This window comes from Rhizobium sp. 01N424, from assembly GCF_056399485.1.
Genome location: NZ_JBFTRK010000009.1, coordinates 1 through 53,116 on the forward strand (window position 1 = coordinate 1; position 53,116 = coordinate 53,116).

58 protein-coding genes and 2 pseudogenes are annotated in these 53,116 nt (G+C 62.8%); 24 read left to right on the top strand and 36 right to left on the bottom strand.

Annotation, left to right across the window (positions count from 1 at the left end):
- A pseudogene (locus AC1DNK_RS20855) lies at positions 1-189 on the top strand (IS110 family transposase); the annotation flags it as partial.
- Positions 190-1,140: 951 nt separating this feature from the next.
- On the opposite strand, the pseudogene AC1DNK_RS20860 reads toward AC1DNK_RS20855, so the two are convergent.
- Positions 1,141-1,737: pseudogene (locus AC1DNK_RS20860) on the bottom strand (cell wall hydrolase); the annotation flags it as partial.
- A 120-nt stretch (positions 1,738-1,857) separates the two neighbouring features.
- The gene (locus AC1DNK_RS20865; RefSeq protein WP_310291672.1) at positions 1,858-2,823 is read right to left on the bottom strand and encodes a LysR substrate-binding domain-containing protein; all 966 of its coding nucleotides are present in this window, start codon (positions 2,821-2,823) and stop codon (positions 1,858-1,860) included.
- A gap of 114 nt (positions 2,824-2,937) precedes the next feature.
- Between AC1DNK_RS20865 and AC1DNK_RS20870 the strand changes: the two genes are divergently transcribed.
- Positions 2,938-4,341 carry an MFS transporter gene (locus AC1DNK_RS20870; RefSeq protein WP_477943146.1) on the top strand — a complete coding sequence of 468 codons (1,404 nt, stop codon included), beginning with the start codon at positions 2,938-2,940 and terminating at the stop codon, positions 4,339-4,341.
- Positions 4,342-4,375: 34 nt separating this feature from the next.
- On the opposite strand, the gene AC1DNK_RS20875 is transcribed toward AC1DNK_RS20870, so the two are convergent.
- From AC1DNK_RS20875 to AC1DNK_RS20885, 3 genes are read right to left on the bottom strand one after another with little or no spacing between them, the layout of a single operon-like run.
- On the bottom strand, positions 4,376-4,675 hold the full coding sequence (locus AC1DNK_RS20875; RefSeq protein WP_112517320.1) for a HigA family addiction module antitoxin: 300 nt from the start codon (positions 4,673-4,675) through the stop codon (positions 4,376-4,378).
- A gap of 14 nt (positions 4,676-4,689) precedes the next feature.
- Entirely contained in the window at positions 4,690-4,971 is a 282-nt protein-coding gene (locus tag AC1DNK_RS20880) for a type II toxin-antitoxin system RelE/ParE family toxin (RefSeq protein WP_477943147.1), read from the bottom strand.
- Between the two features lie 46 nt (positions 4,972-5,017).
- Complete coding sequence (locus AC1DNK_RS20885; protein ID WP_112517318.1) at positions 5,018-5,485, bottom strand: MarR family winged helix-turn-helix transcriptional regulator; 468 nt, start codon at positions 5,483-5,485, stop codon at positions 5,018-5,020.
- 124 nt (positions 5,486-5,609) lie between these two features.
- Between AC1DNK_RS20885 and AC1DNK_RS20890 the strand changes: the two genes are divergently transcribed.
- The 3 genes from AC1DNK_RS20890 to AC1DNK_RS20900 all read left to right on the top strand — a co-directional run bounded on the left by AC1DNK_RS20890 (position 5,610) and on the right by AC1DNK_RS20900 (position 7,300).
- On the top strand, positions 5,610-6,032 hold the full coding sequence (locus AC1DNK_RS20890; protein ID WP_112537233.1) for an organic hydroperoxide resistance protein: 423 nt from the start codon (positions 5,610-5,612) through the stop codon (positions 6,030-6,032).
- A 172-nt stretch (positions 6,033-6,204) separates the two neighbouring features.
- Positions 6,205-6,588 carry an antitoxin Xre-like helix-turn-helix domain-containing protein gene (locus AC1DNK_RS20895; RefSeq protein WP_477943148.1) on the top strand — a complete coding sequence of 128 codons (384 nt, stop codon included), beginning with the start codon at positions 6,205-6,207 and terminating at the stop codon, positions 6,586-6,588.
- A complete protein-coding gene (locus AC1DNK_RS20900; protein ID WP_477943149.1) occupies positions 6,548-7,300 on the top strand; it encodes an RES family NAD+ phosphorylase in 753 nt (250 codons plus the stop codon). The genes AC1DNK_RS20895 and AC1DNK_RS20900 overlap by 41 nt, the downstream gene beginning before the upstream one ends.
- Here the strand turns inward: AC1DNK_RS20900 and AC1DNK_RS20905 are convergent, their stop codons facing one another.
- Positions 7,301-7,747, bottom strand: coding sequence for a MarR family winged helix-turn-helix transcriptional regulator (locus AC1DNK_RS20905; protein ID WP_477943150.1), 447 nt, complete (start codon positions 7,745-7,747; stop codon positions 7,301-7,303).
- Positions 7,748-7,839: 92 nt separating this feature from the next.
- On the opposite strand from AC1DNK_RS20905, the gene AC1DNK_RS20910 reads away from it, so the two are divergent.
- The 4 genes from AC1DNK_RS20910 to AC1DNK_RS20925 all read left to right on the top strand — a co-directional run bounded on the left by AC1DNK_RS20910 (position 7,840) and on the right by AC1DNK_RS20925 (position 10,866).
- Positions 7,840-8,565, top strand: a complete 726-nt coding sequence (locus AC1DNK_RS20910) for a DUF899 domain-containing protein (protein WP_477943353.1) — start codon at positions 7,840-7,842, stop codon at positions 8,563-8,565.
- Between the two features lie 30 nt (positions 8,566-8,595).
- A complete protein-coding gene (locus tag AC1DNK_RS20915; protein WP_477943151.1) occupies positions 8,596-9,069 on the top strand; it encodes a DUF1579 domain-containing protein in 474 nt (157 codons plus the stop codon).
- 64 nt (positions 9,070-9,133) lie between these two features.
- Positions 9,134-9,919: a VOC family protein gene (locus tag AC1DNK_RS20920; RefSeq protein WP_477943152.1), complete on the top strand. Its 786-nt coding sequence runs from the start codon at positions 9,134-9,136 to the stop codon at positions 9,917-9,919.
- Between the two features lie 287 nt (positions 9,920-10,206).
- Positions 10,207-10,866 carry a ribbon-helix-helix domain-containing protein gene (locus AC1DNK_RS20925; protein ID WP_112386347.1) on the top strand — a complete coding sequence of 220 codons (660 nt, stop codon included), beginning with the start codon at positions 10,207-10,209 and terminating at the stop codon, positions 10,864-10,866.
- A gap of 6 nt (positions 10,867-10,872) precedes the next feature.
- Here the strand turns inward: AC1DNK_RS20925 and AC1DNK_RS20930 are convergent, their stop codons facing one another.
- Positions 10,873-11,619, bottom strand: coding sequence for a histidine phosphatase family protein (locus AC1DNK_RS20930; RefSeq protein ID WP_477943153.1), 747 nt, complete (start codon positions 11,617-11,619; stop codon positions 10,873-10,875).
- Positions 11,620-11,790: 171 nt separating this feature from the next.
- Positions 11,791-12,624 (bottom strand): transglutaminase-like cysteine peptidase, encoded by an 834-nt coding sequence (locus tag AC1DNK_RS20935; RefSeq protein ID WP_477943154.1) that lies wholly within the window; start codon positions 12,622-12,624, stop codon positions 11,791-11,793.
- 362 nt (positions 12,625-12,986) lie between these two features.
- Here AC1DNK_RS20935 and AC1DNK_RS20940 point away from each other — a divergent pair, with 362 nt between their 5' ends.
- Positions 12,987-14,213, top strand: coding sequence for a type 1 periplasmic-binding domain-containing protein (locus AC1DNK_RS20940; protein ID WP_477943155.1), 1,227 nt, complete (start codon positions 12,987-12,989; stop codon positions 14,211-14,213).
- A 26-nt stretch (positions 14,214-14,239) separates the two neighbouring features.
- Here the strand turns inward: AC1DNK_RS20940 and AC1DNK_RS20945 are convergent, their stop codons facing one another.
- The 4 genes from AC1DNK_RS20945 to AC1DNK_RS20960 form a co-directional block, all read right to left on the bottom strand.
- The gene (locus AC1DNK_RS20945; RefSeq protein ID WP_477943156.1) at positions 14,240-14,893 is read right to left on the bottom strand and encodes a hypothetical protein; all 654 of its coding nucleotides are present in this window, start codon (positions 14,891-14,893) and stop codon (positions 14,240-14,242) included.
- A 121-nt stretch (positions 14,894-15,014) separates the two neighbouring features.
- On the bottom strand, positions 15,015-16,022 hold the full coding sequence (locus tag AC1DNK_RS20950) for an aldo/keto reductase (RefSeq protein ID WP_477943157.1): 1,008 nt from the start codon (positions 16,020-16,022) through the stop codon (positions 15,015-15,017).
- Positions 16,023-16,048: 26 nt separating this feature from the next.
- A complete protein-coding gene (locus AC1DNK_RS20955; protein WP_477943158.1) occupies positions 16,049-16,345 on the bottom strand; it encodes a putative quinol monooxygenase in 297 nt (98 codons plus the stop codon).
- A 17-nt stretch (positions 16,346-16,362) separates the two neighbouring features.
- A complete protein-coding gene (locus tag AC1DNK_RS20960; protein WP_112537248.1) occupies positions 16,363-17,160 on the bottom strand; it encodes a type 1 glutamine amidotransferase domain-containing protein in 798 nt (265 codons plus the stop codon).
- A 112-nt stretch (positions 17,161-17,272) separates the two neighbouring features.
- On the opposite strand from AC1DNK_RS20960, the gene AC1DNK_RS20965 reads away from it, so the two are divergent.
- Positions 17,273-18,181: a LysR family transcriptional regulator gene (locus AC1DNK_RS20965; RefSeq protein WP_477943159.1), complete on the top strand. Its 909-nt coding sequence runs from the start codon at positions 17,273-17,275 to the stop codon at positions 18,179-18,181.
- Between the two features lie 13 nt (positions 18,182-18,194).
- On the opposite strand, the gene AC1DNK_RS20970 is transcribed toward AC1DNK_RS20965, so the two are convergent.
- Positions 18,195-18,650 (bottom strand): MarR family winged helix-turn-helix transcriptional regulator, encoded by a 456-nt coding sequence (locus AC1DNK_RS20970; protein ID WP_112537250.1) that lies wholly within the window; start codon positions 18,648-18,650, stop codon positions 18,195-18,197.
- 36 nt (positions 18,651-18,686) lie between these two features.
- Positions 18,687-19,127, bottom strand: a complete 441-nt coding sequence (locus AC1DNK_RS20975; RefSeq protein WP_477943160.1) for a MarR family winged helix-turn-helix transcriptional regulator — start codon at positions 19,125-19,127, stop codon at positions 18,687-18,689.
- 86 nt (positions 19,128-19,213) lie between these two features.
- Between AC1DNK_RS20975 and AC1DNK_RS20980 the strand changes: the two genes are divergently transcribed.
- Positions 19,214-21,019 (top strand): chloride channel protein, encoded by a 1,806-nt coding sequence (locus AC1DNK_RS20980; protein WP_477943161.1) that lies wholly within the window; start codon positions 19,214-19,216, stop codon positions 21,017-21,019.
- 47 nt (positions 21,020-21,066) lie between these two features.
- Here AC1DNK_RS20980 and AC1DNK_RS20985 read toward each other — a convergent pair whose 3' ends face one another.
- Positions 21,067-22,596 (bottom strand): ABC-F family ATP-binding cassette domain-containing protein, encoded by a 1,530-nt coding sequence (locus tag AC1DNK_RS20985; protein WP_477943162.1) that lies wholly within the window; start codon positions 22,594-22,596, stop codon positions 21,067-21,069.
- Between the two features lie 381 nt (positions 22,597-22,977).
- Between AC1DNK_RS20985 and AC1DNK_RS20990 the strand changes: the two genes are divergently transcribed.
- A complete protein-coding gene (locus AC1DNK_RS20990) occupies positions 22,978-23,277 on the top strand; it encodes an alkylphosphonate utilization protein (RefSeq protein WP_477943163.1) in 300 nt (99 codons plus the stop codon).
- Positions 23,278-23,626: 349 nt separating this feature from the next.
- Here AC1DNK_RS20990 and AC1DNK_RS20995 read toward each other — a convergent pair whose 3' ends face one another.
- Positions 23,627-25,183 carry a helicase HerA-like C-terminal domain-containing protein gene (locus AC1DNK_RS20995; protein ID WP_477943164.1) on the bottom strand — a complete coding sequence of 519 codons (1,557 nt, stop codon included), beginning with the start codon at positions 25,181-25,183 and terminating at the stop codon, positions 23,627-23,629.
- A 224-nt stretch (positions 25,184-25,407) separates the two neighbouring features.
- Between AC1DNK_RS20995 and AC1DNK_RS21000 the strand changes: the two genes are divergently transcribed.
- Positions 25,408-25,803 carry a hypothetical protein gene (locus tag AC1DNK_RS21000; RefSeq protein ID WP_112389783.1) on the top strand — a complete coding sequence of 132 codons (396 nt, stop codon included), beginning with the start codon at positions 25,408-25,410 and terminating at the stop codon, positions 25,801-25,803.
- A gap of 68 nt (positions 25,804-25,871) precedes the next feature.
- Here the strand turns inward: AC1DNK_RS21000 and dapB are convergent, their stop codons facing one another.
- The gene (gene dapB / locus AC1DNK_RS21005; RefSeq protein WP_477943165.1) at positions 25,872-26,651 is read right to left on the bottom strand and encodes a 4-hydroxy-tetrahydrodipicolinate reductase; all 780 of its coding nucleotides are present in this window, start codon (positions 26,649-26,651) and stop codon (positions 25,872-25,874) included.
- 553 nt (positions 26,652-27,204) lie between these two features.
- Between dapB and AC1DNK_RS21010 the strand changes: the two genes are divergently transcribed.
- The gene (locus AC1DNK_RS21010; protein WP_112517294.1) at positions 27,205-27,501 is read left to right on the top strand and encodes a hypothetical protein; all 297 of its coding nucleotides are present in this window, start codon (positions 27,205-27,207) and stop codon (positions 27,499-27,501) included.
- 64 nt (positions 27,502-27,565) lie between these two features.
- Here AC1DNK_RS21010 and AC1DNK_RS21015 read toward each other — a convergent pair whose 3' ends face one another.
- The gene (locus tag AC1DNK_RS21015; protein WP_477943166.1) at positions 27,566-28,981 is read right to left on the bottom strand and encodes an aldehyde dehydrogenase family protein; all 1,416 of its coding nucleotides are present in this window, start codon (positions 28,979-28,981) and stop codon (positions 27,566-27,568) included.
- Between the two features lie 99 nt (positions 28,982-29,080).
- Here AC1DNK_RS21015 and AC1DNK_RS21020 point away from each other — a divergent pair, with 99 nt between their 5' ends.
- Entirely contained in the window at positions 29,081-29,974 is an 894-nt protein-coding gene (locus tag AC1DNK_RS21020) for a LysR family transcriptional regulator (RefSeq protein WP_477943354.1), read from the top strand.
- A gap of 3 nt (positions 29,975-29,977) precedes the next feature.
- On the opposite strand, the gene AC1DNK_RS21025 is transcribed toward AC1DNK_RS21020, so the two are convergent.
- The 3 genes from AC1DNK_RS21025 to AC1DNK_RS21035 form a co-directional block, all read right to left on the bottom strand.
- The gene (locus tag AC1DNK_RS21025) at positions 29,978-31,141 is read right to left on the bottom strand and encodes an acyltransferase family protein (RefSeq protein ID WP_477943167.1); all 1,164 of its coding nucleotides are present in this window, start codon (positions 31,139-31,141) and stop codon (positions 29,978-29,980) included.
- 188 nt (positions 31,142-31,329) lie between these two features.
- Positions 31,330-32,196 (bottom strand): hypothetical protein, encoded by an 867-nt coding sequence (locus AC1DNK_RS21030; RefSeq protein WP_477943168.1) that lies wholly within the window; start codon positions 32,194-32,196, stop codon positions 31,330-31,332.
- Positions 32,157-33,521 (bottom strand): MFS transporter, encoded by a 1,365-nt coding sequence (locus tag AC1DNK_RS21035; RefSeq protein WP_477943169.1) that lies wholly within the window; start codon positions 33,519-33,521, stop codon positions 32,157-32,159. The genes AC1DNK_RS21030 and AC1DNK_RS21035 overlap by 40 nt, the downstream gene beginning before the upstream one ends.
- A gap of 199 nt (positions 33,522-33,720) precedes the next feature.
- Between AC1DNK_RS21035 and AC1DNK_RS21040 the strand changes: the two genes are divergently transcribed.
- Positions 33,721-34,128: a VOC family protein gene (locus tag AC1DNK_RS21040; protein WP_477943355.1), complete on the top strand. Its 408-nt coding sequence runs from the start codon at positions 33,721-33,723 to the stop codon at positions 34,126-34,128.
- Positions 34,129-34,132: 4 nt separating this feature from the next.
- Here AC1DNK_RS21040 and AC1DNK_RS21045 read toward each other — a convergent pair whose 3' ends face one another.
- The 3 genes from AC1DNK_RS21045 to AC1DNK_RS21055 all read right to left on the bottom strand — a co-directional run bounded on the left by AC1DNK_RS21045 (position 34,133) and on the right by AC1DNK_RS21055 (position 37,062).
- Complete coding sequence (locus AC1DNK_RS21045) at positions 34,133-34,696, bottom strand: putative glycolipid-binding domain-containing protein (RefSeq protein WP_477943170.1); 564 nt, start codon at positions 34,694-34,696, stop codon at positions 34,133-34,135.
- Positions 34,697-34,822: 126 nt separating this feature from the next.
- Entirely contained in the window at positions 34,823-36,319 is a 1,497-nt protein-coding gene (zwf, locus tag AC1DNK_RS21050; protein ID WP_477943171.1) for a glucose-6-phosphate dehydrogenase, read from the bottom strand.
- Between the two features lie 98 nt (positions 36,320-36,417).
- Positions 36,418-37,062, bottom strand: a complete 645-nt coding sequence (locus AC1DNK_RS21055) for an HD domain-containing protein (protein WP_477943172.1) — start codon at positions 37,060-37,062, stop codon at positions 36,418-36,420.
- A gap of 161 nt (positions 37,063-37,223) precedes the next feature.
- On the opposite strand from AC1DNK_RS21055, the gene AC1DNK_RS21060 reads away from it, so the two are divergent.
- Complete coding sequence (locus AC1DNK_RS21060) at positions 37,224-37,697, top strand: VOC family protein (RefSeq protein WP_477943173.1); 474 nt, start codon at positions 37,224-37,226, stop codon at positions 37,695-37,697.
- 289 nt (positions 37,698-37,986) lie between these two features.
- On the opposite strand, the gene AC1DNK_RS21065 is transcribed toward AC1DNK_RS21060, so the two are convergent.
- The 4 genes from AC1DNK_RS21065 to AC1DNK_RS21080 form a co-directional block, all read right to left on the bottom strand.
- Positions 37,987-38,268 (bottom strand): hypothetical protein, encoded by a 282-nt coding sequence (locus AC1DNK_RS21065; RefSeq protein WP_477943174.1) that lies wholly within the window; start codon positions 38,266-38,268, stop codon positions 37,987-37,989.
- 60 nt (positions 38,269-38,328) lie between these two features.
- Entirely contained in the window at positions 38,329-39,099 is a 771-nt protein-coding gene (gene tam, locus AC1DNK_RS21070; protein ID WP_477943175.1) for a trans-aconitate 2-methyltransferase, read from the bottom strand.
- Between the two features lie 159 nt (positions 39,100-39,258).
- The gene (locus AC1DNK_RS21075) at positions 39,259-39,708 is read right to left on the bottom strand and encodes a cupin domain-containing protein (RefSeq protein WP_477943176.1); all 450 of its coding nucleotides are present in this window, start codon (positions 39,706-39,708) and stop codon (positions 39,259-39,261) included.
- Between the two features lie 36 nt (positions 39,709-39,744).
- Positions 39,745-40,371 (bottom strand): isochorismatase family protein, encoded by a 627-nt coding sequence (locus tag AC1DNK_RS21080; RefSeq protein WP_477943177.1) that lies wholly within the window; start codon positions 40,369-40,371, stop codon positions 39,745-39,747.
- 77 nt (positions 40,372-40,448) lie between these two features.
- Between AC1DNK_RS21080 and AC1DNK_RS21085 the strand changes: the two genes are divergently transcribed.
- The gene (locus tag AC1DNK_RS21085) at positions 40,449-41,333 is read left to right on the top strand and encodes a LysR family transcriptional regulator (RefSeq protein ID WP_477943178.1); all 885 of its coding nucleotides are present in this window, start codon (positions 40,449-40,451) and stop codon (positions 41,331-41,333) included.
- Here AC1DNK_RS21085 and AC1DNK_RS21090 read toward each other — a convergent pair.
- Together AC1DNK_RS21090 and AC1DNK_RS21095 are read right to left on the bottom strand one after the other, a co-directional pair.
- Entirely contained in the window at positions 41,330-42,397 is a 1,068-nt protein-coding gene (locus tag AC1DNK_RS21090; protein ID WP_477943179.1) for a patatin-like phospholipase family protein, read from the bottom strand. The two genes, AC1DNK_RS21085 and AC1DNK_RS21090, sit on opposite strands and share 4 nt — an antisense overlap.
- 127 nt (positions 42,398-42,524) lie before the next feature.
- Positions 42,525-43,565 carry a zinc-dependent alcohol dehydrogenase family protein gene (locus AC1DNK_RS21095; RefSeq protein WP_112537271.1) on the bottom strand — a complete coding sequence of 347 codons (1,041 nt, stop codon included), beginning with the start codon at positions 43,563-43,565 and terminating at the stop codon, positions 42,525-42,527.
- A 230-nt stretch (positions 43,566-43,795) separates the two neighbouring features.
- Between AC1DNK_RS21095 and AC1DNK_RS21100 the strand changes: the two genes are divergently transcribed.
- Positions 43,796-44,683, top strand: a complete 888-nt coding sequence (locus AC1DNK_RS21100; RefSeq protein WP_477943180.1) for a branched-chain amino acid aminotransferase — start codon at positions 43,796-43,798, stop codon at positions 44,681-44,683.
- Between the two features lie 28 nt (positions 44,684-44,711).
- On the opposite strand, the gene AC1DNK_RS21105 is transcribed toward AC1DNK_RS21100, so the two are convergent.
- Positions 44,712-45,245 (bottom strand): GNAT family N-acetyltransferase, encoded by a 534-nt coding sequence (locus tag AC1DNK_RS21105; RefSeq protein ID WP_477943181.1) that lies wholly within the window; start codon positions 45,243-45,245, stop codon positions 44,712-44,714.
- Positions 45,246-45,315: 70 nt separating this feature from the next.
- Positions 45,316-46,542 carry an MFS transporter gene (locus tag AC1DNK_RS21110; RefSeq protein WP_477943182.1) on the bottom strand — a complete coding sequence of 409 codons (1,227 nt, stop codon included), beginning with the start codon at positions 46,540-46,542 and terminating at the stop codon, positions 45,316-45,318.
- A gap of 173 nt (positions 46,543-46,715) precedes the next feature.
- On the opposite strand from AC1DNK_RS21110, the gene AC1DNK_RS21115 reads away from it, so the two are divergent.
- The 4 genes from AC1DNK_RS21115 (at position 46,716) to AC1DNK_RS21130 (ending at position 48,680) form a co-directional block, all read left to right on the top strand.
- On the top strand, positions 46,716-47,066 hold the full coding sequence (locus AC1DNK_RS21115; protein ID WP_477943183.1) for a nuclear transport factor 2 family protein: 351 nt from the start codon (positions 46,716-46,718) through the stop codon (positions 47,064-47,066).
- 223 nt (positions 47,067-47,289) lie between these two features.
- Positions 47,290-47,436 carry a hypothetical protein gene (locus AC1DNK_RS21120; RefSeq protein ID WP_162698656.1) on the top strand — a complete coding sequence of 49 codons (147 nt, stop codon included), beginning with the start codon at positions 47,290-47,292 and terminating at the stop codon, positions 47,434-47,436.
- Between the two features lie 90 nt (positions 47,437-47,526).
- Positions 47,527-47,856: a GCG_CRPN prefix-to-repeats domain-containing protein gene (locus tag AC1DNK_RS21125; RefSeq protein WP_112389808.1), complete on the top strand. Its 330-nt coding sequence runs from the start codon at positions 47,527-47,529 to the stop codon at positions 47,854-47,856.
- Between the two features lie 173 nt (positions 47,857-48,029).
- Positions 48,030-48,680: a pyridoxamine 5'-phosphate oxidase family protein gene (locus AC1DNK_RS21130; protein ID WP_477943184.1), complete on the top strand. Its 651-nt coding sequence runs from the start codon at positions 48,030-48,032 to the stop codon at positions 48,678-48,680.
- 34 nt (positions 48,681-48,714) lie between these two features.
- Here the strand turns inward: AC1DNK_RS21130 and AC1DNK_RS21135 are convergent, their stop codons facing one another.
- The 4 genes from AC1DNK_RS21135 to AC1DNK_RS21150 form a co-directional block, all read right to left on the bottom strand.
- Entirely contained in the window at positions 48,715-49,524 is an 810-nt protein-coding gene (locus tag AC1DNK_RS21135) for a COG3904 family protein (protein WP_477943185.1), read from the bottom strand.
- Complete coding sequence (locus AC1DNK_RS21140; RefSeq protein WP_477943186.1) at positions 49,521-50,882, bottom strand: hypothetical protein; 1,362 nt, start codon at positions 50,880-50,882, stop codon at positions 49,521-49,523. Before AC1DNK_RS21140 ends, AC1DNK_RS21135 begins: the two co-directional genes overlap by 4 nt.
- Before the next feature lie 80 nt (positions 50,883-50,962).
- Positions 50,963-52,489 (bottom strand): hypothetical protein, encoded by a 1,527-nt coding sequence (locus tag AC1DNK_RS21145; RefSeq protein ID WP_477943187.1) that lies wholly within the window; start codon positions 52,487-52,489, stop codon positions 50,963-50,965.
- Between the two features lie 210 nt (positions 52,490-52,699).
- Positions 52,700-53,029 carry a hypothetical protein gene (locus AC1DNK_RS21150; RefSeq protein ID WP_477943188.1) on the bottom strand — a complete coding sequence of 110 codons (330 nt, stop codon included), beginning with the start codon at positions 53,027-53,029 and terminating at the stop codon, positions 52,700-52,702.
- Between the last annotated feature and the right edge of the window lie 87 nt (positions 53,030-53,116).

Genomic DNA, 53,116 nt, shown 5'->3' on the forward strand with positions numbered 1-53,116 from the left:
CGCAGGGCGAGGCTTTTGCGGTGGACAACGACGATGCCGGCATTGGCGAGCTGACCGGCCGACTGAAGGCGATCGGGGCCGATGCGATCGCGCTTGAGGCGACCGGCGGATTCGAGACGCAGGCTGTGGCCGGACTGTCATCGGCAGGATTGACGACGAGCACCGTCAAACCCGCCGATGAAAGCGCCGCAGCCGCCCGCATCTCGAAGCCGCCGGTCGCCTCCAGTGCAACCATACAGTTGCGCTCGGCGGCAACCTCCGTCTTCAGCCTCCTGACGAGCGCGTAGATGCCCGCATGGCGGTTTTCGACATGAAACGCCGTATCGAACGGCATGACATGCACGTCCAACGATCCTTCGGGACGTCTATGCCGACGATGATATCCATCCTGTCCCATCCTTGCCTAATCGGGCTTTGCTTGCACAAGCGGCCCTGGCGACTGTTCGGGTTCGATGGAACGGCGGACGAAGACCCGGGCTCTCCCCCGGGCTTGGTGTCCCTCAGGGCCGCCGGTCTTTCGTCCGCCACCGCGATCGGCATTACATCGTCAAATGCCGCATTTGGAAAGTTACAAAGGTAGGGTGAGGGCGCTCTGGCACGGCTGTCCGTCGCAGCTTCCTGGTCGAGGCATCGGGCTCGAGGTCTGATGACGCCGCGCCGACAAAAAAGCTCCCGAGGCGGGAGCTTTTTCAATCGTTCACCTCAACCACCCGAACGTAACGGCCCGAGATTGAGCGATGCGCTGTTATATGCCGGGCGCGGCGTCGGCAGGACGACGCGGGTTGGCGGGGTCAGTACATCGGCGGCGGGCTGCAGCGATGGTGGCTGCAGGGTCTGTGGAGCGGGCTGTGCCTGGAATTGCATCTGCATCTGCGATGCCTGCGGCAGCGACCCTGTGGAGGCGGGCTGGACGGCCAGGGCCGGTGCGGCCTCGCCCGGCATCGCGGCCGGGACAGGGCCGGTTTCCGGCAGCAGGATTTCGAACGGCGCCGGCGAATCCGGATCAGCCGAAGCAACCTGCGTATAGGCGACCTGTGTCGAGGATGGCTGCGGCGCGCCGACGCCGACGGCGGGGGCTGCAGGGGCAGGCTGCGCCGCAGCAGTGTACTGCTCGACGCCAGCGAACTGGACGGCGCCGGAGCGCTGGTCGTTCGCGACGTAGTTCATCGCCACTTCATAGGATGGCATCGGGGCGGGCGTCTGCAATTCGCCGTCTCGGCCGCGCTTCTCGTAGAAGACGTTGCCGCCGGCAGCTGTCACGTAATGCATGTTGCCGTAGGGGAATTTCAGGCCTTCGGTGTGGAAGAACATCGCTTCCTTGACGCCCGGATGGCGCGCGCCGCGCAGGATGTCGTCGGCGGCGGCATCGAGCTGCGGCTCGGCAACCGGCTCGACCGTCCGGGTCAGGACGCCGGGTGCGAACTGCTTCTTCTGTCCGACGACGCCGCAGATGGAATCGGAATAGGCCTGCGAGGTCAGCCGGTTCATGACGACGGTACCGACGGCGAGATAGCCATTGCGATCCGAATGTTCGGATTCGAAATACATTGCGCGCTTCAGGCACTCGCGGTCCTTGGCGGTGTAATTATAGGTGACCTTGCCTGGAGTGGCGGCAACGGTCTTCGCCTTTGGCGTCGCTTTGGCATCGAGCGCATCCGGCTCGTTGGCCGTGCTGCAACCCGTGACGGCCAGTCCTGCGATGAAAATCGCGGAGATGGTTTTGCCCCTCAACGGCAGTGCCTCCCAGTTTTTTCGGTCCAGCCCCAAATCACTCGGCGAGACTTTGTACCTCACGTTACCGATTATGCCAAACACATTTCGTGAACGGCCATTTAACCCAGCTTGGCAAAGAAGTGGTTAAGCCGCTGCTTTCGAGATGCTCATCGTGCATCCGGATGCCTCAAGTGCTGCCGATGCGACCTCGATGAACAGCTTGCGCAACCACACGGCACGGCCATCCGCCTGGTCGACGCGGCGGTAGAGCATGGTCACGGGATCGGCCGGAAGGTCGAAGGGGAGGCGCGAGATCGACAGCCCATGCAGCTGCGCCATGCAGCGGGCGATAGCCTCGGGAACGGTGGCAATCGCCGGCATCGCCTTCAGTGCGGTCGGCAGCGCCGAGAAGCGCGGCACGCTGGCGGCAATCGTCCGCTTCTGGCCGATCCGCGTCAGGGCGAGATCCAGATTGGTGGCCGTATCGCCGCTTTCGTAGGAGATGACGATATGCGGATTGCCGGTGAAATCGGCGAGCCCCAGCGGCGCCTTCAGGCGCAGCTGCAGCGGGTCGTAGATCGACATCGAGCATTGTTCGAAAAGCGGTTCACGGACATGCCAGGAGGCGGGCTCGTCGTGGACGGCAACGCTGAAGTCGAAAGCGCCGTCATCGAGCAGCCGGGTGGCCTCGCGCTTTTCGGATGCGACGCCGATCAGTTTTGCATTCGGCGCCAGCTGCCGCAGGCGCGCGGCCAGCGGTCCGAAGAAGGCGGTCTCAAGATTGTCGCACATGCTGATACGGAATTCGCCTTCGTAAAGCGCTGGGTCGAAGGCATCAGGCGGGCGGATGGCCTTTTCGATGCAGGTCAGCGCTTCCTCGACGGCAGGCGCGATGGCAAGTGCGCGCGGCGTCGGCTGCAATCCGCGCCCGACGCGTACGAAAAGCTCATCGCCGAGCGCCTCCCGCAACCGCTTCAGCGCCGCCGACAGACCCGGCTGCCCGAGCAGCAGGCGCTCGGCAGCGCGGCTGACATTGCGCTCCTGCATCAGCACCGAGAAGGCGACGAGCAGGTTCAGGTCTATCTTTCGAAGGGTCGTATCATTTATCATCGTCAGTAATACCTGGCATAGGTACTATCAATTTGCAATAGGATCAGGACGTGTACATTTTCTCGTTCCCTGCCGCTTTCTCCCAAACCGCGGCAGCCGAAAGGAACGATTTCGATGACACTCTCCCAATCCAGAAGCGGGGCAGGGCTGGCATTGCTGCTGCTCTGTGCCGCGAATTTCCTCGATGCCATGGACGTCTCGACCATCGGCGTCGCATTGCCCGCTATCCAGGCTGAACTCGGGATGCCCGCCACCTCGCTGCAATGGGCCGTCAGCGCCTATGTGCTTGGTTATGGCGGTTTCCTGCTTCTCGGCGGGCGCGTTGCCGATGTCTTCGGTCACCGCCGCGTCTTCCTGTGGTCGCTTGCCGTCTTCGCGGCCGCCAGCATCGCCGGCGGCTTCGTGGATAGCGGTCCGACCCTGATCGCCGCCCGCCTGATCAAGGGCATCGCCGCCGCCTTCACCGCGCCGGCGGCACTCGCACTGCTTCTCTCCGTCTTCGGCGAGGGTGCGGCCCGCGCCAAGGCACTCGGCGTCTTCGCCTCGACAGGGGCAACCGGCTTCGTGCTCGGCATGGTGCTTGGCGGTGCCGCCACCATCATCAGCTGGCGGGCAACGCTGGTCATGGGCGCGCCTGTCGCCATCCTTGCCCTGATCGCCGCGCCCTATGTTCTACCGCGTGACGTCAAACTCGGCGGCAAGCGTCCGTCCTTCGACTGGGCCGGGGCACTCACCATCACGCCCGGCCTGCTGCTCTTCGTCTTCGGCATTACCAATGCCGCCGCCGAGGGCTGGAACGCTCTGCCGACCTGGGGTTCCCTGGTGGCCGCGGTGCTTTTGATCGGCCTCTTCCTCGTGGTTGAATCCAGGCATCACGATCCGATGGTGCCGCTCGGTATCTTCCGCAAGGCGAAGCTCAGCCACGCCAACCTGCTGGCGGCCCTGTTTCAAGGCGTCTATGTCGGCTTCCAGTTCATCGCCACGCTCTATTATCAGGATGAACTCGGCTGGTCGGCTTTCGTCACGGGCTTCTGCTTCGCCTTCGGCGGCGTCTGCGTCATGTTCCTCGCACCGCGCTTCGCAACCATCGCGCAGAACCGCGGCACGACGGGCCTGATGACGCTGGGTGTCGCGCTGCAGGCATCGAGCTATATCTTCTGGGTGCTGGCCGCCGGCCATGTCAATCCGGTGCTGCTCGTCGCCCTGTCGCAGATTCCGCTCGGCGTCGGCTATGCCATGACCTATCCGTCGGTGCAGGTCGCGGCTCTCTCGGATGTCGAGGAAGACAAGTCTGGCCTTGCCTCCGGCCTGCTCTTCGCCGCCTTCCAGATCGGCGGCGGCATCGTTCTCGCGGCCGCCTCCGCCATCTTCAGCGCCGCCCCGTCGATGGGCTACGACGCCTACACCGCAGGTGTCACCTTCGTCGCCATCCTCTCGGTGCTGGTGGTCCTCTTCGCAGCGCTCGGCCCACGCGGTTCCCGCGCTCCGGTCCCGGCCGCCTATCAAGCGGCGGAATAGTGCACTCCGGCCCGCGCCATTGGCGCGGGTCTCCCTATGCTGCCGATCTGACCGGATCGATCGCCTGCAGCTCGCGTGTCAGGCTCTCGCTGGACGAGACGAGATCGAAGGTGACCTGCATGTTCATGAACCACTTCGGATCGACATTCAGATATTTGCCAAGCCGCAACGCCATAGGCGCCGTGATGTTGAGGCCGCCGTGGCAGACCCGATTGAGCTGACTGCGCGCAATGCCGGTCGCCTTGGCGGCGGCATAGACACTGATACCCATAGGCTCCAGGAATTCTTCCTTGAGCACGATCCCCGGGTGGGGAAGAGGAATTTCTCTCGCCATGTCAGGGTTCCTTTCTAGTGATAGTCCGTAAATTCGACATTCAGTGCATCGCCATCGGTCCACTCGAAGCAGATGCGCCACTGATCATTCACTCGGATCGAGTATTGGCCTTGCCGGTTTCCAGTTAGCGCCTCCAGCCGGTTCCCGGGCGGTGCCCTGAGATCGTCAAGTCTTGTCACCGTATCGATCAGGAATAGCTTTCGGACAGCGCGAGACGCCACATCCGCGGGTATGCGCCTCGGGCGCTTTCCTCTGTAAAGAGCTTCGGTGTCGCTATCCTTGAAGCTTATGATCATCAGATAGAACGTACTATCATATAGTACGCCTATCAAGGCCCGGGCGTTAATCCGCCTCGTTCAGATTCGACCGCAGACCTTGGAGCAGGGTGCGGATCTCCGCCATCTCCTCAAGCGTGCAGCCGATCGCCTGGCCGATCGAGCCCATGATCGTGTCGACCTCGCCGCGCATCGCATCGCCTTTCGGCGTCAGCGAAACCAGAACCTGGCGCTCGTCGCGGGAATCTCGGATGCGCTTGATCAGGCCGTTCTGCTCCAGGCGTTTCAGCAGCGGCGAAAGCGTGCCGGAATCGAGGTCGAGCTTTTCGCCGATCGTCTTCACCGGCAGTTCGGCCTTGTCCCACAGCACCAGCATCACGAGATATTGCGGATAGGTCAGGCCCACCTTGTCGAGGATCGGCTTGTAGGCGCGGGTAAAGGCATGCGCCGTCGAATAGACCGCGAAACAGAGCTGCCGTTCCAGCTTCTTTTCCTCTGCCGGTATTTTCATTGTCTCTGCCGTCCGCGCTGTCATGATCCTGTTCCTTCGAGGCGCGATTGTCCTCTTTTCAGATTCCGAATGCAATTTGCAAAATTCACTTGCGTACAATTGAATTGCGCATTATATAAATCGCAACCCCAACGCAAAGGAGACTGACATGCCTATTCTCTACACGACCCAAGCATCCGCCACCGGTGGCCGCGCAGGCCGCGCCGTTTCCGATAACGGCGTTCTCGACGTCACGCTCACCGTTCCGAAGGAACTCGGCGGCGATGGCGCAACTGGCACCAACCCCGAGCAACTCTTCGCAGCCGGCTACTCGGCCTGCTTCCTGGGTGCCCTGAAATTTGTCGCAGGCCAGCAGAAGGTCAAGATTCCTGAAGATACGACGGTTTCCGCCAAGGTCGGCATCGGCCCGCGCGAAGACGGCGGCGGCTTCGGCATCGAAGTGGCCCTGACGGTCAACATCCCGGGCCTCGACAAGGCTGAAGCCGAAAAGCTCGCCGCTGCTGCCCATATCGTCTGCCCCTATAGCCACGCGATGCGCACCTCGACCGAAGTTCCGGTCACGGTTGCCTGATTGACCTTCCCCGAGGGGAGAAGGGAAGCCTGAGGAACGCCTCCACGTGTTCCCTCATCCCTGTGACAGGCACAGGGATGAGGGCAGAGAGTTGGTTTGCCTCCCTGTGCGCAAACCACATCTTTTCATCTGAAATAAAATCGCTATATTCTTTCTAAGGAAAGGATATCCGATGTCCGTACCATCGCCCGCTCAAGCGCGCTCCACCCAGGAAGCCGCCGTCATCACCAAGGCCGCGGTCAACGCCGCAGATCGCCTCGGCATCAGCGCCCGCACGCTGTCCGCCGTTCTCGGTGTCTCGGAAGCCACCGTGTCGCGCATGAAACGGCAGGATCACCTGCTGGATCGCAGCAGCAAATCCTTCGAGCTCGCCATTCTTCTCGTTCGCCTGTTCCGCTCGCTCGACGCCATCGCCGGCGGCGATGAGGCGGTTGCCAGGCAGTGGCTGCGCAATGCCAACATGGCGCTCGGCTCCACCCCGCTCGAAAAGATCGTCAGCATTTCAGGTTTGACCGATGTCCTTGCCTATCTGGACGCCCGCCGCGCTGTCGTCTGAACTGCGTGCCGTCTCCGGCCGTTTCTGGCGGCTGGTGGAGGCGCAGCACCAGATATCGACGCTGAAACTCGTCGATACGCTGGAGGAGCAGGCGCTTCTCGAGAATCTGCTGGAAGAGAGCAAGCCGGCATTGCCGCCGGAATGCGTGGGGCTGGATTATCTGCTGGCCACGCCCTTCCGATACGGCGCCATCTATCCGCATGGCTCGCGTTTCCGCCGGGCAGGGCGGACGCTGGGTGTGTTCTATGCCTCGGAGAAGGTGGAGACGGCGCTCTCGGAAATGGCCTTCTACCGGCTGCTGTTCTACGCAGATTCGCCCGCCACGCCGCTCCCCGCCAATGCCGCCGAATACACCGCCTTTGCCGCGCCCGTCGCGACATCCGCAGCGCTCGACCTGACGCTCCCGCCGTTCGATCGCGACCGGGCGATATGGACCGATCCTCTGAACTACGAAGCATGCCAGGCGCTTGCCGAGGCCGCCCGCGCGGCGGATACGGAGGCCATCCTCTATGAATCCGTCCGCGATCCGCGCCATGGCCGCAATCTGGCGCTTTTGACCGCCAAGGCCTTCAGCGCCCGCGAGCCCGCCGAACGGCAGACATGGCGCATCCGGCTGTCGGCATCCGGCGTTCAGGCACTGTGTGAATTTCCGAAACAGCGCATCGGCTTTGCGCGCAGCGATTTCGGCGGCGATCCGCGTATCGGAAACTGATCAGCAAAGTGCCAGCAGCATGCTGCGCAGCCCGTCGCCATTGGCATCAGGCAGCTTGTCTTCCAGTGCGGCATGGGTGCTCTGCCAGATCGGCACGGCGGCGGCCAGTACGGATTTCCCCTCGGCCGTGAGGCTGAGCAGCCGCGAGCGCTTGTCTTTGGCGCCGGGCGTTACATTTACCCATCCACGGCGCCGCAGCGGTTTCAGCGCGGCCGTCAGCGTCGTCTGGTCCATGGCGAGCAGGTTGGCGACCGGCCCCATCGGCGGAGGCTCCGGCCGGTTGAGCGACATCATCAGCGAGAACTGCCCGTTGGTGAGCCCGACAGGACGAAGCGCGTCGTCGAACAGCCGCGCCAAGGCCCGGGCTGCACGCTGCACATGCAAGCAGAGGCAGGTGTCGCGCACGAGCAGCGTCGTGGAATAGGGAATATCGACCGAATTTGACATGGCCAAATTCTATTGATATCAATGTATTTAGTCAAGCAAAGCAGAACGAAATGCCGGTCCTTGCCGGCCGCGCCGGAGGAGGGCGTGCGATCATGCAGAATGCTGTCGTTTCCCGCGAAGAATGGCTCGAGACCCGCCGCGCGTTTCTGGCTAAGGAAAAGGCCCATACCCGGCAGCGTGATGCGCTGCGCGCCGAGCGCCAGGCGCTCCCCTGGGTGAAGGTCGATAAAAACTACGTCTTCGACACGCCGGATGGCAAAAAGTCGCTCGCCGACCTCTTCGAAGGCCGCAGCCAGCTGATGATCTATCATTTCATGATGGGGCCGGAATGGGAGGCAGGCTGCCCGGGTTGCTCTTTCCTGTCCGATCATATCGACGGCACGTTGCCGCATCTAAACAATCACGACGTTACCTGGGTGGCGGTGTCCCGCGCGCCGGTCGAAAAGATCGAGGCCTACAAGACGCGCATGGGCTGGAAATTCCCCTGGGTCTCTTCCGTCGGGAATGATTTCAACTTCGACTACCACGTCTCGTTCACGCCCGAGGATCTGAAGAAGGACAAGGTCTTCTACAATTTCACCGAGATGAAGCCTGAGGACGCCAATGACGAACTGCCGGGCATGAGCGCCTTCTACAAGAACGAGAAGGGCGAGATCTTCCACACGTACTCGAACTATGCCCGCGGCGGCGAAGAGGTGCTGGGCACGCTGATGATCCTCGACTACGCGCCGAAGGGCCGCAATGAGGACAGCACCATGAGCTTCGTCAAGCGTCACGACGAATACGAGGATGCGAAGACGCAATCCTGCTGTCACTGAGATCTGCAAACATCAGCCGAGGGAGGAAGGATGATGGAAGTTGCAAAAGCGATCGAGGAGCACCGTTTCCTCGAAAAACTCGTCGGGACCTGGAACGTCACGTCCGACGACATGAAAGAAAACGGGCAATGGACAGAGGTCGTCCGCTCGCTTCACGGCGCCTGGTTCGTGGCCGAAGGAAACGGCCAGATGCCGGATGGCAGTGGTGCAGCAACGACGGTGCTGACCCTTGGTTACTCGCCCTCGAAGGGCAAATATGTCGGTACCTGGATCGGCTCGATGATGGACCACATGTGGATCTATGAGGGCGGAGTCTCGCCCGATGGCCAGGTGCTCAGCCTCTATACGCGCGGTCCCGATTGCATGGGCGGTAGCGGCGAGCAGGATTACCGCGAACAGATCGCCTTCATCGACGCCGACCACCGCACCTTCGCCTCGTCGGCGAAACAGCCCGACGGCAGCTGGAAGCAACTCATGGAAGCGCGCTACGCACGCAAGCCGTGATCGCGGCGTCCCCATCGGGGCGTCAGACGGAAATGACATCCGACACTCTTGAAAGGGAAAGATCATGGCATCCGATACGCATGGCAAGTTCATCTGGTGCGAGCTGATGACGCCCGATACCACGGCCGCCGCAAAGTTCTACGGCTCGGTGACCGGCTGGACGACCAAGGAAATGCCCATGGGAGACATGGGTGTCTATACGATCTTCGAGGCCAACGGCCGCGGCGTCGGCGGCATGATGACCTTTCCGGCAGAGCTCGAGGGGCAGGGCATTCCGCCCAACTGGACGGGTTACGTCGCCGTCGATGACGTCGATCAGTCCGCCCGCGACTTTGCCGCCAATGGCGGCAGCGTCCGCCGCCCGCCCGAGGATATCCCGACCGTCGGCCGCTTCGCCGTCGTCGCCGATCCGAGCGGCGCCGTGCTCTGCATCATGACGCCGCTGCCGATGGAAAACGATGATGGCTGGGAGCCGGAAATGGGGACGCCAGGCCATGTCGGCTGGCATGAACTGATGTCCGGCGACTGGCAGCAGGCCTTCGATTTCTATGAAAAGATCTTCGGCTGGACCAAGGACCATGACTTCGACATGGGCGAGATGGGTACCTACCGCATCTTCGCCGAGCACGGAAAACAGACCGGCGGCATGATGACCAAGCCTGCCGACGTGCCGATGACGTACTGGGCCTATTACTTCAACGTGCCGGAGATCGACAGCGCCGTCGAGCGGGTAAACGCAGGCGGCGGCAAGATCGTCTTTGGTCCGATGGAGGTTCCGGGCGGCAGCTGGGTGGTCAACGGCATCGATCCGCAGGGCGCATTTTTCTGCCTCGCCGCGCCCCGGCGCTGAGCTCTGAAAACAGGGTGTCCGGCAGCCCCGGACAGCCCCGAATCGCGCCCTTCAAGGTTAACGGCGACCCCTGAAAAACCGGGCCGCCGTTAACCGTTTCGGGGTCGAAAACCCCTTGCTACTTCCTTAATTTTATTCAAATTTTAGCGTTCTCACCCCAAAAGGCCGTTCCAAGGTTAACCGTCCCTGAACATTTTTGGGTGGAAGCATAATCGGCTATATCTTGGTGGTTATCTCCTGAAGCCGATCAACAAGGCGCGCTCGGAAGCGCTGACGGAGCGCTGAGAATGCTGATCAGCAAGGCTGCCGCAACCGATCTGACGAGTGCCGAGCCGCTCGACGATGCGCTGCCTGTCATCGGCGCCGATGAGATCGAGCCGAAGTTCCGCGCCGTTGCCGGCCGGGGGGGGGAGCGCCGCGGTATCCGCCTAGAACGCATCTACTGGGATGGCCTCGGCCGCATGTCGTCGGCGGGCAAGATGACGACGGCCGACCTCGTGCATCATACGGCCGCCCAGATGCCGGAGACCGGCAATCTCGCCTCGCTGCTCCGCGTCCTCAGCTTCAAATGGGCGCTGAAGCGGCTTGATACGGTCGAGGATGTTTCCTCGATGGCCAATCTGAATGCGCTGATCCAGGCTTCGCCGTCGCCGACCATCCTTCTCACGCTGGAGAAGAAGATCCAGCTGTTCAACGACGCCTTCCTGTCGATGCTGCGCCACCGCCTGCCGATGGGCGATGCGGCGCAATTGACGAAGAGCCTGCGCTTTTCGATCGATACGCAGATCGAGGAGGCCATGGCGACGCTCGCCATGAACAAGGGCAAGACACTGAATACCGGCTTTACCATCGCTGCGGGTTCGCAGACGATGAAGGGCCAGATCAATCTGGCGCTGGCGCCGACGCACGAAAAGCCGATGCTGGTCGGCTATATCTCCCGCTACTGAGAAATTTCAGCCGCCGGTCTTCGGCGCGATCGTCAGCGCCGAGCCGTAGGCGCCGCGCATATCCGTTGCTTCGGCCGGGTTGCGGTCGTCGGCCTTGTGCAGCAGCGTCGCGCTGTAACCCTCCGCATGCGTGCCCTCGATCAGCGTCACGTCGGCATTCCCCGGATTGTCAGAGCGTTCGAACCACTCGACGCTGTGATGCAGGAAGTTCATCTCGAAGGCGCGGTTGGTGACGCCATGGCCGACGATAATGGCCGTATCGTTGCCACCGCCGATATCGTGCATCACGGTCAGCAGGAAAAGCCGCACCCGCTGCGCCACATCGGCTCGGCTTTCCCCGTCGGGCGGCCGCGCATAGAACTTGCCGCTATTGTTGCGCAGGCGCGCCCATTTCTCGAACTCCTCGGGAAACTTCCGCCGCTGCTCGGCGCGGTCGTAGATCTCGGTAAACAGCCCGAAATCCTGCTCGCGTAGCAGATAATCCTCATGGACCTCGCCGACAGCGCCCTCTGGAAGCGCCTCGATGATCGCATCCATCGTCTGGCGCGTGCGCAGATAGGGCGAATACCAGATGCTGGCCCGTGGGGCGGCATCCGGCAGCGCCGCCAGATAGGCCGCAATGCCGCGCCCGGCCGCCAGCGCCTGCCGGTAGCCCCATTCCGTCAGCGGAACATTGTGATCGCCGAACTGCCGGTAGGCGCCTTCGCTGATATTGCCAAGGGATTCTCCGTGTCGAACGAGAAAGATGCGCATGTCGGCCTGCATGTATTGAGTGTCGGCGCATCATGACGGGGGTGGGGGCGGGGTGCAATCAGGAAACGTCGTGCCTGCAGCCCGCTTATCCCGGCGCCGATGCCGCAGAATTGAAAACAAAAAAGCCGGCCCACCTGGCCGGCTCTTGCACTTCGCTCGAAATCGCCAGGCTCAGTAGGGGACACCTTCGCCCGGAGCGACCTTTTCGAGCGGCATTGCGGATGCGACCTGCTTGTTGCCGGCCTTGACGCCGTGGAGATAGCCCTTGCCTGCGTTGATCGAGTAGAGCGGCTGGTAGTCGGGCAGGCGGCTGTCGGTCAGAACCTGATCGCGCATGTTGTCGAGGATGAAGAAGTTGCCGTTGACCGCGACCGACAGAACGGCGTGGTAGAAATGGCGCTTCTGGTCGAAGAGAACGACGATCGACATGTCCTTCATGTCGACGCCCTCGGCCTTCAGCGCCGCCATCTTCAGGATCGCGAAATCCTCGCAGTCGCCCTGCTGGCGTGACAGCGTCTCGGAAGGCGTCGCCCAGTAATCGGCCACCTGATAGGTCTCGATGTCCTTGCGGTAGCGGATGGCGTGGTTGACGGCGGCATTGACGGTGTTCAGCTTGTCGCGGATCGACGCCTGCGCGGTCTGGCCAAGCGCCGTCTTGATGACCTGCGCCGCATTGGTGCAGCCCTTGGTGCCGCAGGTGATGGCCGCGCCGCTCTGCATTTCGGCAAGCGACGGCGCAAAGCGCTTCAGCGCCGCCAGCCGCTTGAAGGGAATGGTGACCGAGCCGAACACCGCTTCGTTGGAGGCGGTGAGCTTTGCCGGCTTGTCGGGTCTGATCGATGCCGTGATCTCCGGAGACGCAACCTGTTGCGGCCGTGCAATGGCGGCAAGATCAATGCGCTGAACGGTGCCCGCAACGCCTGCAAACGCTGTCTTCGCCAGACTATAAAGGCCGGATATACTTGCGGTCTCCGCAAGAGAAAGTGCGGTATTGGCAGAGATCACGCTCGCGTAAGACGTCAGTGAAATCTGCGCTGTGGGGATTTCGGTGGCGTTCGACGGTGCGGCGTCAAGAAAAGATGCGAAAGATGCGAAAGTAAAAGCTGCAAGTATTTTTGATTTTTTGCTGCGCTTCATCGGATTTTCTCTCTCTGTTTGAGGAGAATGTAGCGATTAGCTATAAATATGCCGTGTGTAAGCTTGGAAAACGCAAGTATAAATATTCCGGTCAAAGACGCATAAAACTTTAGCGTTCACGTCAACCAAGTTTGGGGGAATGGTTTGATTTTCGCGCCCGCACGGTGCAGAAATGAGCGCATTCTAAAAAGGCCGCAAACGGCCGCGACATCGCATCCTCGGGGGAAACAGTGACGCCGCATTTGAATTCGAAGATCGCGCGCCTGCATGGTTTACGCAACAGGGTCTTGAAGACGCCTGCTGCCATCAGCCGCGTGCTTCCCGCCCTTGTGCTGATCGCCGGCGGCCTGCTGGCCGGTTGCCAGGCGGATGGCGACAGTCTGTCGAACAGCGTCAAGAACACTGATATCAAGGCGCCCTCCAGCACTGTCGAGGAAAGCTTCGGCGAAACCGGCACGGAGATCACTCTGCTGCTGCCGAAGGGCTCCACCGGCCTTTACGAGGGCGAGGCGCGTGATGTCCGCGATGGCGCAGCGCTCGGCGTCGGCGAAGTCGGCAACGGGCAGGTCTTCGTCAAGGTTGTCGATGTCTCTGGCGGCCCGGCATCGGTTGCCGCTACCGTTTCGGCCGCCAAGGCGCGCAATTCCGCCCTCCTCGTCAGCTTCGCGCCGCAGGCGACCACCGCTGCCGTCGCAGCTATCCCTTCGGCCGAGCGCCTGCCGCTGATCAATCTCGGTGCGCCAGTCCCGGCAACATCGGGCAATGTCTACAACTTCACCTCCGACGAGGTGGACAGCGCCGTCGAAGGCGCCCGCACATCCGTCTCCGGCGGCCACAAGAAGGTCTTCGTTTTCGCCACGACGGAGCTGACGGCGATCGGCGAAGCCCGCATCGCCGATGGCGTGCGCGCTTCAGGCGGTACCTATCTTGGTTCGGCCCGCTATGCGCTTTCGGATGTCTCGGCCGCCGATGCTGTGACCAGGAGCAAGGCGCAGATGCAGGGCGCCGACACCATCGTCGTGCTGGGCAAATCCACTATCGTCACCACGGTTGCCGGTGCGATCAAGGCTGCGGGCTTCACCAATATCACGCTTGTCGGCACCAGCGGCTGGCCGCAGCAGGCCTATACCAGCCCGGCCGTATCAGGTGCGCTGATCGCGATGGTCGACCCGGAAGGTACCTCGATGATATCGGAGCGCTACCAGCGCCATTACCGGCGTCCGCTGACCGCCAATGCGGCCTATGGCTATGATGCGGTGGCAATCGCCTCCGGCATCATCCGCACCAAGGATCCGAAGGCTCTGACGGCCGAAAACCTGACCAGCAAGACGGGCTTCCGCGGCATCACCGGGCTCTTCCGCCTGAATGTCTCAGGCGGCGTCGAACGCAAGCTCAGCCTCTTCACCATCACCGGCGGCAAGCCGAACCTGTTCGTGGCGGCGCCGAAGGCCTTTTGAGGCCATCGGGTCGCTGGCTCGATAAATCAGTGCCTGGCGAGTGCCAGGCCGGACGTGTCAAAGGCCGCCGCCGCGGCCATCAGGATGCGCTGCTGGGCGGCGAGCAGGAACATGTAGCCTGCGAGCTCGACGGTTTCCTCAAACACTTCGGGCACGCCGACAAAGGCGTCGAGCGACATACCCATATGGCGCTCGGCGGCCGTCATCAGGATCAGCGACAGGCCGGCCATCACCAGTTCTAGCGCCGGAAACTGCCGCGCCTTGATCACCGGATCCAGCAATCGCCAGAGCTTGAAACGTGCCGTCACCGTCAGCGTCACCAGCACCAGCAGGATGACGAGCGGCTTTACGGCCGGGTTGAACCAAAGAAGCTTGCCGGAAAATTCCGGCCCATCCTCTGACATGCCGGATGGCGGATAGAACACCGCACCCCAGCTGATTTCACGTCCCAGGCAGATGATCCAGACCGGTACGAGCGCCAGCCAGAGCCATTTCCATGGCGTCTGGCTGCGGCTCGCCAGTACGATTGCCTGAACGGTGCCGATGGCGAGAACGAGATTGTCGAGGAGCTCGAGCGGTGCGTTTTCCCAACTCCACCAAGCCGGCAGAACGAAAGACAGCGGATATGCCAGGAGGAAAAAGGCGAAGGCCACGAGCCGGAAGGGCAGGGTGGTAGTCATTTCATCTGTACCTCTTCAAGGGAGAGGGTTTTATGAAATAAATATGACTATCGCAATCAAATATGCCCCCCATCAACAGTTAAGGATGGAGGGCAGATCGTGTGGGAGAGCCTCGTCTTCCCTAGAGCGGCAGCGGCGCCTCGGGGTTCACCAGCCCCGCCTTGCGAAGATCACGCCAGAACTCCGCCGGGATCGTCTCGTTCAATGCCGCCCCGTCCTCGGCGATGCGTTCGGGCTTGCTGGCGCCGGGGATCACGGCGGCGACGGCCGGATGTGCCAGCGAGAACTGCAGGCCTGCAGCCTTTATGCTGATGCCGTGGCGGTCAGCCAGCGCCTTGATCCGCGCCACCTTGTCGAGGATTGCGGGTGTTGCCGGCGCATATTCGAAATTCGGCCCGCCGACCAGTGCGCCCGAGCTGTAGGGGCCACCGGCGACGATGCCGAGACCGCGTTCGGCGACCAGAGGCATTACCCGCTGCAGCGCCCGGTCATGGTCGAGCAGCGTGTAGCGGCCGGCCAGCAGAAAGCCATCGGGCCGCAGTGTATCCAGACCGAGCAGCAATTCGATCGGCTCGACACGGTTGACGCCAAGGCCCCAGGCCTTGATCACGCCCTCGTCGCGCAGCCGGTCGAGTGCTCTGAAGGCGCCCTTGCGGGCGGTCTCGAAGACGTCCAGCCACTCGTCGCCATAAAAATCCTGAGCGACGTCATGGACGAAGGCGATATCGATGCGGTCTGTCTTCAGCCGCTTCAGGCTGTCCTCGATCGAGCGCAACGTTGCATCTTCCGAGTAGTCGTTGACGATCTTGTTCGGCCGTCCGTACTTGAACACATCGCCCTTCTCGCCGAGATCGCGGGCGCTGACATCCTCGATCTCGTCGAGGATCACCCGGCCAACCTTGGTGCTGATCACATATTGATCGCGTGGCCTGGCCGCCAGCGCCTTACCCATGCGGATCTCCGCAAGGCCAGCGCCGTAGAAGGGCGCGTTATCGAAATAACGGATGCCGTCGTTCCACGCGGCTTCGACAGTCGAAAGCGCCTCGGCTTCCGGAATATCGCGAAACATGTTGCCGAGCGGGGCTGCGCCGAAGCCGAGCTTGCTCGGCAGGATGTCCTTGAGTGCCATTGATCTGTCCTCTCCAGTGTTGGGTGTCAGCCGATATCGGCCGCGTCGAGCACGAGCGCGGTGCGTTCGGCGAGATCATTGATCTTCGCGAGATAGGCCTTGAAATGCGGGGTCTGGCGGTGGGCGGCCACCGCTTCATTGTCCTGATAGAGTTCATCGAGCACAAAACGCGTGGCATCGGTCTGGTCGCGCCAGATATCCCAGCGCAGATTGCCCGGCTCCGCCCGGCAGGCGGGTGCCATGCCGGACAGAAGCGCTTCGAGTTCGCCTGCCTTGCCGGGCCGGGCGGCGAGGATTGCCATGATCTTCACGGAATGCGGCATGGCTATCGTCCTTCGTTTCAGACGGCCGTTGCGCGGTTCAGCGCCTCGACCAGCTTGGCGGCAAGCGGATGGTCCGAACGCGGGTTCTGGCCGGTGATCAGTTCGCGATCGACAACGACATTCGGTTCGAAATCGATGTCACCGGTCGTCACGTTGCCCCCGGCAATCTGCAGCGCATCGACCACGTTGAAATAGAGCTTAGCGTGCAAAATGTAGTCCTCGACAACCTTTTCTTCGCTATTGGAGAACACGGTCATGTTGTACCCGGCATATTGCCAGCCCTTGGCCCATTCGGCAGCCTTTTGTGGCGCGCCGGCGATCAGCGCCGCGCGGAATTCGCGGGCATTCGGCATGGCCGAGGCGACAGCGATCGGACCATGGCAGAGCAGGGCGGTCGGCTTGGCCTTCTCGTGGAAGTGGCGCAGGATTTCGCCGAGATCGGCATCCTGCATCAGATCGACCCCAGGCGCCTGACCACCGGGCACGAAGACGCCGGCGTAGCCGTCCAGACCCTCGGCGATAACCGTCGCCAAGGTCTTCACCTCGTTCATCGACGGGTCCTCGGCATAGAAGGCCTTGGCCTTGCGGTATGCTTCTTCGTCGCCGCCGAAGTGATCCACTTTGTCGGAGACCTCATCGATATGCGGCTTGGTGCCGTTGGGGGTGGCGAGCACCACCTCGTAACCGGCAGCAATCACCGCCATCACCGGGATCACGGTCTCATTCAGATACTGGCCGGTTGCGCCGCTGCGGCCGCCTTTGATTTCGATGCGCGTTGCGTTCGAACCCACGACGAGAACTTTACCCTTGCTCATTGTCATCTCCTTGGCCTCTGGCCTCGTTTCGATGACTGGATGATGCTCTCTGGCGATGTATTTCGGAAATTTATTTGTTCTATTCCAGATATTCACATGGCATTATAACTGAATGCGATATGACCTGAATCTGATGCCGGTGTTCCTGGCGCTCATGGATGAGCGCAATGTCACCCGCGCCGCCGAACGGCTGGGCATCACCCAGCCGGCGCTCTCGAATGCGCTGAACCGCCTGCGGGACACGCTGCGCGATCCGCTGTTCATCCGCGAGCGCTACGGCATGCGCCCGACCCAGCTCGCCGAAGAGATGGCGCCGGTGGTGCGCACCGCGCTGGCGCAGTTCGACGAGCTGATCCTCGGCCAGCAGCAGTTCGACCCGGCGGAAGCCTCCAGGCTCTTCACGCTGGCGCCGAACAGCTATGCCGAATTCGTGCTGATGCCGGAGGTCGTCGCGCGGCTGCGAGAGCGCGCCGATGGCATCAAGCTCCGCCTCATCCCCTTCGGTAGTGATCTCGCCGAAACCGGCGCGGTATCAGGATCGACCGAGATGGTAATCGGCCGCATCACCGATCCGCCCGACAATATCGTCGTTCAGCACCTGATGGACGATGGCCTCGCCTGCGTCGTCCGCGCCGGTCATCCCGATATCGGCGACAGCATCTCGAAAGAACAATACGAGCGGCTGAAACACGTCAACGTTCTGCCGCCCGGCCGCCTGCGCGCCGGCCTTTTCCAGGCGCTGGAACAGCGCGGCCTGCGCCGCGAGGTGGCCGTCTCCGTCACCCATTTTCTTGCCGTGCCCGAGATGATCGCGGCTACCGACTATTGCACCACGCTGCCCAGCCAGATCTGCCGGCGGCTCGCCCGCGACCCCCGCCTGAAAATCCTGCCCGCTCCCGCCGATGTCGGCACTTTCCCCGTCGAGATCGCCTGGCATGTCCGCTACCGCCACGACCCCGCCCACCGCTGGCTGCGGTCTCTGATAGCGGAGGTGGCAAAGGAGATTGGCGAAGACGCTTGATGCGCCCGAGACCCTAGTCCGCCCAGGGATCGTCCTGCAGCGCCACGCCGTCCTGCAGACTGTGCAGGATGGCGATCAGCCGTGGGGCGAGCTCCCGGATCTCGCTCAGATGGATGGCGGTCAGCCGCTTCAGCGCCGATTCCGCCTTTGCGGTCAGCGCCAAGGTCTGGCGCCGCTTGTCGTTCGGGTCGGCGTTGCGCGACACATAGCCGGCGGCCACCAGCCGGCCGACAAGTTCGGTTGCCGAATGCGGCGCGATCAGCAGACGCTCGGCAAGCAGGCCGACCGACATCGCCTCTTCGCCGCGGTGGCCCTTGATGGCCAGCAGGGCCTGATGCTGCTGTGCCGGCAATCCTTCCTCGTGGGCAGCCGAGGCGCTGAAATCCATGAACTGGCGCAGCGTATAGCGCAGGTTCGACAGCGCCTCGTAATCGGCTTCCGTCAGATCATCTATCGGCTTCCTGGCCATCAATCCCCTGCCGTCATTCGCTTGCCGTCGGCAAGATCATTGCATCCATGCCGCCATCTCCATCCGCCGGTGATCCTGCAGCGCCCGCAGCGCCTGCATCAGCTCCGGCGCCATTTCCCGGATCTCATAAAGATGGGCAGGCGTCAGCCGACGCAATAGCTCTTCCGCCTGATCTGTCAATCGGACAACGGTGCGGCGCTTCGGCTTGGTGGCGATCGTCAGAAAGCCGCGGTCTCTCAATCCTTCGGTCAGCTCCGCGGCTGCGGCAGGCGCCAGAAACAGCGTCTCTGCCAGACTGGAAACGCTCATTTCGCCATCGATCCCCAGCCCCTTGATGGCCAGAAGCGCCTGATGTTCCGGCGGCGCAAGGCCGAGACGGGTGGCTGCATCGGCGCTGAACTGGCGGAATTTGCGGATCCGGTATCTCAGGTTGGCAAGTGCCTCATATTCGATCTCCGAAAGGCTTTCCTTGGGCATCGGCCTGCTCCTCAAAGCATGACTTGATTTATATCGTAATACGATATATTTCGCGCTTCATTGCCAGCCTGTCAACAGGAACCCCTATGTCCTCACAAAACACTCACCGGCCGCATGATTTCATGGGCGGCCTTTCCCGGCGCGAGGCCGGAGACTTCACCACCGACAAGCGCGTCATCGCCCTGATCGGCATGGCGCTGATCGTCGGCACCGGCGGCGCCCTTGCCGCCTGGGTGCTGGTCAGCCTCATTTCGCTGGTCACCAACCTCGTCTGGTTCGGCCGCTTCAGCATCCATGCCGCCTCGCTAGCAGCGGCGCCGCGCTCGGTCTGGATGGTCGTGATCCCGGTTCTCGGTGGTCTCGTCATCGGCCTGATGGCCCGTTTCGGCTCGGAGAAGATCCGCGGCCACGGTATCCCTGAGGCGATCGAGGCGATCCTGATCGGCGGCAGCCGGATGTCGCCGAAAGTGGCGATCCTGAAGCCGATTTCTTCGGCGATCTCGATCGGAACCGGCGGCCCGTTCGGCGCCGAAGGCCCGATCATCATGACCGGTGGCGCGATCGGTTCGCTGTTTGCCCAATGCTTTCACCTGAGCTCGGCCGAGCGTAAGACGCTGCTGGTGGCCGGTGCCGCGGCCGGCATGACCGCGATCTTCGGTTCGCCGATCGCCGCCATCATGCTCGCCGTCGAACTGCTGCTGTTCGAATGGAAGCCGCGCAGCTTCATTCCCGTTGCCGTCGCCGCCTGCGTGTCGGTCTGCTGGCGCCCGTTCCTGTTCGAGGCAGGGCCGTTGTTTCCGAAGCAGTTCCACATGGATCTCCCCTGGTGGGGCATCCTGCTCTGCGCCGGCATGGGCATTCTCTCCGGCCTGCAGTCCGGCATCCTGACGGCGCTGCTTTACAAGATCGAGGACCTCTTCGAAGCGCTGCCAATCCACTGGATGTGGTGCCCGGCGCTCGGCGGGCTGATCATCGGTCTTGGCGGCCTGATCGAACCGCGCGTCCTCGGCGTCGGCTACGACATCATCGATGGCCTCCTGAACAGCAGCCTGCTGCCGCAGGCGGTACTTACCGTCCTGCTGGTCAAGGCGGCCATCTGGCTCGTGGCGCTGTCATCGGGTACATCGGGCGGCGTGCTGGCGCCGCTGTTGATCTTCGGCGGCGCGCTCGGCTGGCTTGTCGGACTCGTCCTGCCCGGCGATCCCGGCTTCTGGGCGCTGCTCGGCATGGCGGCGATGATGGGCGGCACGATGCGCGCGCCGCTGACCGGCACCTTCTTCGCCGTCGAACTGACCGGCGATGTCCAAGCGCTGCTGCCACTGCTGGCGGCGACGGTAGCGGCCTATGCGGTGACCGTTCTTCTGCTGCGCCGCTCGATCCTCACCGAAAAGATCGCCCGCCGCGGCCAGCATATCACCCGTGAATATGGCATCGACCCCTTCGAATTCGCCCGCGCCCGCGACATCATGATCTCCAGGGTCGATAGCCTGAGGGCTGATATGACCGCGGGAGAGGCGATCGACCTCTTCACCACGCAGCCGAAGACGCACCGGGTCTATCCTGTCGTCGATGACCTCGGCATCCTCAAGGGTCTGATGTCGCGCGGCGACGCTCTGCGCTGGCAGCAGAAACGCGTCGAGCGCAGCCAGCCGCTCGCCGATCTGGTCTCCGACAGCTCCGTGCCGCTCGCTCACCCCGATGACACGGTCGGCTATGTCGCCGATCTGATGCTGGCAACCGATGCCGGCCGCATCCCGATCGTCGATCCCGAGAGCGGCCAGCTCGTCGGCCTCATCGCCCGCAAGGATCTGCTGCGCCTGCGCCATTCGCTCCGGGCAAGCGAAACGGAGCGCCAGCCGTATTTCGGCCCGGGCGCCAAAGCGCTGCCGTAGCATTTTCGCGCAGCCGCGGCATCGGTACGCTGCGGCTGCGCTATATCTTAGCCGCGGCCTTCCGCGGCCGCGGCAAAGAACCCTTCGGGGCTCTCCACCTCCACCAGCCGTTTACGCTCGATCTGCCAGAAGCGGTTGCCGGTGGCGCGCACGAAGCTGCGGTCGTGGGAGACCAGCAGGCAGCTTGCCTGATGCGCCATCAGCTCCGTTTCCAGCGCCTCCTGGCCGTCGATATCCAGATGGTTGGTCGGCTCGTCCAGCAGGTAGAAGTTCGGCTCGGTCAGCCTGAGCACCAGCATGCCGAGCCGCGCCTTCTGGCCGCCGGAAAGGCGGCCGACCGGCTTTGCCTGCATGTCGATCGTCATCCCGGCACCGGCGAGCAGCGCCCGCGCCCGCTGGTCGCCGATATCGAAGCGGCGGATGATCGTCTCCATCGGCGTATCGGCATCCCGGAGATCGGCGAGCGCCTGGTCGGCATAGCCCAGGACCAGCGAGGGTGTTGCCTTGATACCATCGAGCGTGGCATCCGGATTGCCGATCGCCCTGCGCAGCATGGCAACGAACCGGGATTTTCCGGCGCCGTTCTCACCGAGCAGCACGATCCGGTCACCCTGGCAGACAAACTGCTTGCCGGTCTTGAACAGCATCGTGCCATCGGGCGTACGCACCTCGGCATCATCCAGGGTAACAAGCACCTTTGCATGGGTGCCGCGATTGCCGAGCTTGATGGCGCCGGCCGAGCGTTCCAGATGCGCAGGCTTTGCCGCGTCCTCCAGCTTGTCGGCCCGCTGCTTCAATTGCTTGGTCTTGACGACAAGCAGGTCGCTGCCGGAGTTGATGCCGATATTGTTGAGCTTGGCTGCCTGCTTGCGCAGCTGCTCGGCTGTCTTCATGTCGCGCTCGTAGCGCTTCGCATCGGCGGCATCCGCCTCGTCGAGTGCGGTGCGCGCCCGCGAATAGGGGAGCGAAAACAGCTGCGAATTCTCCGGTCGCAGAAACAGCGTCCGGTTGGCGACAGCATCCAGAAAGGCGCGGTCGTGGCTGGCCAGAATGACGGGCACGTCGCGGGGCAGGGCGTTCAGCCAGTTTTCCATCAGCGCGATCTTGCCGAGATCGAGATGGTTGGTCGGCTCGTCCAGCATCAGCACGTCGGGTTCCGTCACCCAGACGCGCGCCAGCATCGCCAACCGCTGCCAGCCGCCGCTGAGCGCATTGAGCGGCCGCTGGCGGAACTCCTCCGGCACTTCGAGAGATTCAAGCACCACATCGACACGCCAGCTTTCGCTCTCCGCCTGTTCGGGTGGGAGAGCATCGAGCACGGCGTCGTAGAAGCTGTGGCCGAAGAGGGTGGACGGCACGTTCTGCTCGACATAGCCGACGGTCAATCCGCGCGCCTTGGTGATCTCGCCTTGGGTCGCTTCCAGGGCGCCGGCGATGCAGCGGAACAGCGTCGATTTCCCGCGCCCGTTGGCGGCCACCAGGCCGATGCGGTCACCGGTATTGACGGCGAGGTTCAGCTTTGAAAACAACGGCTGCGACAGGACGATGCCGAGATTGCGGATATTGATCAGTGTCATGGTCGGTCTCTGGTCTTTGCCGCATAGCTGATTCATCGAGGGCATCGGCCATCATCGATGAAGGCACTGCAGCGGCGCATAGGAATATCGGCAGCACGGGTGCTGCGGGCCACGAAGGGCAGACCAGGAAGAGGTGTCGCGAGAAACGGTCTCTGGTCAGCCCTGCAAACGCATTTGCAGGGCGTTGACGGGGCCACGCTGCCGGTAATACCGGAAATAGAAATTCTGCACGTGACCCTCCTTTCTCTTTGAGCGAACGTCCATTGGATAGCATCGCGCGGGCTGCGGCGCAACCGCACGCTGCGGCCCCGGTCTTGCCGCGGCCGGCCGGCTGCTATAAGCGCCGGTCTCATATTGAAATTCCTTTGAGGAGACGCGCCGATGGCTGCCGATGACGACTATATCTATGACGAAGCTTCAGGCGAATGGCGCCCGGCCTCCGAGATGGCCGCTGCCGCCGCCAAGGCCAGTGAAGTCCGCGACGCAGCCGGCAACCTGCTGCAGGATGGCGACAGCGTCACGCTGATCAAGGATCTGAAGGTCAAGGGCGCCGGGCAGACGTTGAAGCAGGGGACGGTAATCCGCTCGATCCGGCTGACGGACAATCCAGAAGAGATCGATTGCAAGCACGATGCGATCAAGGGGTTGGTGCTGCGAACGGAGTTTGTGCGGAAGCGGTGAGGGGCTATCGGCGGAGTGCGTGGGCGCCCCCCTCTGTCCTGCCGGACATCTCCCCCTCAAGGAGGAAGATTGGCTGGGAGCCGCTGCTCGGGCTTCGAAAACTAAGCGGTGCGACCTCCACACGCGTTCCCTCATTCCTGTGCTTGTCACAGGAAACCAGCCACCGCGCGTCCGCGCGGTGAATGACTCGTTTGCCTTTTGAAGAAGTCTCCCGCGCCCCAAGACTGGGGCGCACTGGATTCCTGTGACAAGCACAGGAATGAGGAGGGTGTGGGCACCGACCGCCCCGACCTCGACCTTGTAAGCGAGGAGCAGAGGGGGGGAAACCCCACCCGCCAATGCCGAAGCGTTAGCGCTTCAAACTCCCCAAGATCCCCCGCACCAGCGCCCGGCCGACCTGCGTCGCAACCGTCCGCGCCACGCTCTTCATCGCCGCTTCCACCACCGTCTCGCGCTGGTATCCCGAACGGCCGCGACCCTGGCCGCTCTGCTTGTTGTCGTCATCGCCACCGCCGAAGCCCGGCAGGCTCCAGCCGGAGGTCGTGTCGGCTTCAGTCGGCTGTGCCTCCTGCGCCTGCTTGGCGGCTTCCGATTCTGCTGCCTTCTTGGCGCGGGCGGCGAGGATCTCGAAGGCGGATTCGCGGTCGAGGTCTTCGTCATAGACGCCGAGAACCGGGCTGTGATCCATCACCTGCTGGCGCTCGGCATCGGTCAGCGGGCCGACGCGGCCGGATGGCGGGCGGATCAGCGTGCGTTCGACGATCGACGGCGCGCCCTTGGCCTCCAGCGTCGAGACCAGTGCCTCGCCGGTGCCGAGCGTGGTGATCACGGTGGCGCAATCGAAGGCCGGGTTCGGACGGAAGGTGTCAGCCGCCGTCTTCACCGCCTTCTGCTCGCGCGGCGAATAGGCGCGCAGCGCATGCTGCACGCGGTTGCCGAGCTGGGCGAGCACGGTCTCCGGCACGTCGAGCGGGTTCTGCGTCACGAAATAGACGCCGACGCCCTTGGAGCGGATCAGGCGGACCACCTGCTCGACACGCTCGGTCAGCACCTTCGGTGCGTCGTTGAAGAGCAGATGTGCCTCGTCGAAGAAGAACACCAGCTTCGGCTTGTCGGGGTCGCCGACTTCAGGAAGCTCCTCGAACAGCTCGGAGAGCAGCCAGAGCAGGAAAGTGGCGTAAAGCCTGGGGTTCATCATCAGCTTGTCGGCGGCGAGCACGGAAATCTGGCCGTAGCCGCGATTGTCGGTGCGCATGATGTCGGAGATCTTCAGCGCCGGTTCGCCGAAGAAATGTTCCGCACCCTGCTGCTCCAGAACCAGCATGGCGCGCTGGATCGAGCCGACGGAGGTCTTGGAAATCAGCCCGAACTGGTTGGACAGCTCGCTGGCATTTTCGGCCATGTAGTTCAGCAGCGCCGAGAAATCCTTGAGGTCGAGCAGCGGCAGGCCGGCCTTGTCGGCGATCTTGAAGGCGATGTTGATGACGCCTTCCTGCGGCTCGGAAGCATCCATCAGCCGTGCCAGCAGCAGCGGCCCCATCTCGGCGATCGTCGTGCGGACGCGGTGGCCCTTCTCGCCGAAGAGATCCCAGAAGATCACCGGGAAGAGATCGTATTCGTAATCGGTAAAGCCGATCTGCTCGGCGCGCTTGGTGAGAAAATCCTTGGCTTCGCCTTTGGCGGCAATGCCCGAAAGGTCGCCCTTGATGTCGCCGCAGAAAACGGGAACGCCGGCCTTCGAGAAGCCTTCGGCCAGCACCTGCAGCGTCACCGTCTTGCCGGTGCCGGTGGCGCCGGTGACGAGGCCGTGACGGTTGCCGAATTTCAGGTCGAGATATTCCGGCTTGTTGATGCTATCGTCAGGATTGCGGCTGGCGCCGATAAAAATCTTGCCGTCTTCGAGCATTGCGAATTCTCCCTTGGGCCAAGGCCGCCGCTAGAGCTGGAATGCGAAGATCAGCCGCATTCATTCTCCTATAGTGTACCTGTTATAAGCAGGGAGTGTGATACCGGCAACTGTTTGCATTAAAAGCAATTCTGGACAAAGTGCCGCCTTGCGAAAGGCCGCTTGAGTTGCCGGAGAAAGTCGATTAACGTTGACGTTAACGTCAAATAAAAGGAGGCCTGACGATGAATGAAGTTGTGACCCAGATCGCTGACCGCGTGGGCATCTCGCCCGACCTCGCCGAAAAGGCGCTCGGCATGATGCTCGGTTTCCTGCAGCGCGAAGCCGATGACGGCCCGGTCGCCAAGATGATCGAAGCGATCCCCGGCGGCTCCGATCTCGTCGCCCAGTTCAACGGCGAAGGTGCCAGCGGCGGCGGTCTGCTCGGCGGGCTGATGAGCGCGCTCGGCGGCGGTGGCGGCATCATGGGCCTCGGACAGCAGCTGATGAGCGAAGGCCTCGGCATGGGCGAAATCACCGCGCTCGCCAAGGAAACCATCGGCATCGCCAAGCAATATGCCGGCGAGGAAGTCGTCGATCAGGTCGTCGCTTCCGTGCCGGGCCTCAGCCAGTTCGTCTGAGACGAAGGTCATTTTGGAAATCGAAGCCTCGCGCTTTGGCGCGGGGCTTTTTGTTTGGCGCTGCGGCCTCAGGATCGCCGCGGCAATCCGAGCACGTCCTGCATTTCATATTCGCCCGGCGCCCGGCCGGCGGCGAAGCGGGCGGCGGCCAATGCGCCGCGCGCGAACATGCCGCGATCAAGTGCGGAATGCGAGATCGTCACCACTTCCTCGGCGGCGGCAAAGAGAACGCTGTGTTCCCCGACGATTCCACCACCCCTCACGACCGAAAAGCCGATCTCGCCAACCAGACGCTCGCCGGTGATGCCGTCCCGGCCGCGGCGCTCGACCGATGCCAGCGGCACGCCACGGCCGTCTGCAGCGGCGTCCCCCAGCATCAGCGCCGTGCCTGATGGCGCGTCGATCTTCCGCCGGTGATGGGCTTCCAGAATTTCGATGTCCCAGGTTTCGGCAGGCAGGGCAGCCGCCGCCTGGGCGACGAGGCCGAGAAGCATGTTGAGGCCGATCGAGAAATTGCCCGAGCGGACGATCGCAATCCGGTCTGCCGCCTTGCGGATCCGCGCAAGCTCTTCCGGTTCGAAGCCCGTCGCCCCGATCACCAGTGCCGGTCCGTTTCTTACGGCACAGAGTTCCGCCAGTTCGGCGGCAGCAGCTGCCGTCGAGAAATCCAGGATCACATCGGCCGCTTCGATCGCCGCCGACCGGTCGATCAGGCCGTCGCCGCTGCTGCCCTGACGCCCAAAACTGCCGGCATGCAGGAATGCGGGATCACCGGAAAGCGCCGAAACGATCGCCCTACCCATCCGGCCTTGCGCACCGCCGACGGCAATTTTGAGAGGTGAGGTCAAGGCGTCTCCATTTCGTGGGATTTGCGGCAGGTCGGGGTACCGCATACCGTTTTCCGTGGGCGGCGCAAGCCTTGGCGGACAACGCCGTTTTGGGGGAGCGAAGCGCGGTTTGCAGCGGCAGGCTTTTAGATGGTGATCGCCTGTATCCGTGGCCCCCTCATCCGGCCCTGTCGGGCCACCTTCTCCCCGAGGGGAGAAGGGGTGCTGGCGCGAACTTCTCCACTCCCCTTCGCCCCAACGGGGAGAAGGTGGCCCGGTAGGGCCGGATGAGGGGGGGGCGCGGGCCGCAGCTCCCACCGTCAACGCTCAGAGAAAGCAATGTATTTTCAAGCGCATCCCCGCCCTTCATCGCATCCGGCTCAACGCCTTGAATCACTTTCTTCACAACGCAGCCATCCGCCCGCGCCAAGCCCCGGAATGACACAGCCGCAGGCCCGCTTAACCTCACATTTCCAATCGCCAAATATTGATCGTCAGACGCCGCTGACGCAGGGAACAAAACCACCCCGTCGGCTGTTTCAGCCGCGATGATCAAACCGGAAGGATAACGATCATGCGCAGGCTCATTTCAATCACATCCATAGTGCTTCTCATTGCAGCCCCGGCCTTTGCTCAGTCGAGCATGGGTGTCGATACCAACGGCCGTTTCGATGGCAGCCCGCCTCCCGGCACGTCGCCCGCCTATGACGCGCAGCAGAGCGGCCTGGAAATACCGCTCGACCCGATCGAAACCGGCGGCATAACCATCCTGCGCCCGTCGAGCTGGAGAGCGCCGTGCGAGCGCGACAGCACGCATCAGACGCGCCGCGACGGCACTGTCAACGCGGCCTGCCCGGACCGCACAAACTAAGGCTGACGGCCCGATTGTTCAGCACCCGCCCGCAGCTTTGCGGGCGGAATGATTGCGTTTGCGCCTAAGCCAAAATCGCCCGTGGCTCCAGGAACGCCTCAAGCCCGAAGGTTCCGAACTCGCGGCCCATGCCCGATTGCTTGAAGCCGCCGAAGGGCGCAAGCGGCTCGTGCGGCGCGCCGTTGATCACCACGCGGCCTGATTCCATCTGCTCGGCCACCCGTCTGGCGCGGTCGATGTCGCTGGAATGGATATAGGCCTGCAGCCCATAGCTCGTGTCGTTGGCAACGCGGATGGCATCCGCCTCGTCCTTGTAGGGGATGACCGAGAGCACCGGCCCGAAGATTTCCTCGCGGGCGATGCGCATGCCGTTATGCACATTGGCAAAGATCGTCGGGCGCACGAACCAGCCGCGCTCGATGCCTTCGGGCCGCCCGCTGCCGCCGGTGAGGATCTCGGCACCTTCCTCCTCGCCAAGCCGGATATAGGACTGCACCCGGTCATATTGCTTCTGGCTCACCATCGGCCCGATCTGGACTGTGGGATCATCGGGCTTGCCAGTCTTGATCGCTTCGATGCCCGATTTCAGCCGCGGCAGGATCTCGGACATCAGGCTTTCCGGCACAAGAATGCGGGTACCGGCGACGCAGGCCTGGCCGCTGTTCATGAGCCCCATCATCAGTACGGCCGGAATGGCGGTATCGAGATCGGCATCGTCGAGAAGGATGTTCGGTCCCTTGCCGCCGAGTTCCAGCGTCACGCGCTTCATCGTCTCGGCGCCGGAGCGCAGGATCTGTTTGCCAACGGCGGTCGAGCCGGTGAAGCTCACCTTGGCGATATCCGGATGGCTGCTGAACTCGGCGCCGACGACATCGCCGCGGCCGTTGACGATGTTGAACACGCCCTTCGGCAGCCCGGCCTCATGCAGGCATTCGGTGATCAGCTGCGTCTGGATCGCGCTCATCTCGCTCGGCTTGATGACGACGGTGGAACCCGCAGCTAGCGCGGTGGCCAGCTTGGCGCAGATGAACCCGTAATTGCTGTTCCACGGGGTGATCGCCGCCACGACGCCAAGCGGCTGCATGGTGACCTCGGCGCGGCCGATCGTTCGGGTGAAGTCGTAAGTCTCCAGCACTTCCGCCATCTTCAGGAATGCCGAGGCAGCGTAGGGTACCGAAAACCCGGTGAAATATTGCGGGGCGCCGTATTCTTCAGCCATCGCCGCGGTCATCTCTTCGGCGCGGGCGGAAACGGCAGCGGCCAGACGCTGCAGCATCTCGATCCGCTCTTCCTTGCTGGTGCGCGAGAAGGCCGGGAAGGCGCGCTTGGCGGCGCCGATCGCGGCGCGCGCATCCTCGCGGTTGCCGAGCCTGACGGTGCCGATCTTCTCCTCGGTCGAAGGATTGAAGAGCTCGGCGGTTTCCTCGCCGTGAGGCGTCACGAAGGCGCCGTCGATGTAGACCTGAGTAATGTTGCGCATCGCTTTTCTCCTTTGTGCGATACGCCCTATCTGGCACCGGCCGATTGATCTGATAAGCTGCTCAATAACGGACGAGCTGGTAAGGAGATCAGGACAATGATGCGCGGCACGCTGGCGGAGCTGGAAGCGGTCATAGCCGTCGCAGCCAAGGGCGGCTTCCGTGCCGCCGCCCGCGACCTCTCGATTTCCTCCTCGGCCCTTAGCCAGCAGATCGCCACGCTGGAAGCAAGGCTCGGCGTCCGCCTCTTCAACCGCACCACCCGCAGCGTCACGCTCTCCTCTGCCGGCGAGCAGTTCGTCGCCGAAGTGACCCCGGCGCTATCGGCCATCCGCCGCGCCATCGACCAGGCCGACGAGCACCGATCCGAGCCTTCGGGCACGCTGAGGATCAACACCTCGGTCGGCGCGGCGCGGATGATCCTCGCGCCGCTCGCCGTCGAATATCTGAGGCGCTATCCGGCCATGCAGCTCGAAATCGTCACCGAAGGCGCGCTTGTCGATATCAACGCGAAGGGCTTCGACGCCGGCATCCGCATCCTGGAAGCCGTGCCGCCGGATATGATCTCCGTGCCGATCAACCGTTTCATCCGCCCTGTCATCGCCGGCTCACCCGGCTATTTCGAAGAAAAGGGCATCCCCAAGACCCCCGCCGACCTCGAAAACCACCGCTGCATCCGCGCCCGCATGGCGAGCGGCACCATTTACCGCTGGGAGTTTGAGCGGCGCGGCGAGGCCTTCACCATGGATGTGCCCGGCACGCTGATGCTCGACGACAGCGACCTCATCCTGCGCGCTGCGCGCCAAGGCGCGGGCCTCGCTTACCTCAACGAATGGCAGGTGGGCGAAGACCTGGCGGCCGGCCGCCTGATCCGCGTGCTGGAGGACTGGACGGCGCCCTATCCGGGGCTTTGCCTCTATTATCCCGGACGGCGGCATATTCCGGCCAAGCTCAGGGCGTTTGTCGAACTGGTCAGGGAAATCAGATGGGATTGAGGGTCAATCCGCCGTGGCCCCCGATGGCGCTGTTTTCAGAGGCGGTTTTATCAAGGCTATCACCCTTGCGATAAGAGGCGAAAGGAAGGCCTTTATCAGCTTCTGCGCCTCGCCGATCAGTCCGCAGCCGAGTGTGCTCAAGAGGACCACCGGGACAAAGGATCGAATATCCAACGGGCCCATTTTCGAAATCTGATGGGCAACGATGATGATGACGGTCTGGTGGGCCACATAATAGGTCATCATCGATCTGTTCAGAAATGCGATCACGCGGTTGGGGCGGTTGGCGATCCTGCCGGCAAAGCCCAGCAATGCGATGATGGCGCACCATTGGAAGATCGATCTGGCAATCCGCACCAGGACGACGACGGCATCCGGCCAATCTTCCCGCGGAACGGCAACGACGGCTGCCGCGACGACCAGAAAAGAGATGATGGCAAGAGCGCCGCCAAGCCATCTCTGCCGGTCGACTTCACGCCAGAACGGCGACTCCTCCATCAGCAGCGAGCCAGCCATGAACATCGAGAAATAGACGAGATGTGCGTAGATGTCGGTGTGTATGGCCCGCGTCTCGCCGAAGATCGGGTACAGCCAGAGTCTCGAGGCGGAAAGCAGGATGATCGGGATCAGGAAGAGGTTTACGCCGCGGAGCGAATTTGCGAGTGCGGACGGGAGGTTTGGCCAGACCCTCTGAAGGTAAGGCCAAAGAAACGACCAGGCGAAGACGTAGATCCAGAGATAGGCCAGGAACCAGAGGTGCTCGAGCGTTAGCCCGGAGACCATGAAAGCTTTCCAGAACTCCCAATAGGAGAGGCCCGGAAAAGGATTGAACTCCGAAAGATATATCTGGGGCGGGACAACAAGAAGAACGCCGAACGTGAAGGGTAGCAGCAATTGCCGCGTTCGCGTCCCGCGGATGTCACTGACGGACCGGCTGCGCAGAAGCGACCGCGTGACAAGCCCCGAGATGAAGAAAAGCAGGCTCATCCGCCACGGATGAGAGGCGGCAGCAATAAGATCGACCAGCCGGCTGCCGTCGATGGAGTTGAGCAGCCATGTTCTCGTCCCATAGGCGAGACTCGTGTGATAGATGATCAGCGTGCCGAAACACAGGACGCGCAACGCGTCGAGATCGTGGCGCCGCCCGCCCGATTTGATGTCCGTCATGATTGTTTGCCCCAACCCAGGCAATGCAATCATAGGAATGTTTATTAGATCTTAATTTTTCTTCTCAGGTTGCATCGAGCGCCCGCAAATCGCAATTTTTTGCGGCAACCTGAGATATGTGCGCCGGAAATTCGGCTTCGCCGGGCATCCGAACTTCGCGATCGTTCTATAGGGCAGCCGTCACCGCTTTAGGTCGACCCGGACTTCCCGCTGACACCATCGGTGGATGGCGTAGCATTTCGCGCCGCTTCCTTGAAATATTGGGAAACCGTCAGACGTAGCGCCCTGGCATCGTCAGATGAAATTCCATGCGGTTCGTAGGTGACATCGGCCACGTCGCGTTTCGAAAAATAGCCGTAGAACATCAAGGCCGAGAGATAGCTGCCATAGATCGATGGATGGTTGCAGTCGTCGTAGAGGGTGAAAGGCTGAGGGCGGTTCTGCAGGTCTTCCCAGACGAGCCCGACGTTCACCAGATCGACCCCGGTCGATGCCGCAAGGCGGGCATGCTGTTCCTGAATATTGCGGTGCATGTTGGCATAGCCGGCAGGCGAAATCCCGGTTGCCGATTTCGGCATGCCTTCGTTGTCCTTGCACTGATCGGTATAGCGCCAGGTCACGAACATCGCAGGCCTGGACCCTTTGCCTTGCGCTTCCCGGATCAGATCGGCGGCGACATCCCAGGTGTCGCCGGCGCGCTCGGCGCTGTATTGATCGCTGCTCAGCACCTGCAACACGACATGGTCCCAGCGCTGCGCCAGCAAAGCCTGGGTATTCGGGTCGTCCATATGGGTCTTCAGACTGACGCCCGGCTCGGCATCCATGACGATCTCAAGCTTGTTGGGATAGCCCGCCGAGTCGGCGATCGAACGCACCATGTCAGGCATGTGGTGATAAAAGGTCCGGCTGTTGCCGATGAACAGCGCCGTCTCCTGCGGCCGCTTATCGAACACATCGGCGGCATCGCGCACATAGCCGCTGAATGGCGGCAGGAAGACCAGTGAGCCGAGTAAAATTACAAACAGGGTGCCTGCCCGAGCGAATTTAAACAACATGTGTCCTCATGGCGGTCGCGGTGCCCTATGAGGTAGCCATCGATATGTAAAGGATGGGTTGAATAAACCACGCGATTTTTAGGGCTGGGGGTTTTGGGGCGGCGGAAATGAGTCAGCGCCGGTTGGATCCATGGCGTAAGAGCCTTCCACCAGCCCAGCTGGCAATAACGGCCCCGCCCAGGATCGTTCCTGCCGCCGCGAAGAACACTGCCATCGCCGGGCATCATATCGGCCCAGAGACCGCCGAGCGCCATACCTGCCGCTCCGCCTGCTGTCAGCACAGCATTGAGGAGTGCCTGACCTTCCGATGTCCGGCCGGGCGGCAGTGCCTGATCGATCATCTGCTGCATGACGAGCAGACCGGGCGAGATGAAGATCCCGGCGAGCGCGAGAATGGGAAGAAGCAGAAACGGCGGGGAGGCCAGCCACAGGCTGAGGCCTGTAGCAGCCAGCCCAAGACCGAAGCCGGAAAGAGACGCGGCAAGCAGCCGATGACCGGCAAGGCGCCGCGCGCCGAAGAACAATCCGCCGCCGATGCTGCCGATGGCAACTGCCGCAAACATCAGGCCGAGCATCAGGCCATGGGTCGAGATCGCTTGGGCTGCGGAGGTCAGGGCAACATCCATCTGCCCAAAGCCGACAGACATGGCTGCTGCAACGAGTGCGATGAGCAGCACGCCGGGCTGCAGAACAACGGCCCGCGCCGCGCCTGCCGTCGGCGTATCGGGCTTCTCGCCGCTGGCTTGGCCCGCTGGAGAGAAGGAATAGCCAACCCCGCCTGCCGCGAGCAGGATGCAGGTGGCAATGACGGGAAGCGCCGGGCCACCGCCATATAGGCCCGCGACGACCAAGGGCCCGAGCACGAAAAGCGTCTCCACGGCCACTGCATCGAGGGCATAGGCAGGTGCCAGCAGCCCCGAGCTTTCCGGCACCAGCTGCCGCCAGGCAACGCGCATTGCTGGCGTTATCGGCGGGAAAAACAGGCCAACGCCGAGCGCCAATCCGGCGATAATAGGAAGCCCCCATTCCATCTGCGTGCCGGTCAACGCCAGGGCAAGAAATGCCGCCGATATCACGGATGTCCCGCCGATGATCGGCCGGTGCGAACCTCTATCGAGCGCGCGGCCCCAGAACGGCACGGACGAGGCGCTGCCGAGCGCGAAAGCTCCGGAGACGGCGCCGCCATGGGCGTAGGAGCCGGTTGCCGCCTCGACGAGGATCAGCAGGCTGAGCGGAACCATGGCGATCGGCAACCGGGCGATGAAAGCCGCGATATAGGACCAGCGGGCGGCGGATATCGTGAGGATGGCAAGATATGCGTTCACGGCTCAGGCCACGCCGGTGGTTTCGCATCAACTGTCATCCTGCTCACAAATCCGTCCCCCAGAATCGGTGCGTCGCCACCTATACAAACCGCGCCGGAACGAAATGGCAACACTTCTGCTGGTAGGCTGGGCCGTTGGCGGCACGCAAGTGGGCAGGATCGAATGGCGGACATCGCTTCGCCGAAAGGGTTTAAGGGCAATGTTCAATCGCGTGATAATCTATGCGGCCGATATCGAGGCAACCGCCAGCTTTTACGAAACGCACTTTCAGTTCACCGTTCGCAGGCTTGAAGGTGACAGGCTCGTCGAGCTCACTCCGAACTCGGGTGGTGGGTCGATCTTGCTTCATCCCGCGGCCAAGGGGCAGCGGCGCGGGCAGTCCATCGTAAAGCTGGTGTTCGATGTGCGGGATGTCAGCGCGTTTTGCGGCGAATGCGTAGCGAAAGGGTTGACGTTCGGTCCCGTTCACGTCGCCGACGGCTATGAATTTGCCAATGCCAAAGATCCCTGCGGCAACTCGATTTCAGTATCCAGCCGGGCATACCGCTCACCTTTGCCGGATGCCTCTAGTTCGCTTATCCGCAAAGGGCTGAAACCGGAGCGTTGACGCTTCACTCCGGGGGCGTCACCCTCTCAAACAAGTGCTCATACATCACCACCAGCCCCCGCTCATCCACCCGGAGATCCGCCTCGAAGCCGATCGAGTTACCAAGATCGACATAGCGAACCCGCCCAGGCCCCTGTCTGTCATAGCGCTGCTTGGAGCGGTGCACCATCATCGCCGGGCCGTCGATGAAGGCGGTGTCGAGGGTCACGCTGGCGCCTGAGGTTTCCGGGGTGCGGCGGATCGGGAAGGTGTTGCAGAAGGGGGTGACGGAGAGGTCGGGTTCGTCGGCGCCGTCGAGATCGGGGCGGCGCAGGCCGTCCACCGTCCAGCCGCCGGGCACGCGCTCCAGCGTCAGCCTCCGGTGGTCGCGGCCGTTCCAGCGCTCGACGGCCACCGATTGCGCGCTCCAGCTGGCGTCGAGCCGCCAGTGATGGTCGAGCCGGAAGCCGCCGTCTTCGAGACAGAGGACCGTCGACGATGCCGTGACGCTTTCGGCGCCGATCGAGAGGGTGAGCCGCTCGAAACCTTCGATATCGGTACGGCGCCAGAACAGGACGGATTTTTCCATGCGAGAGCCTCCCTTATGCGCGTGGATGCGCCTTGCGGAGATCGTGCAGAGGGGGCGTCAGCCGAACTCCCGGCCCTGTGGCCGGGCACAACCTAGCATTTTTACGGCCGCCGTTGAACCATCCGGTTATGAAGGCTTCGGCAGACCGCCGATCTGGTGCCACTGCCTGTTGTCGCGCTCGATGAGCTCGTCGGCGCAGGCGGGCCCCATCGTTCCCGGCGCGTAAGGTTCCGGCTCTCCCTCCTTGGCCCAGAGGTCGAGGAAGGGCTGGACGGCCGCCCATCCGGCCTCGATGCCGTCGGCGCGCTGGAACAGCGTCTGGTCGCCGATCATCAGGTCGTAGATCAGCGATTCATAGCCGGTCATCTTGCCGATATCGAACTTGTCGGCGTAGCGGAAATCGAGCGAGACGGGCACGGTATCGACCGAAAGGCCAGGCGACTTGATGGAGATTTCCATGCTCATGCCCTCGTCCGGCTGCACCTGGATCACCAGCCGGTTCGGCCGCAGGCGGCGCGTCACGTCGGTCTCGCGGAACTGCGCGAAGGGAACCGGCTGGAAGGTGACGACGATCTCGGTATCGCGCGCCGTCATCGCCTTGCCGGTCCGGAGATAGAAGGGCACGCCCGCCCAGCGCCAGGTATCGGCATAGAGCTTCAGCGCCACGAAGGTCTCGGTCTTGCTATCAGGCCCCACCTGCGGCGTGTCGTGATAGGCGGTGATATCGGCACCGTCGAGCTTGCCCGCGGTATAGACGCCGCGCACGCCATGGGTCTTGGCTTCCTCGGGCGTATAGACCCGCAGCGCCTTCAGAACCTTGCTCTTTTCGTTGCGGATCGCCTCGGCATCAAAGCTGTTCGGTGGCTCCATGGCAATCATCGCGAGCAGCTGGAAGAGATGGTTCGGCACCATGTCGCGCAGCGCGCCCGTCGCGTCGTAGAAGGCGCCGCGGCTGCCGACATCGACGATCTCGGCGGCGGTGATCTGCACGTTGTCGATATAGCGGTTGTTCCACAGCGCCTCGATCATCATGTTGGCAAAGCGCGCCGTCATCAGGTTCTGCACCGTTTCCTTGCCGAGGAAATGGTCGAGCCGGTAAACCTGGTTTTCCGAGACCTTGGCAAGGATCTGCGCATTCAGTGCCTTGGCCGAGGCAAGGTCGGTGCCGAAGGGCTTTTCGATGGCGATGCGCCGGAAGCTGTTGTCGCCTTCCGTGGTCAGCTTGTTGGCGGCGAGACGCTCGACGATTTCGCCGAAAAAGCGCGGCGGCACAGCGAGGTAGAAGGCAGCGTTGCCGTCGAGCCGCTTGCCGATTTCGCCATAGATTTCGTCCTTGGTGAAATCGCCGGGCAGGTAGGAGATGCGGCTGCGCAGCTTCAGCCAGGCCTCGTCCTTCGACAGCGGCTGGTCGCCGCCGAGGCCGGAGAGAAATTCGTCCAGCTTGCCGCGCAGCATCTCGTCATCGCCGGGATCGATGCCGATGCCGAGAATATGAAGATCGTCGCCGACAAGGCGGCTGCGCGTCAGGTTGATGATCGCCGGGATGAGCAGACGCCGCGTCAGGTCGCCCGTGGCGCCGAAGATCACAAGCGTGGCGGGCGGGGTGGGCACGGCATCGGTCATGGCGGTCTCGCTCCTTGCGTATGGCAGCGAATATAAGCGAGGGGGCGCAGGGAGCAAGCGGGACGGCGTGACGCAGAGTGCGCCAGCCGCCCGGCATGTCAGGTGTCCTGCGGCGCCGGCGCCAGGATGCCCTGCTCGACAGCCAGCGTGATCAGCCGCGCGCTGAGTTCGCCCAGCGTATCGGATGCCACGCCGATCGGCAGCATGCGCCGTTCGACGCTTGCTGCCGTCACCCCGGCCGAACCCCAGGTGCCGCCCTCGGTGAAGAAATTGTGCAGCAGCGGCTGCAGGCGGTCCATGGCATTGGCAAAGCGCGATTCTGCCGAGATCTTCGCCTCGAATTCGTCCCAGAGCGCCCGGAATTCCTGCGCCTGATCCTCAGGCAGCAGCGCAAAAATCCGCTCGGCTGCCTTCAGCTCCCGCTCCGCCTGGCTGGCGGCAAGCACGGTGTCATAGGCAAAGGTATCGCCTGCATCGATCTCGACGATATCGTGGATCAGCAGCATCTTCAGGACGCGCAGAAGCTCGACTTTCTCCCGCGAATGCTCCGAAAGCACCATGGCCATCAGCGCCAGCTGCCAGGTGTGCTCGGCATCGTTCTCGACCCGCGAACGGTCGAGCAGTGGTGTCCTGCGCAGCACCGTCTTCAGCTTCTCGACCTCGAGAATGAAGGCCAGCTGCTCCATCAGACGGCGATTGCCGAGAAAGCCTTCGAGATAATCGGCGGTGATCTGTTGGCGCATGTCAAACTCCTCATGCTGCGTGACGGCAAGGCGGGCGGGTCAGGCCGCCGGTGGCGTAGCATCGAACCCCGCCAAGCGCCATATCGCGATGTCAGGACTGGAGAAATCCACCGCGCTCCTTATGTCATTCCCGACGGCAACAAGCGGGGAGGAAACGCAACATGGCCAAGAACACCATCTGCCTCTGGTATAACGGGGATGCTGAGGAAGCCGCAGGCTTCTACGCCTCGACCTTTCCCGACAGCGCCGTGACCGCTGTCGTCCGGGCGCCGGGCGATTATCCCGATGGCAAGCAGGGCGATGTGCTGGTGGTCGAATTCACCGTTGCAGGCGTCGCCTGCATCGGCCTCAACGGCGGCCCGGCCTTCCCGCAGAGCGAAGCCTTTTCCTTCCAGATCGCGACTGAAACCCAGGAAGAAACCGACCGCTACTGGAACGCCATCGTCGGCAATGGCGGCAAGGAAAGCGAATGCGGCTGGTGCAAGGACAAATGGGGCCTCTCCTGGCAGATCACCCCACGCGTCTTGAGCGAGGCCCTGAAAGCCTCTCCCGCCGAAGCAAAACGCGCCTTCGACGCGATGATGACGATGCGGAAGATCGATATCGCGAAGATCGAGGCAGCAAGGCGGGGGTGAGGGGGCCTATTCGCCCGTCAGAGGCGGCCATTGCCTGGCAGTATGGACCCAGCGCAAGGATCCACACACTGTCCCGCGAGACTTCGTAGACGATACGGTAGCTCCGATGAGGAATGAGTTCCGCGTCCCTTCGACAAGGCCGGGTTTTCCGGAGTGCGGGAAGCCCTCGAGCCGCGCGATCGCCTCGGCGAACCGCTCATCGATGGCGACGGCGGCGTCCATATTGTCGGCGGCGAGATGCTGGAAAATCCTCAGGCGATCGAGTTCCGCCTGGGCATCCAAAGGATTTTCATCGCCCGGCTTTTTGAACGGCCTTGCGTATGTCTTCGAAGACGGCGTCAACTTCGGTGGACGGCCGTCCCTGGCCGGCCGTTACGGATTTCCGTGCGGCTTCGACCTTCCTCTTCACGAAATCGGCGTAGCCGGCTTCCTCGCTCTGCTGGTCGACGAAGTCGCGCACCAGCGCCGCGATCAGCTCTTCCGGCTCTCGCCGGGCCGACTTTGCGGCATGCAGAAATGCATCGGAAAGATCCGTATCCAGCTCGAATTGAAATACGTTGCGCTTCGCCATCGACGTGTCCTGCCGGCTGGTTCCGAGTATAGACGAGACCAGCCGCCGGGCAAGCAGCCGTTAGCCCTTCACCGCCACCATGAAAATCCGCGGGAAGCGCAGCAGCACGCGGCCGTCGGCCATTTTCGGATGGGCCTTTTCGATGCGTTCCAGGTAATCGGCCAGAAACGCCTCGCGGTTCTCTTCGCCGGCCTGGGCGAGATAGGGCATCAGTCCGGTGCCCTTCAGCCATTCGACGATCGCAGCCGCATCCGCCATCGGGTGGTTGTAGATCGTGTGCCAGATATCAACGCGAGCAGCCTTGGCAGAAAGCCGGCTATAATAGGTCGAAGCCGGCGGCAGCGGCTTGCGGCGCACGCTCTTCTTCTCGAAGTTAGTCTTCCACGGCCCGGCATGGGCGGATTCTTCCATTGCCAGATGCGTCGGCTCGGAGAGATTGTCGGGCATCTGTACGGCCAGCACGCCGCCCGGCGCCAATCCGTCCATCAGCCGGTCGAAGATGTCGAGATGATCTGGCAGCCACTGGAAAACGGCATTGGCAAACAGAAGATCGGTCTCGCCCGAAGGCTGCCAGGTGGACAGATCGGCCTTTTCGAAGCGCGTCTGCGGCAGGCGCTTGCGGGCTGCTTCCAGCATGTTGTCGTCGCTGTCGAGGCCGGAGACGTTGTTCACACCATAACGATCGACGATCAGTTCGGTGGAATTGCCGGGTCCGCAGCCGAGGTCGATGGCGTTTTTGACGGATGCCAGCGGCACCTGCGCCAGGAGATCGCGCGCCGGGCGCGTCCGTTCATCCTCGAATTTGACGTATTGGCTGGCAGACCATGCCATGGCGGAACCTCCTGCTGATATGTGCTGTGCGCGGAGCGCCGATCAGTGCGCCGCGGGCCATCTCTATCAGCAATCCGGAGCCGCTTATACGCGCGCTGCGATGACAAACCGGTGAACATCAGTCAAAAAGGCGCCCGTTACAGGCGCCTTTCGAGATGCTCAGGCAGCCCGGATCCGCGTGCTTCCGCTATTGGCTGCAGCGCCCATCCGCTGTGCTGCCACCGGCGAGCCGGAGGATTCCGCCCGAGCCGCAAGCTGACTTGCCGCATCGCTGTCGATGATCGCCGAAAACGCCGCTGCCGTGGCCCCGTCGTTGCAATAGCCATGCGCCTGGCCGGCCGAAATATGCAGGATGTCGCCTGCAGAAACCACGATCTCCTCGCGGCCCTGATCCGTCATCCGCCAGACCGCCAACCGGCCCTCGATGATGCGCAGCACCTGTTCGCTGCCGATCGTCTGCGCGGTGCCGGAAACACCGGCGGGCACGCTGACATCGACGATGCTCAGCCATGCGCCCTGCAGGCGCACCGTGCGCTCGATGCGCTCGGCAGCAACGAAAAACACCTTGGAGCCCGTCTGGGCAAAGGTTTTGACACTGGAGTTGGACATTAACGTCCCTTTCATTCTTTTTCTTGCGGCAGCCCGTTAGACCTTCGCAGCCGGTTTGGCAACCTCCGAGATGTCGCGGACAACAGTCGCGAAGCGATCGGCGATCTCTGCCAGCGCTGTGCGCTGAACCGTGTCGGCCGGGATGACGCCGCCCAGCGGATCCGGCAGATCGCGGGTCGCCGTGGCCGATGCGACGACGGCCGCCTGCAGCCCGAGGTCGAGGGCAGCCCGTGCGGTGGCCCCGATGCACATATGCGTCATGAAGCCCACGAGGATCAGCTCCGTTCGGCCGGTATCCGCAGCAATCGCGGCCAGGGTCGCCTGGAGTTCGGTTCCGGCAAAGGCGTTGGGCAGCGTCTTCGAAATGATCGGCTCGCCATAGGCAGGCGTCAGCGCAGGCATGATACCGGCGCCATGCGAACCGGCCGCAAACAGCCAGCTATCGGCTCCTGACAGGTGGATGACATGGACGACCGGAACACCGTCAGCGCGGGCCTTGTCAAGCAGACTCTGGATTTCCTTGGCGGCCCCGGCGACGCCTGAAAGTGGCAGGCTGCCGTCTGCATAGTCATTTTGCGCGTCGATGATGACGAGAACCGCTTTCGTCCAGTCGGCGGCTTTCGCGGTGACGCCGGAGCGCTGAAGAAGGGTGAAGGGAGCCATGCATTCATCTCCTGTTTTACAGATGGAGAATGATGTAACGCCTTCCAGTCTGATCGGATATTCGCTAATTATTCGCAATGACTGAGCAAAAACGCACAGATATCGATTGGGAAGATCTCCGCTTCTTCGCAGCGCTCGCCAGGCATCGCAGCCTGTCGGCGGCGGCCCGTGCGCTGAGAGTCAACCATGCCACCGTTGCGCGCCGGATATCCTCGCTCGAGTTGAGCCTCGGCGCGCAGCTCTTCGAGCGCCGCCCCGATGGATATGTGCTGACGGTGCAGGGGCAATCGATATCGGCGGAGGCTGCGGCGATGGCGTCGGCGGCCTCTGCGATCCGTGACCGCGTCGTCTCGCCGGAGGGGCCGGGCGGACGCGTGCGGCTGACGACCATCCGTTCGGTTGCCGATCTGCTTCTCGCGCCACATCTCGGCCAGATCCTTGCTGGACTTCCGGGCATCGAGCTCGAGATCCTGACGGATGTCCGTATCCACAGCCTTGCACATCGCGAGGCCGATATCGCGTTGCGTCTCGGCCGGCCGAAGGACAGCGACCTGACCGGCAAGCGCGTTGCCACCATCACGCACGGCTTCTACGCCAGTGCGGCGATGGCTGCCCGCTGGCGGGCAGGCGAGGCCGTGCCCTTGATTGGCTTCGATCTCGACAGCGAGCAGCTGATCGCCGAGGCGCGTTGGCTCGAAACGCACTATGCGCATCATTCCTATTCGGTGCGCTCCGGCAGCACCATCACCCAGGCGGTTGCCGCCGCAAACGGCATGGGCGTCGTCATGCTGCAACGCTTTCAGGCGAGGCAATATCCATCGCTTGTCGAGATTGATTTCGGCGCTGTCATGCCGGGCCGCGAGCTCTGGATGCTGGCGCCATCGGGCCTTATGGGAGTGCCAAGGGTCAGCGCCATCTGGGAGCGTCTAGCCATCCTGTTTGCGGGCCTTGGCGATCTCTAGCGCGTCTTCTCCGCCTTGATCCGCTTAACGACCGCATCCAGCACCGCGCTGTTGCCGGTGATGAACCGCTCGGCCACCACCTTCAGCTGCTCGATATTCGTCGTGCTGGCATCGTCCAGATCGTCGTTCGCACCTTGAAGCGCGCCGTCGATGCGGAAATAGGCAAGGGTCTCGGGCTTGGCAAAGCTCATGTCGGTCGAGCCTTCGGCATTCAGCCTGGCGCCCTTGGGGTTCAGCAGCTTGTTCGCCTGATAGGCCGCCGTGCTTGCCTGCCCCTGCATCAGCACCGAGATGAGCGGCGTGCCGTTCTGCGGGTTGATCCAGCCGAAGGCACCCCAGTTCTTGGCCTGCTGATAGGGGATCTTGCGGTTCTGCCGCCCGGTGCCGAGCGACAGCACGACGAAGCTGTCATCCGCCGCCTGCCAGAGTTTTCGCGCTTCGACATAGGCCGCCAGCACCGGATCGTTGGCAAACACGCCGCCATCGATCAGCGGGATCTTTCTTTGCGCGTCGCCGGCCGGCTTGCCGAGGTTCTCGACCAGCGCCGGCTCGAAATAGGTGGGTGCGGCAGAGGAGCCGCGCGCCGCTTCCCAGAAACGGAACTTGGCGTTCTCCATATCGCAATTGGTCATGAACACGGCTTCGCGCTGGTGAATGTCGTAGCCGGTGATCAGCACCTTCGTCAGCCCGTCGGCAATCAGCGTGTTGGCGCCGAGACGGGCCTGCAGCTTCTCCTCCAGCGCCGTCGCATCGTAGCGCTCCTCCTGCCATCCGCCGATATTGAGAATGCGGGCGATGATCTTGGAATAGAAGATATCCTGGCCTTCGTCGGCATAGAGCTTGACGAGATCGGCAGGCGTGCAGGCGGCGATCTTCTTGTTCTTGGGGTTCGGGCAGGTCAGCCCGGCGGCGATGATGGCGCCGGTCGAGGTGCCGCCGATCAGGTCGAAGGCCTCGTGCATGGCCAGGTCCTTCAGGCGCTTGGCAAGCTCGGCGATCACAAGTGCAGGAATGAGGCCGCGGATGCCGCCGCCATCGATCGATAGAATAAAACGAACCGTCATGTTCCCCTCCGCTCCGAAATCATTCCGGGCGGAAGGGATTATGCTTCATGTATTATAAATTGCAACTCGACTAAATACACCAATAAATAGTTAACGATTGCGCTTCGACTGTGCCGTTGCGGCACGCCTAGAATTGCGTGATCACGCTGATACCGAGCCCCTCGGATCGTTCCATCGCGGTAAGGGCGGGCACGGCATCGGCCAGGCTGATCCGCTTGCCGATCAGCTTCTGCGGCGCGATCTTGCCGGCCGAAAGCATCGCTAGCATCGCGTCATAGCGCCAGGCCTGCATGCCGTGGCTGCCGTAGATCTCCAGCTCGTGGCCGATCACCTGCGCCATCGGGATTTGCGGCGTCGAATGATCGCCGAGCATCAGGCCGATCTGGACATGCCGACCGCGGCGCCGCAGGTTCTTGATCGAGTTGAAGCAGGTGACGGGATGGCCCAGCGCATCGATGGAGACATGCGCGCCGCCCTTGGTGATCTCGCGCACCGCCTCGGGCACGTCGCCCACCGTGGCCGCATTGACCGTCGCCACCGCGCCGCATTCGCGCGCAAAGGCGAGCTTCTCGTCCGAGATATCGATAGCGATCGGATTGGCGCCGAGGGCGGCGGCGATCATGATGGCCGAGAGCCCGACGCCGCCGCAGCCGTGGATGGCGATCCATTCGCCGGGTCCGGTGCGGGCCTGATCGGCCACGGCCCGGAACGAGGTGGCGAAGCGGCAGCCGAGGCTGGCGGCCGTCGCATCGTCGATCGTTTCAGGCAGATGCACGAGGTTGGTCTCGGCATAGTCGATCGCCACATATTCGGCGAACGAGCCCCAATGGGTGAAACCCGGCTGGAACTGGTTCGGGCAGACCTGCTGGTTGCCGGAATGGCACTCGCCGCAATGGCCGCAGCCCGAGACGAAGGGCACGGTCACCCGGTCGCCGACCTTGAAACGCATCACGCCCTTGCCTGTGGCGACGATCTTGCCGGCCAGCTCGTGGCCCGGCACATGCGGCAGGCGGATATCGGGGTCGTGCCCCATCCACCCATGCCAGTCGCTGCGGCAAAGCCCGGTGGCGCCGACGGCGATGACGACGCCGTCTTCCGAAGGCGAGGGATCGGCCACGGTGCGGATCTCCGGCAGCTTGCCGAAGGCGTCGTAATACATGGCTTTCATGGTGCTCTCCCGCGTTCGAATCCGGCCCTATGATGGCACGGCGCGCGCCTCGCTTTCCATCATTTTTGCTGATCGATCCATCGCATCGGCGTGAAGGGCGGAGACGGAATGTTGCGGCGGGGAAAGCGCATGCGCCATTTTCTTGCGTCCGCTTTTTGAGCGATAGTTTCTCCTTGACCCCGCCAGTTTGGAAGGATTTTGCTTCTGCAACTTGTTTGAGGAGAAGAAAAATGGCCGTCAACACAGCGCCCCGTTCCACCACCTGGACCTATGTCGATGGCGAGTGGCTGAGCGGCAATCCGCCGCTGATCGGCCCGACCTCGCATGCCATGTGGCTCGGCTCCACCGTCTTCGACGGCGCCCGCTGGTTTGATGGCATCGCGCCTGATCTCGACCAGCACTGCCAGCGCATCAACCGCTCGGCCGTCAACATGGGCCTGAAGCCGACCAAGACGCCTGAGGAAATCGAGGCGCTCGCCTGGGAAGGCATCAAGAAGTTCGACGGCAAGACGCCGATCTATATCAAGCCGATGTACTGGGCCGAGCATGGTGCGCCGTTCAGCGTCGTCACCGCCGATCCGGAATCGACCCGTTTCGTGCTCTGCCTCTTCGAAGCGCCGATGGGCGGCCATGGCGGCTCGTCGATCACCGTCTCGCCCTTCCGCCGCCCGACGCCGGAGACGGCGATGACCGAGGCCAAGGCTGGCTCGCTCTACCCGAATTCCGGCCGTGCCATCGCCGAAGCCCGCGCGCGCGGCTTCGACAACGCGCTGATGCGCGATACAAACGGCAATGTTGTCGAGACGGCTTCCTCGAACGTCTTCATGGTGAAGGATGGCGTGGTGTTCACCCCGGTCGCTAACCGCACCTTCCTCGCCGGCATCACCCGCGCCCGCGTCATCGGCCTGCTCCGCCAGGCGGGTTTCGACGTCCGCGAGACCACGCTCTCGGTCGAAGACTTCATGGGTGCCGACGAGATCTTCACCTCCGGCAACTACTCGAAGGTGGTTGGCGTCGTCAGGCTCGATGGCCGCGATTTCCAGGAAGGCCCGGTCACGCGCAAGGCGCTGGAGCTGTATATGAACTGGGCCTATGGGCGCACGGCGAGCGGGGAGTAGCGCCCGCTCCACCCTCAACGGCGCGCCGTCACACCGTCAGCATCCGCGCACGCTCGTCCTGCGTGATTCCATAATCCTTGCAGGGCAGGCCGTCCGAAACCTCGTCACTCAGAAACGTCATCCCGAGCTTTTCGGCCACCTTGATTGATGCATCATTGCCCGCAAAGATGTTGGCGACGATGCGTGGCAGGTTCAGTGTCTCGAAGCCATGATCCAGCACCGGACGGGCAGCTTCCGTCGCGTAGCCCTGGCCCCAGGCATGGCGGTTCAGCCGCCAGCCGATCTCGATGTCGGGTCCGATCGTGTCGTAGGGGATCAGCATCACCCAGCCGAGAAACTGCTTCGGCGCGGTCTTGGCAAAGATCGACCAGTAGCCGAGACCTTCGCCGAAATCGCTTTCCATGCGGTTGATGACGAAGCGCCGGTGCGCGTCCTGATCGGCCCAGGGGCCGGGGATATAGCGCGTCACCTCGGGGTCGCGGTCCATCGCCATACAGTCATCAAGGTCGGCCAGCGTCCGCGGACGCAAAATGAGACGGTCGGTGACGAATATCTGCTGCAAGCGCTTCTCCCGTTGCATGCGGTTCCGTTCTGAAACGCAATCATAGCGCCGGGAGTTGCAAACGATAGTCTCAGTTTTCGTCTTTTGGCTTCACAATCCACGTGAAGACCGCACCGGCGGCAAGCAGGACACAGGTTCCCAGGAACACCGAAGGCATACCGATATGGCCGCCAACGAAACCGCCGAGCACCGGCCCCGCCACCTGGCCGACATATTGCGACGAGACCGAGAGGCCGAGAATGCTGCCCGCCGCGCTGTCGGGCACGCTGTGGCGGATCACCGCCGAGATGCAGGGCAGCAGCCCGCCGAGCGCGATCCCCATCAGGAAGCGCAGCACGATCAGCTGCCAGGCGCTGGTGACGAAGGCCTGCGGGATCAATAGAACCGCCGCGACCGCCAGCGCGCCCGCAATCACCGGCCAGTGGCCGATGCGGTCGGCGAGCTTTCCGAGCCGCGAGGCAGAGAGGATGCTGCCGAGCGCCGCTGCCGACATGACAACGCCTGCGATCATCGTCACGCTTGCCTGATCCGTGACGAGATCGGCGACATAGACGGTGATGATCGGCTCGATCGACATGTTGGCGAGCATCAGCAGCATGCCGGTCAAAAGCATGGCGATGACGGGGCCCTTATCCGGGATCGAGCGCCAGCCGCCACTGGCCTTGGCGGCCTGCTTGCGGGCGGGGGACTTTTCTTCCTTGATCAGAAAAGCGGTGCCGAGGAACGCCAGAAAGATGAAGGCACCGGCGGCCAGAAACGTGCCGCGGATGCCGATCAGCGGCGGCAGCGCCCCGCCGATCAGCGGACCGACGAGATTGCCGGCCATGATGCCTGACGAGAGCATACCGAGAGCCCAGGCAGAGCGGTCCTTCGGCGTCTGCGTCGCCACCAGCACCATCGAGCCGGAGGAATAGCCACCGGCCAGACCGACGAAGAGGCGGAGCGCAACCAGCTGCCAGACATCTCCTGCCATGCCCATCAGCGAAATGGCGATCGTCATGCCAAGGCTGGCGCGCACCAGCATCAGCTTGCGCCCATAGATATCGCCGAGCCTGCCCCAGAGCGGCGCGACGAACGCGGCGGCAAAGAAGGTCGCGCCATAGGCGATACCCGACCACTGAACGATCGCCGCATGATCGCGGACGCCGAGCTCCTCGACATAGAGCGGCAGGAAGGGAAGCAGCAGCGTCATCGCCACGATCGTCGTAAACGAGCCGATCAGCGAGACGGCGAGGTTGCGTTTCCAGTAAACGGACCCGGCCGCGGCGTCGGCTGCGTTCATCGGGGTGTCGGCCATATCAGGGGTTCTCTATGCGTCTTCGGGAGCCTTGGGGAGCGGGCAGCCTACGCCCGGCTGATCCCGGTGCCAAGGACGGATAGCGCCCGAACCGTCGGCTCATTTGCGGCTTTCACTGGTTTCCACTATAAACTGATTGCAAATCGCAATCGGAAAAGAGGAGGAGGTTTGCGATGAGTGTGACGGACGATCGAGAGCAGATGATCCGCGCCCTGTTCGCCGCCTATCTCAAAGGCCGCAAGGATATCGTCAGCGCAATGCTGTCGGATGATTTCACCTTCTCCAGCCCGCGCGACGATCATATCGGCCGCGCCGCCTATTTCGATCGCTGCTGGCCAAAGCGGCCTGCCTTCCGCGCCATCGAGATCGAGTACCTCACCGTCTCCGGCGACGAAGCCGCCATCCGCTATCGCGCCGTCAAAAACGACGGCTCCATCTTCCGCAACATGGAAAGCTTCCGCTTCAAGGGCGGGAAGATCGTCTCGGTCGATGTTTATTTCGGGCGTGAGGCCAATGATCGATGACGACGAATGCTGCGATCGCCGGCCGCTCTTCAGATCTTGCCTGGGGACAATTCACGGCTGGCAGGACCGGTTCCGAAAGCGCCGGGGCCGCCGTGCCATCCCCATCCTGTCCATTAACGGGAAAAACACGTGGGTTTAACCATGTTGCTTAGCCTTTGATTCATCCTCCCAGAGCAGTTTGCGGCCGGGGTGGCTGGGAACCAACCTCGAAGGATCGGAAGCTATGACCTATGCACTTGTGCTCTTCTCGGCCGTGACGGCGATCGTGGTGTCGATTTCGGCGATCGGCACGGCGCCGGCGCCAAACAGCAAGTGGCCGGAAATCCACCCGGAAAAGACCTCCAGACTGGTGCAGGCGCACCGGCCCTGATCCGCCACATTTTGCATGAACGGCGGGTTCATCGCCGGTTCAGGGCAGGGGGCTAAATCTCTCGCCTGGCTGGATTTTTGGAGAACCGCAATGAAGATCATCACGCTGGCAGCAGCGCTCGTTATCGGAGGCCTTTCGGCACTGTCAGCCGAAGCGATGCCGGTTGCGCCGCTTGCCGTGGACAATGCCGCCGCATCCGATGTGACCAAGGTGGATTACGCCTGCGGCCGCGGCTGGCACATGACCCGCTGGGGCGAATGCCGCCGCAACGACTACCGCCGCTATGCACCGCCGGTCCGCTACTGGCACCGTCCCCCGCCGCCGCGCTGGGGCTGGGGCGGCGGTTGGGAACGCCCGCGTCCCTATTACCGCGACCGTGACCGCGGCTGGGATGGCGGCGGCCGTTACGACCGCTACTGAGCGATAGTAAAGCGAATAGCAAACCGGGGCAGAGGCCCCGGTTTTTTTGTTTTCGTAGCTCAGCGACGCTTCGGCGATTGATCTCTGTTGATGACAACCGGCGTTTAGTGTATTTCATATATGAGGTACGTACGTCATTTCGGAACTCAGCTGGAACGCGGGGAGGCAGGACAGTGGAAGCATTCAATCCAAAGCCGGAATTTGCCATCAGAGACGAGGAGGCACTTCGGGGCCTGTTCGAGCCGACCCATGCTCTCGCCATACAGAAGTGCCAAGACACACTGGGCAGGCACGCGCAGGAATTTATCCGCCGCTCGCCGTTCCTCTGCATCGGCACACAGAGTTCGAATGGCAGCGCCGATGTCAGCCCGCGCGGCGACCCTGCCGGTTTCGTCAAGATCCTGGATGAGCGCACCTTGGCGATACCGGACCGTCCGGGCAACAATCGCGTCGATACGCTGGTCAACATTCTGGCCAATCCAAATGTCGGATTGCTGTTCATCATCCCGGGGTTTGACGACACTTTGCGGGTGAACGGGACTGCCACTCTCTCGCGAGACCCCGGCCTGCTCGAGAGCATGGGCGTCAACGATCGTATGCCGAAGCTCGCAATCGTGGTCACTATCAGCGAAGCCTTCATGCATTGCGCAAAGGCGTTCCGGCGCTCGCATCTGTGGAACCCCGAGCACTTCCAGGACCGCAGCGGAATGCCGTCGCTGGTGAAGATCATTCTGGACGAAACGACCGGGGCTCCTGCCGACGCGTCGGCGATGCGCAAGATCGATGACGATCTCGAAGCCGACTACAAGAGGACGCTCTACTAGCGCCGGGACATTCCGGCGGGCCGCGGCCTTGACGTCACTTGACCTTCGCGGCAGCCGCGCTGACCTTTTCAGGTGTTGTCACCAGCGCGAAGTCCTTCATCTCGGCGGGCTTCAGGTAATAGAGCCGGTCAGGCGGGGTTTCCATCGCGTGGATCCAGAGGCCAGGCTTAATGCCCATGGCGTCGAGATGGCGGGTGACATCGGCGGTGGTGCGCTGCGCATCCGACATGGCGCGCTCGGGCGACAGCTTTTCTTTCGTGCCGTTGAAGACCTGATGCACGCCGATCACCGCGCCGTCTTCGGCGCCGCGGCTGACGCCACCAGAAAGAATGATCGGGCAGGAGGAGGCGCAGAGCGCGCCTTTCGCCACCGTGGTGCCGATCTTCCGCTCGCGGATCAGCTTCGACATGGCGAGCGCATCGCCGACCGCGCCGCCCGGCGAATCCAGCGATACCGTCTTCACATATTCGCCACGCGCCTCGATCTCCTTCTGGAAACGGCCGGCGGCGCCGTATTCGATCGCGCCGCGCGCCAGCAGAATGCCGCCTGGTTGAAGCTCGAATGTCATCGGCTGCTTCAGCAGCTCGGCGCTGGTGGTGATTTCGGCAGGCGGGTTTTCGGGCTCGCCATCGGTCAGCGCTGGCGGAAGGACGGGAATGCCGTCAGGGGCGGACGGATCGAAGACCGGCAGCGTAGCATTGGCGATGCTGAGATCGCGGAAATCGATCACCAGAAAGGCGACGGCGGCGGCGATCAGCGCATGCAGCACCAGCCGCGGCAGCGTCGAGTCATCGACTTGCAGCAATCGTCGCTTCAGATGCTCGCCTGCCGCTTCGATCTTCATGTCTGCGGACCCTTGCGTGGCGGCTTACCGGGCAGGTCGAGGCTGGTGACGTTGGAGGGTTCGGGCTCATGTTCCCCGGCAGCCTGCGCTTCGGACGCCGCTTCGGCATGCCCATCCGCCTTCGCCGCGGCCTTGGCTTCCGCCCGGGCAACGACGGCCTCGATATCGATGCCGCGCGCCTGCAGCGCCCGCTGCACCTCGATTGCCTCAAGAAGCTCGGCGGCGGTGATCCGCTCGGCAAAGGGCATGCTCTGCTCCTGCCGCCGCAAGGCGCCATGGGCGACCGAGAGCATCAGCACCAGCACGCCGGGCAGAAGGTCGATCGAGATTGCGCCGGCCCAACTGGGGATGAAGTCCGAAGCATAGCGCAGCACGGCTTCGGCAGAAGACAGCGGCACGAAGCGCCGCTCGCCGACAGGTTCGCGGGCCAGGATCTGGTCGGCGGCCTGCGACAGCACTTTCGATTGCGCTGCGACGGAGGAGCGGATCGTCTCCATCACCTGGTCCTGCCGGTTGGCGAGATCGACCTCGCGGCCATCAGCGACAGGCGCGATGAAGCCGAGCGACAGGTCTTCGGCGGCACGCTTGACGGACGGCGCGATCGAGGTCTGCTCCAGCGAGGTGATGACGCCGGTCAGCGTCACGACTTCGGCTGCGAACTGATCGGCGCGCTGGTCGATGGCGCCGGGCGCCGAAACCAGCGTGCGCATCGTCTCCAGATGCTTGCGCCCGTCATCGAAAAGGGTGGTGACGCGCTCGCGCGAAGCATTGATGTTGTTCTGCAGCTCGGTCAGTTGCGAGGCCATCTGCGACAAGAGTTGCACGACGCTGCCGGCACCCGTGGTGCCGGTCAGCGCGCCGGTCTCGCGCTCCTGATCGGCAAGCCGCTGGAAGCGTTCCTGCGTGCGCTGGATATCGGGTAGCAGGCTCTGCGCCGCCAGCGCATTCTGGTGCGCCCGGTCGAGATCACCGGTGTAGTCCTCCAGCGTTTCGGCCAGATGCTGTTCGAGTGCTGCCGAACCCGCAAGCGCCGCCGCGTTCAGCCAGCTCGCCATGGCGATGATCATCGCGCAGCCGAGCGCCATGATGCAGAGCAGGGCGGTGCGCGCCGCCACCGTCGTCACATGCGGGTAGAAGCGGGCGAGATAGGTCCAGAAGGCATAGATCGCCACCGAAACCGCCGCCGAATAGATCAGCGCCGCAAAGAAGGTGGAGGTCGGCGAACCGTCGAGCAGGCTGCGCACGCCGAGATAGGTATAGACGCCGGATGCGAGCGCCAGAACCGCCAGTGCAAAGCGCGTCATCGTTTCCACGGCTTCGATGCCGTCGTGCAGGCGGTGAGATGCGCCGAGCGCCATGATATTCCTCCGGCTGGTATCCTCTTAAGAAACCCTTAAAATCCCGGCGAAAACAAGGCCTTCAAAATGAGCGTACAGTCTTACTCCGCAGGCGGTACGCGCATCGGCTCGCCGGTCGTATCGCGCTCGCCGCCAAACCCGTCGGCAGAGCCGCGCAGCGATTTTTCCGAAATGTCGATCAGCGGCGAGAAGGTGGCTGCCGGCATGCGCACATCCTCGGGTTCGTCGAACGCAGCAGTTGAAGACCTGTCACCGCGGGCGACCTCCAGCTGGCCGTTCAGGATGGCGCGTTCGGCACGCAGCTGGCGGATCTCGGATTTGGCGATCTCCAGGCTGGTGCGCAGCTGGCCGATTTCGTGGCGGTCGCTGTCCATGCGGGTGTCGAGATCGCGCCGCATGGCGTCTGCTTCCCGGTCGCGGCGCGTGCGCAGGCTTTCCGCCTCGCGCAGCTTCACCGTCAGTTCGTTATTATAGGCGGAAAGCTCGCGGCGGGCGGTCTCGCTCTCGGTGCCGCTCATGCGGGCGCGGCGCAGCTCTTCCTCGACGCGCTCGGCGCGCGAGATGGTGGCCGCCAGCTCGGATTTCAGCCGCTTCATCTCGCCGCGTGCCGATTGCAGCTCCTCGTCGGTCATCTTGTTGCGGCCATTGGCGGTGATCAAAAGCTTCTCGACCAGCTCGGCCTTGGAACCGACCGCGTCGCTCTTGGTCGTCAGATGGGCGATCTCGAGTGCCGAAGAGGTGGTGACCGTATGCAGCTCGACCTCGGCGCGCTTGTGGCGCTCCTCGACCAGCGACAGTTCCTGCTTCAGGCTGGCGACGGCCGTCTGCAGGTTGGAAACCAGCGCTTCCTGCGCCATCAGATTGCTCTTCAGGTGACCGCGCTCTTCCGTCAGCCGGGCGATGTCGCGGGCCTGCACGGCGCTTTCGCGGCGCGACGTCTCGGTCAGCAACTGGTGTGCCGTCGTTTCCAGATCGAGCTTTTCACGCGTGGCGGACAGTTCGCGGCTGCGGCTGTCGAGCTCCTGCTGCGCGCGCTTCAGAAGCATCGAGGCTTCGTCGAACTGCATGATCCGTCCGGCAAGCTCGCGCTCGGCGTCGAGCAGCCGCGTCTCGATGATCGAAAATTCCTCGCAGGTGATGCCGTGCAAGTTCTGCAGCTTGGTCAGCTCTTCGCGCACCGCTTCGATCTCGATGCGGAACTGGCCGTTGGCGGTGCGGATGTCCTTGTTCTCAGCGGCAAGCCGCGCATTGTCCTCGTCGGCCTTGCGTCTCGCGCCGCTCTCGTAGTCGAGCAGCGAGCTGATGCGGGCACATTCGGCCTGCAGCCGTCCGGTCTCGGAAAGCGAATGGTCATGGGCGCCGAGAAGTGTGGTCACGCGGTCCTGCAATGCGGAAAGCCCGGCTATCAGCGCCTTGGAATTGCGCTGGTTTTCCTCAAGCACAGATCCGAAGGCCTGGAACTCGTTGATTTCAGGCATCTGGTAGGGCTGCGGCGCCGTTGCCTGGGGCGTCATCGGCTGTTCGGTGATGGAGGCCGGCCGGTAGGCCTGGCTGTTCGTGCGGATATCCGTCTTGCCCGGCTCGTCGCCCCGGCGGAAAAAACTCATGACCATCACTCGCGCCCCAAAAGATCGATGTCAAAATGCAGTTTCGAATTATCAATTCACGCTAATTAAGTTCGTCCTATCAAAGGTTGTTCTAACGATCTTTGCCCGGATAACTTGTGGCGCATCTAGGACCGCAAACCCGCCGCCTGTCAAAGCACCGTTCGATGAAATCAACAGTTTTTTAAGATTTGGACGGGCAGCGAGCGCTGCTTATTCTTCCGGCAGCAGGTTCAGCTTGTCGGTCTGCAGCTCGCTGCCGATCTCGGCGGCCTTCGACTGCTTGTCATAGACGCAGATATGGGTGACGAAGCCGTTGGCGCCCTTCGGCCGGCCGGTCACCAGCGCCAGTCCGTAATGTTCGCTGCCGAAGGGATCGACGACGGCGCGTGCCTCGTCGATCGAGACGGTGGCGGCCGCCTTGCACTTGGCTTCGACGTCGGCGGCAAAATCCTTCCAGGCGTCGTCGGAGGAGGCGAAAGCGCTGCCGGCGCACAGCGGCAGCAGAAGGGAGACGGAAAGGCGGATTTTATTCCTCTGCATCAGGGGCCTCGTTCGGTTCGCTGTGGCGTATCGTTCGGGTTTGTATGTGCATCATCGGTGATTTTACCCCTCAAAGCCAAGCCCGCA

What these genes read in the sequence shown, in the direction of transcription:
- AC1DNK_RS20865 (WP_310291672.1), bottom strand. Translation starts at nt 2,823, where the DNA reads ATGATAAATGATACGACCCTTCGAAAGATAGACCTGAACCTGCTCGTC.
- AC1DNK_RS20870 (WP_477943146.1), top strand. Translation starts at nt 2,938, where the DNA reads ATGACACTCTCCCAATCCAGAAGCGGGGCAGGGCTGGCATTGCTGCTG.
- AC1DNK_RS20875 (WP_112517320.1), bottom strand. Translation starts at nt 4,675, where the DNA reads ATGGCGAGAGAAATTCCTCTTCCCCACCCGGGGATCGTGCTCAAGGAA.
- AC1DNK_RS20880 (WP_477943147.1), bottom strand. Translation starts at nt 4,971, where the DNA reads ATGATCATAAGCTTCAAGGATAGCGACACCGAAGCTCTTTACAGAGGA.
- AC1DNK_RS20885 (WP_112517318.1), bottom strand. Translation starts at nt 5,485, where the DNA reads ATGACAGCGCGGACGGCAGAGACAATGAAAATACCGGCAGAGGAAAAG.
- AC1DNK_RS20890 (WP_112537233.1), top strand. Translation starts at nt 5,610, where the DNA reads ATGCCTATTCTCTACACGACCCAAGCATCCGCCACCGGTGGCCGCGCA.
- AC1DNK_RS20895 (WP_477943148.1), top strand. Translation starts at nt 6,205, where the DNA reads ATGTCCGTACCATCGCCCGCTCAAGCGCGCTCCACCCAGGAAGCCGCC.
- AC1DNK_RS20900 (WP_477943149.1), top strand. Translation starts at nt 6,548, where the DNA reads ATGTCCTTGCCTATCTGGACGCCCGCCGCGCTGTCGTCTGAACTGCGT.
- AC1DNK_RS20905 (WP_477943150.1), bottom strand. Translation starts at nt 7,747, where the DNA reads ATGTCAAATTCGGTCGATATTCCCTATTCCACGACGCTGCTCGTGCGC.
- AC1DNK_RS20910 (WP_477943353.1), top strand. Translation starts at nt 7,840, where the DNA reads ATGCAGAATGCTGTCGTTTCCCGCGAAGAATGGCTCGAGACCCGCCGC.
- AC1DNK_RS20915 (WP_477943151.1), top strand. Translation starts at nt 8,596, where the DNA reads ATGATGGAAGTTGCAAAAGCGATCGAGGAGCACCGTTTCCTCGAAAAA.
- AC1DNK_RS20920 (WP_477943152.1), top strand. Translation starts at nt 9,134, where the DNA reads ATGGCATCCGATACGCATGGCAAGTTCATCTGGTGCGAGCTGATGACG.
- AC1DNK_RS20925 (WP_112386347.1), top strand. Translation starts at nt 10,207, where the DNA reads ATGCTGATCAGCAAGGCTGCCGCAACCGATCTGACGAGTGCCGAGCCG.
- AC1DNK_RS20930 (WP_477943153.1), bottom strand. Translation starts at nt 11,619, where the DNA reads ATGCGCATCTTTCTCGTTCGACACGGAGAATCCCTTGGCAATATCAGC.
- AC1DNK_RS20945 (WP_477943156.1), bottom strand. Translation starts at nt 14,893, where the DNA reads ATGACTACCACCCTGCCCTTCCGGCTCGTGGCCTTCGCCTTTTTCCTC.
- AC1DNK_RS20950 (WP_477943157.1), bottom strand. Translation starts at nt 16,022, where the DNA reads ATGGCACTCAAGGACATCCTGCCGAGCAAGCTCGGCTTCGGCGCAGCC.
- AC1DNK_RS20955 (WP_477943158.1), bottom strand. Translation starts at nt 16,345, where the DNA reads ATGCCGCATTCCGTGAAGATCATGGCAATCCTCGCCGCCCGGCCCGGC.
- AC1DNK_RS20960 (WP_112537248.1), bottom strand. Translation starts at nt 17,160, where the DNA reads ATGAGCAAGGGTAAAGTTCTCGTCGTGGGTTCGAACGCAACGCGCATC.
- AC1DNK_RS20965 (WP_477943159.1), top strand. Translation starts at nt 17,273, where the DNA reads ATGCGATATGACCTGAATCTGATGCCGGTGTTCCTGGCGCTCATGGAT.
- AC1DNK_RS20970 (WP_112537250.1), bottom strand. Translation starts at nt 18,650, where the DNA reads ATGGCCAGGAAGCCGATAGATGATCTGACGGAAGCCGATTACGAGGCG.
- AC1DNK_RS20975 (WP_477943160.1), bottom strand. Translation starts at nt 19,127, where the DNA reads ATGCCCAAGGAAAGCCTTTCGGAGATCGAATATGAGGCACTTGCCAAC.
- AC1DNK_RS20980 (WP_477943161.1), top strand. Translation starts at nt 19,214, where the DNA reads ATGTCCTCACAAAACACTCACCGGCCGCATGATTTCATGGGCGGCCTT.
- AC1DNK_RS20985 (WP_477943162.1), bottom strand. Translation starts at nt 22,596, where the DNA reads ATGACACTGATCAATATCCGCAATCTCGGCATCGTCCTGTCGCAGCCG.
- AC1DNK_RS20990 (WP_477943163.1), top strand. Translation starts at nt 22,978, where the DNA reads ATGGCTGCCGATGACGACTATATCTATGACGAAGCTTCAGGCGAATGG.
- AC1DNK_RS20995 (WP_477943164.1), bottom strand. Translation starts at nt 25,183, where the DNA reads ATGCTCGAAGACGGCAAGATTTTTATCGGCGCCAGCCGCAATCCTGAC.
- AC1DNK_RS21000 (WP_112389783.1), top strand. Translation starts at nt 25,408, where the DNA reads ATGAATGAAGTTGTGACCCAGATCGCTGACCGCGTGGGCATCTCGCCC.
- AC1DNK_RS21010 (WP_112517294.1), top strand. Translation starts at nt 27,205, where the DNA reads ATGCGCAGGCTCATTTCAATCACATCCATAGTGCTTCTCATTGCAGCC.
- AC1DNK_RS21015 (WP_477943166.1), bottom strand. Translation starts at nt 28,981, where the DNA reads ATGCGCAACATTACTCAGGTCTACATCGACGGCGCCTTCGTGACGCCT.
- AC1DNK_RS21020 (WP_477943354.1), top strand. Translation starts at nt 29,081, where the DNA reads ATGCGCGGCACGCTGGCGGAGCTGGAAGCGGTCATAGCCGTCGCAGCC.
- AC1DNK_RS21025 (WP_477943167.1), bottom strand. Translation starts at nt 31,141, where the DNA reads ATGACGGACATCAAATCGGGCGGGCGGCGCCACGATCTCGACGCGTTG.
- AC1DNK_RS21030 (WP_477943168.1), bottom strand. Translation starts at nt 32,196, where the DNA reads ATGTTGTTTAAATTCGCTCGGGCAGGCACCCTGTTTGTAATTTTACTC.
- AC1DNK_RS21040 (WP_477943355.1), top strand. Translation starts at nt 33,721, where the DNA reads ATGTTCAATCGCGTGATAATCTATGCGGCCGATATCGAGGCAACCGCC.
- AC1DNK_RS21045 (WP_477943170.1), bottom strand. Translation starts at nt 34,696, where the DNA reads ATGGAAAAATCCGTCCTGTTCTGGCGCCGTACCGATATCGAAGGTTTC.
- zwf (WP_477943171.1), bottom strand. Translation starts at nt 36,319, where the DNA reads ATGACCGATGCCGTGCCCACCCCGCCCGCCACGCTTGTGATCTTCGGC.
- AC1DNK_RS21055 (WP_477943172.1), bottom strand. Translation starts at nt 37,062, where the DNA reads ATGCGCCAACAGATCACCGCCGATTATCTCGAAGGCTTTCTCGGCAAT.
- AC1DNK_RS21060 (WP_477943173.1), top strand. Translation starts at nt 37,224, where the DNA reads ATGGCCAAGAACACCATCTGCCTCTGGTATAACGGGGATGCTGAGGAA.
- AC1DNK_RS21065 (WP_477943174.1), bottom strand. Translation starts at nt 38,268, where the DNA reads ATGGCGAAGCGCAACGTATTTCAATTCGAGCTGGATACGGATCTTTCC.
- tam (WP_477943175.1), bottom strand. Translation starts at nt 39,099, where the DNA reads ATGGCATGGTCTGCCAGCCAATACGTCAAATTCGAGGATGAACGGACG.
- AC1DNK_RS21075 (WP_477943176.1), bottom strand. Translation starts at nt 39,708, where the DNA reads ATGTCCAACTCCAGTGTCAAAACCTTTGCCCAGACGGGCTCCAAGGTG.
- AC1DNK_RS21080 (WP_477943177.1), bottom strand. Translation starts at nt 40,371, where the DNA reads ATGGCTCCCTTCACCCTTCTTCAGCGCTCCGGCGTCACCGCGAAAGCC.
- AC1DNK_RS21085 (WP_477943178.1), top strand. Translation starts at nt 40,449, where the DNA reads ATGACTGAGCAAAAACGCACAGATATCGATTGGGAAGATCTCCGCTTC.
- AC1DNK_RS21090 (WP_477943179.1), bottom strand. Translation starts at nt 42,397, where the DNA reads ATGACGGTTCGTTTTATTCTATCGATCGATGGCGGCGGCATCCGCGGC.
- AC1DNK_RS21095 (WP_112537271.1), bottom strand. Translation starts at nt 43,565, where the DNA reads ATGAAAGCCATGTATTACGACGCCTTCGGCAAGCTGCCGGAGATCCGC.
- AC1DNK_RS21100 (WP_477943180.1), top strand. Translation starts at nt 43,796, where the DNA reads ATGGCCGTCAACACAGCGCCCCGTTCCACCACCTGGACCTATGTCGAT.
- AC1DNK_RS21110 (WP_477943182.1), bottom strand. Translation starts at nt 46,542, where the DNA reads ATGGCCGACACCCCGATGAACGCAGCCGACGCCGCGGCCGGGTCCGTT.
- AC1DNK_RS21115 (WP_477943183.1), top strand. Translation starts at nt 46,716, where the DNA reads ATGAGTGTGACGGACGATCGAGAGCAGATGATCCGCGCCCTGTTCGCC.
- AC1DNK_RS21120 (WP_162698656.1), top strand. Translation starts at nt 47,290, where the DNA reads ATGACCTATGCACTTGTGCTCTTCTCGGCCGTGACGGCGATCGTGGTG.
- AC1DNK_RS21125 (WP_112389808.1), top strand. Translation starts at nt 47,527, where the DNA reads ATGAAGATCATCACGCTGGCAGCAGCGCTCGTTATCGGAGGCCTTTCG.
- AC1DNK_RS21135 (WP_477943185.1), bottom strand. Translation starts at nt 49,524, where the DNA reads ATGAAGATCGAAGCGGCAGGCGAGCATCTGAAGCGACGATTGCTGCAA.
- AC1DNK_RS21140 (WP_477943186.1), bottom strand. Translation starts at nt 50,882, where the DNA reads ATGGCGCTCGGCGCATCTCACCGCCTGCACGACGGCATCGAAGCCGTG.
- AC1DNK_RS21145 (WP_477943187.1), bottom strand. Translation starts at nt 52,489, where the DNA reads ATGAGTTTTTTCCGCCGGGGCGACGAGCCGGGCAAGACGGATATCCGC.
- AC1DNK_RS21150 (WP_477943188.1), bottom strand. Translation starts at nt 53,029, where the DNA reads ATGCAGAGGAATAAAATCCGCCTTTCCGTCTCCCTTCTGCTGCCGCTG.